Genomic DNA, 55,717 nt, shown 5'->3' with positions numbered 1-55,717 from the left:
ACCGTAAGTCATTAAACCATACACATCTTCTTCTGCAATGCGATCAAAGAAAGCCAAAATCCGCTTTAAGTCCGTCTCAGATTTAACGCTTGTTTTAGGGAATGCGAAGATGCCATTATGACCACCTGATGCCCACACACGTTCTTTGCCGTCTGGGCCTTTGATTCGATTGAGAATATCCACTTCCATGTTTTTATCTGTCGCATCATCCCTCAGGTTCACTGCATCTACCATATTTCCAACATAGATGCCTGCTTTTCCTTGTGAGAATAATTCTTGCTGCTGTGTTTTACTTGTGACTGGGAAATCTTTGTTTATATAGCCATTGTCACGCAGCTTTTTCATGTATTTCATTGTATTCATATACTCATTTGTCATAAAGTCTGGCGTGAATTTGCCGTTTTCTTCTTTCCAGTCTGTTGGCATTCCTTCATATGAACCAAGTGTTTTAAATGCCCCATAAATCAAATCATTTCGATCTGTAAAGCCAATCGTATCGGCTTTTCCATTTTGGTTCGGATCTTTTTCAGTAAATGCTTTGGCTACTTCATAAAGATCATCCAATGTTTTTGGTGTATCCAAATTTAAATTTTCAAGCCAATCCTTTCGAATGACAATCCCTTGTCTTGAAAGTGGTCTCTCTCTATAAATTCCATAAAGCTTACCGTCTATAGAGGCGTTTTTATTAATCAGTTCGTTCATCTTACTTAAATTTGGATAATCCTTTAAATACGGACCGATTTCCCAAAACACGCCTGATCTGAACGCATTAATAGCAGACGAATTCTTAATGTCTTGGATCGTGACAATTTGCGGGAGATTCCCTGCGGCAAGTGCTGAATTTAAACGGTCTTCTTTCACAGCATCAGGCACCCACGTCATATCAAGCTCTGTATTTGTAAGCTTCTCAATCTCTTTTAATACTGAATCCTTCGGCGGCTGCTGATGATACAAAATGGCCATCCAAGTCAGCTTCACCTTTTTGTCTAAATCAACCTTCTCATCTGATGAGCTTGCGCCTTTACTTGAGCACGCTGAAAGAATGCCACTTGCTGCAAACAGCAGGACAAACGCTATCAACCATAATTTCTTTCTCCCCATAAGATCCCTCCGTTGTTCCATCTTTTTAACCCTTTACAGAACCTAGTAATGCCCCTTTGTTGAAATGCTTTTGAATAAATGGATAGACAAGCAGAACCGGAATGGTCGCCACGACAATGACAGCCATTTTAATGGTTTGGTCTGGCGGTGGTGTGGATGAGCCCATATCCGACATATCTCCCTGCATTCCGCTCGATACAATGACAATCTGCCTCAGTAGTACTTGAATCGGCCATTTCACCGAATCATTTAAATACAGAATGGCGGTCATGTACGTATTCCAATACGTCACGGCATAAAAAAGTGAAATCGTCGCAATGGCTGGTAAAGAAAGAGGAAGCACAATTTTAAAGAAGATCCCTAAATCGTTACAGCCATCCATCTTAGCTGATTCTTCAAGGCTTGCAGGAATGTTTTGAAAGAAGTTTTTCAAAATGATCAAATTAAACGCATTGATGGCGACCGGTAGTATGAGTGACCAATAGGTATCAAGGAGCCCAAGTGTTTTCACCACAATAAACGTCGGGATCATCCCTCCGCTAAACAGCATCGTGAAGACAACGAGAAACATAAGTGTTCTCCGGCCTTTTAACTCCTGGCGAGACAGCCCGTATGCCATGAGAGAGGACAAAAACATGCTGACAGCTGTTCCAACGAGCGTGACGAGAATGGACACAATGAGGCTGCGATACACAATATCAGTAGAGAAGATATATCGGTATGCCTCAAGAGAAAACGTTGCCGGGAACAAGATAAACTTCTTCGTGATGACCTCTTCTACCGTAGCAAAAGAGGCGGCAATAACATGGATGAACGGGAGCACACATATTAATGCGAACATGAGTAGAAAAGAGTAATTAAATAAATTGAACAATCGGCCTTTAAGAGAACGGTCTATGTTCATCACGCCCTTTCTTTGTAAGCGTTATCATTTCGTCTGAAAATAAGCTGCTGCCTGTGACGATATCGTGATTAAAATGTAACAAACGGGGGGAGAAAGCGTCTATAATCATCTTGACAGACCAAACAGATCATTATGCCAGTCGTGCTTTTATGCTCTTGAAACAAAAGAATAAGATCATAAGCTAATGACATGATTATGCCCTATGCCTGATCATTTTCTTCAAGGATTTCCGTCGTATTGACATCTGGTCTGTAGCCTAACTCCTGCTTCGTTTTCTCAGTGGACCAAGGCTTTTCTTCGTTTTCTGATACGGCATAATATGTCCCAAAGGGAACTTCCGTTTCAATCGCTGCCTTTGTCATCCCAACAAGATCTTCATGTGAAAGCAGCGTTCTTTTCGTTCTTTTTTTCTTGTGTAATTCCTCCATTTCATCTGTCACAACGGTTCCAATCCGCAAATTGATGACAGACATCCCCGTTTGATCGTGGAATAAACGTCCTAGCTGTTCGGAGGCAAATTTTAAAATGCCATACACATTTTTTGTCGCAGGCACATCGTCAGTCGTAATGTTTCGCCTTAGTAAGGATTGACCATCCTTTTCATAACGATCGGTCACATGGTTACTGCTTGCAAAAATGACTTTTGGTATGCTTAACCGAGCCGCTGAACGAAACATATGATAGGTGCTCCGCCAAAAAACATCATTCATTTTTGTGAATTCCTCTGCATTCATCACGTCATGCGTCATGTCCATGTTCAGAAGATGAATGAGGACATCTGTATCTCGCGGAATCACCTGATATAATTCCTGTTCATTCGTTGCATCCGCTAAAATGACTTTCTCTACACAGCTTGTTTGATCAATGATGTTGATGTTGTACTCAGAAGAGAGCCCTTTTGTTAAAAGACGTCCGATCACACCGCATCCGCCAATGATGGTGATTTTTTTCATATGTCTCCTCCTTCCTTTTGGCGTAGTATGTCCAAGCCTTTTATTGATTACAGCCACTTTTTCAAAAATCGTGTTGCTTCGTGACGCATAGCCGCTGTTTCAAAATGACCTGCATGAAGACCAACAAGCTGATACCGTTCTTTCAATGAAGCAGTTTGATAGGTTTGACTCAATACCTTTTGAATTCGCCCAACGCCTTCAGCAGGCGTGAGCTGATCGAGTTTTCCAACCAAGCTTAAATGAGGTCTTGGAAAAATCATTTCCTGGATATCCGCTGCTGTAAAATGCTTGGCTAAGCTCGGTACATAGTAGTAAAAGCCGTGCCGGTCTAAATTGTTCGTTTCAATCAATGTGTGATGATCTACCTGTGCGCAAAGATCGATACACACACTGACCCGCTCATCAAGCGCAGCCGTCCACCATGAAAGAAGACCACCCATTGACATCCCAAAAACGGCTAACCGCTCTGGCAGCACATCGGACCGAGATAGCAAATAATCGATTGCACACATGCTTTCATACAACATCATGCCCCACATCACTTTTCCAGTTAAAAGCATTTCCTTGAAAATTTCACTTTCCGTTCTACCCCTTCTTTCACCAAAGCCTGCATGGTCAATTGCCAGCACACTATATCCTTTTGACGTGAACTCTTTTGCGTATGAAGGTGCTTGCAAATAATGAGCACCCTTTAACAACTCGTCCTTCCCATCCATGTAATTCCCGCCATGAGAATGTTGGAACAACACAACCGGTCTTTTTTTCACTGTATCCTTCGGCTTCACAAAATAAGCGGGCACTTCCTCTACGCCATGAATAGAGAGAATGAGTGTTTCGATTAAGTAAGATTCACGTTCTTCAATTTTTAACGTATAAGCCTCCACGCGATGGCGTTCTGGCATCTCTCCTAACAGACTGAGCAGTTGTTCACGTTTGCTTTCCTTTTCCATTGACGTCACTCCTCATTTTCTTAATCAACTTTTAAAATACGAGATCAATAGGGGAATCCCCTTGTTTTCGACAAAATTATGTCCCGGGAAATAACAAACACCCACCGGTTTTTACCGATGGGTGTAGTCATTAGTTCGCAACAATATTGACAAGCTTACCAGGGACCGCAATCACTTTACGAATGGTTTTTCCTTGAAGCTGTTCTTTTACTCGTGCATCATTTTTTGCAAGTTCTTCTAACTGTTCCCTTGTTGCGTCAGCAGGAACGGTTAATTTTGCTTTCACTTTACCATTTAGCTGTACGACAATTTCCACTTCATCGTCGACAAGCTTTGACTCGTCATATTGCGGCCATGCTTCATAAGAAATCGACCCTTCATGACCAAGTTTATTCCAAAGCTCTTCAGCTAAATGCGGTGCAATTGGAGAAAGAAGTTTCACAAAGCCTTCTGCATATTCTTTCGGCAGTGTATCAGCCTTGTAGGCATCATTGATAAACACCATTAATTGTGAAATTCCTGTATTGAAACGTAAGCCTTCATAATGATCTGTCACCTTCATCACTGTTTCATGATAGCTGCGTTCTAATGCACCGCCGGATTGCTCCGTCACTTTGTCACTGATTGAGCCATCTTCATTTGTGAATAAACGCCATACACGGTCAAGGAAACGGCGAGCGCCATCAAGTCCTGTTTCAGACCAAGCGATTGACGCATCTAAAGGTCCCATGAACATTTCATAAAGTCTTAATGTATCCGCGCCATGAGATTCTACGATGTCATCTGGGTTGACTACGTTCCCTTTTGATTTACTCATTTTTTCATTATTCTCGCCAAGAATCATTCCTTGGTTGAACAATTTCATGAAAGGCTCTTTTGTTGGGACAACACCGATATCATATAAGAATTTATGCCAGAAGCGCGCATATAAAAGATGCAGTACGGCATGTTCTGCGCCGCCAATATACACATCAACCGGAAGCCATTTCTTTAGCTTTTCAGGAGATGCAAGCTTTTCCGTGTTATGTGGATCAATATAACGTAAGAAGTACCAGCAGCTGCCTGCCCATTGCGGCATTGTATTGGTTTCACGACGTCCTTTTTTACCTGTAACAGGATCTATAACCTCAACCCACTCTTTTATATTGGCTAAAGGTGATTCACCTGTTCCACTTGGCTTAATTTCAGTCGTCTTAGGCAAGATCAGTGGAAGCTCTTCCTCTGAAACAGCTGAAGATGTTCCGTCCTCCCAATGAATGATTGGAATTGGCTCACCCCAGTAACGCTGACGGCTGAATAGCCAGTCTCTTAAACGATACGTGACTTTCTTTTCACCTTTTTGATGTTCTTCAAGCCATGCAATGGCTTTTTCAATCGCTTCTTCTTTCCCTAAGCCATTTAAGAAGTCAGAGTTAATGTGTTTTCCATCACCTGTGTAAGCTTCTTTTTCAATGTCTCCGCCTTCTACAACTTCTTTAATTGGAAGATCAAATGTCTTAGCGAATTCATAATCTCGCTCATCATGGGCAGGTACCGCCATAATAGCTCCCGTTCCATAAGTAGCTAACACGTAATCTGCAATCCAGATCGGCATCTTTTCACCATTTAATGGATTGATGGCATACGCACCTGTGAAAATACCCGTTTTCGTTTTAGCAAGATCTGTCCGCTCTAAGTCGCTCTTAGATTGAATTTCTTTGATATACGCATCCACTGCTTCTTTTTGAGCAGCTGATGTAATTTTTCCAACAAGCGCATGTTCTGGTGCAAGCACCGCATACGTTGCACCAAATAGTGTATCAGGACGCGTTGTAAAAACGGTAAACTGTTCGTTATGTCCTTCTACTTCAAAGTGAACATGCGCACCTTCAGAACGTCCGATCCAATTACGCTGCATATCTTTGATGCTTTCAGGCCAATCAATGTCTTCTAAATCTTCTAACAGCCTGTCCGCATATGCCGTAATTCTCAGCATCCATTGCTTCATTGGACGTCTTTCAACAGGATGCCCTCCGCGTTCACTTTTTCCATCAATGACTTCTTCGTTTGCAAGGACCGTGCCGAGCGCTGGGCACCAGTTCACTGGTACTTCATCGATATACGCCAATCCTTTTTCATACAATTTCAAGAAAATCCATTGTGTCCATTTGTAATAATTAGGATCTGTCGTGTTGATTTCTCGATCCCAGTCATACGAAAATCCTAAAGATTGAATTTGGCGGCGGAAGTTATTGATGTTCTCTTCTGTAAAGACCGCCGGATCATTTCCTGTATCCAGTGCATACTGCTCCGCTGGAAGACCAAAGGCATCCCATCCCATTGGATGAAGAACATCATATCCCTGCATACGTTTCATACGTGATAAAATATCCGTTGCTGTGTAGCCCTCAGGATGCCCAACATGAAGCCCTGCTCCTGATGGATATGGAAACATATCAAGCGCATAAAACTTTGGTTTACCTTCCGAGTCAGATGTGGCGAATGTTTTATGTGTCAGCCAATAATCCTGCCACTTCTTTTCAATTTCCCGATGCTGAAAACTCAATATGAAAACCTCCTTTAATATGTACGGCTTTATCTGCTCAGATGACCACTGCAAGAATTCAGATTTTTCTAAAATCAACAAAAAACCCTCATCCCCGGAAAGGGACGAGAGATTTTTTGGTTCCCGCGGTACCACCCTTGTTAGCGTAACTTGCTGTTCCTACGCTCGCTTAATATCTTTAACGCAGACATGCGACAGAAGCTTTAACACAACTGCAACTCTGAGGCGAGTTCAGAAGCAGATTTGATTGACTTTCACCAGCCGTCAATTCTCTAAAGACAAATACTGCTTTCCTACTACTCCTCTTCACTGTTCTTATCGTAACCGTCATCTAAGTAGTATTTTATAGAATTATGATCATAAGTGCAAGCAGGTTTGTATACAATGGGAATGTACCCTAGACTAGGGTAAAGTAGAGGATATTATTCGTGTGGAGATCGGTTATGACGGTTGGAGTCTGCATCCTGTGAACGCTGTTCTCTCACAAAATCGAAGCTTCGCAGAACTGCTTCTCCTCCGTAACCTGAAATAATTGATAAGATGACCAAGTGCAGACTAGAATCGGGATTTGAGGATAAGACAAGCAGTGTAGCGGCAATCATCCCAACGAGCCAATCTTCAATAAACCCTAGGTAAATAAACTTTTTTGTCATTCTGGGCTTCTCTAGCCTGCCTTTTTTCTTTACGTGACCGAGAATCCCCATGACCCCTCCAATGGCGCAAGCAATAATGACTTGTTGCAGCATTTTCATCACCTTCCTAAAGCCCTTAGAATAGTAAAGCGACTTCAGGCTGTCCAGCCCCCTGTAATGCCATTCTGCTGTTCCGTCATAATCCATGTAAAAGGTCTATTCTCTCTAACGAAGAAAAAAAGCTTGTTTCTTCCATTATATGTGAATGACCCAAAAACAATCTTGATGCATTGGAATCATTTTTGCCTGATCCATATTAACTATTTTTGTCATTTTATGAATGATGAGCAATTGATTCCTTCTTTTTCTAAAGAAAAGTCTCCTTACTTACTCTATTCTAATGGAGGACAAACTATGATGACAAATTTAACAAAGCGTTTGCAATCATTGAAACAGAACATATGTTATGTTACGTTTATAAAGAATTATTTTGGTTGAAAAGAAACCATTTTAAATGTCTGATAGCAGCAGCAAAGGAGGGTAATATGGTCAGCACGAACATCTTCGGCTTGCAAAAACAGCAGGAACTCATAAAAAAAGCGCTAGATCATGCGCGAATTGGTGTTATCATTACAGACCCTTCTTTAGAGGATAACCCTATCGTTTATGTGAATCATGGCTTTACACAAATGACTGGATACAAACCAGATGAGATTCTTGGGCGTAATTGTCGATTCCTCCAAGGAAAAGACACAGATCAAGAACAGCTTGATTTAATACGTCATGGAATACAGAATAAAACACCTATTACCACACAGCTAAAAAATTATAAAAAAGACGGCACTTTTTTTTGGAATGAACTCAATATAGATCCTTTATACATTGAACAAGATGACAAAACATTTTTCATTGGCTTTCAAAAGGATATTACGAAACAGAAAGAATATGAACAGCTCCTAGAAGATTCCTTACAGGAAGTCACCTCTCTTTCGACGCCAATCGTCCCAATCAAAAATGGTGTATCTGCTCTACCACTCATTGGAAAACTATCTGAAGAACGCTTTGATGCCATTGTTGCGAAGTTAACTTGTATATTAGATGATTCAAAGGATGATTATTTAATTGTCGATCTTTCTGGCTTAATCGATCTCGATGATTCCGTTGCAGGACGCATTTTCAAGCTGCATCATCTTCTCAGTTTAACTGGAACCGAACTGATTATCACAGGGATCAAACCACAGCTTGCGATGAAAATGAAAGACTTGGATACAGATTTCCAACATACCATCACATATTTGACGGTAAAAGAAGCTATTAAAGGATTGCAATTAGCTGAAAACCCTGTGTAAACAGGGTTTTCAACATATAGACAAAGGGCTAAAATGATGCTTATTTTAGCCCTTTGTCTTTTTTTAGCGTGATTTGAAAACCTTTGAAGTCTAGGAAGAGCGAGCACTGAAGCGGAGCGAATGTGAGGGTTTGTCTTCACGCTGAAAACCCTGTGTAACAGTTTTTTTATTTGAATCACTCTACAAAATGGAAAAATGAGGTATGATAGGTGTAAATAGAGATTTAGGGGGGCTGCTAGATGATCTTTTTACTCATCATAGGTCTTTTATGCTTTTGTTTCGCCATAGGATATGCCGCTAATTTCTTCTTATTCAAACACCAGAACCAAAGGATTTTTTCAAAGGGACTCTTTTATCCTTTTTTGATCATTGGTCTCGTTTTCTCCATCATGTCGTTACCGTTTGTGGCCGTCGATGCTCCTAAGGCACAAGCAGATTCAACTTCCGAACAGCTGTTAAAGGATCAAAAACAATTAGCATCTGAAAATTCTCGCCTGAAGGAAGACAAAGAGGCGCTTACATCCTCTTTAAAAGACGCGACAAAAGAAAAAGAAAAACTGTCAAAAAAGCTAGAAAACATCACCTCAGAAAAAGAAACAGTCAAACAGCAAGAGGAGACCATTCAAGAGCTTGAAGAGAAAATAGACAAGCTGACCTCTAGCAACGAAACACTCAAAAAAGAAAACAAGAAAAAAAATAATGAAACTCAATCCTCAACCGTCCAGCGCTCCGCTCCTAAGGATGAGGGAACGAATACGGGCGGGCATGAGTCACAAAAGGAAACAAAAAAAGAATCGGCCGCCTGTAACATCAAAGGGAGTGTGAATGGCATTTATCATACACCGGGCAGCAGATACTACTCACGAACAAAAAATGTAACCGAACTGTTCTGCTCCGTAGAAGAGGCAGAGCGAGCAGGTTACAGGGCACCTAAGCAATAGCTATGCTTCACGATCAAAAACCTCCTGTCAGCCCGCTAGGGAACAGGAGGTTCTTTTTAAATTTCTCTTCTTAATGCGGTTAATACATTCGTTTTCGTTGCCTTACGTGCTGGGTTGAGTCCAGATATAATCGCTACCCCTGCGCTAATCACTGTCGCTGTGATCACAAGACTTAGCGGAATATAGGAGAAGGTAATTGAGAATTGATCACTTGACCCTCCCTCAGACATGGAAGACAAAATGGATGGAATAATTAAATTGACGGCAAAACTAATGATATACGAGATGATAATACCGATGATCGATCCAATCACCCCAATATAAGCACTCTCCATGAGAAACATTCGCTTGATAATGGATGGATTCGCGCCAATGGCTTTCATAATACCAATCTCTTGTGTTCGCTCTGTTACCGCCATTGTCATCGTATTGAAAATACCAATTGCAGAAATAATGACCGCAATACATCCGACAAAAATGAGTCCAATTTTGAAGACCGTAAAGAACATATCCATTCCTTCAAGCTGGTTCGTCACAGAGATGACTTGGTAGCCCTCATCTGTCAGTTTATTCGTGAGCGCACCGACATTGTCGAATTTGTCTGCATAGACAGAGGTCATTTTGTCGACATTGCCGGCTTCAGGAGACATATCCAGCATTTGACCAAATTCTTTTTCATAAGCATTCGGAATGAGAATTTTATGATCCTGCTGCCACTCCAAATTCGGCTTTTTCATTACGCCTACTACACGGAAATCAAATGTTTTTTCTTTGACGACTTCATTTTCTTCATTTAGTTTTGGCACCTTGATTTGAATGACTTTATTTACAATATCCTTCGTATAGCCCTTTGGCTCTTTCGGTGATTCTTCACCATTTGACGTCTGATTTACTTCTTTTTCATAGTCTTTGCGTTCTTTTTCCGTCCACAGTTGTTCTGCCATATGATACCCGACCACAATTTCGTTCGCTGATGTTGGGACTTTTCCTCTGTCTAGCTCAAGCCCTGCTTCTTTTTCTTCCTTCATATCCGTCAGAGCAACCTGCGTTTCACTTGAGCGGTCATCGAGCTCAACATTTAACAATGGATTGAGAGACGTTCTTGAGACAACAGATTTCACATGATCATATTTCTTTAAATCATCAACCTTGACGTCTCCTTTTTCTTTACCTAACACTTTAATTTCTGTGATGATTTGCTGCTTCATGATTTCATCTTGAGCCGATTTTTGCAGACCAAAACCGACAGACGCTAGAACGATTAAAAAAGAGCATGCCATTGTGGTCGCAAGAATGGTCATAAACACACGCAATCTATTTTTCTTCATGTTTCTTCTAATGAATTTGACCTGATCTCTAAATTTCAATGGACTGTCCCCCTTTCTTTAATACACCATCATGAAGCTGGAACGTTGTGTCTGCGATTGAAGCGACTTCATCGTCATGTGTAATGATGACAAATGTAATTCCTTTTTCACGATTGAGCTGCTGGATAAAGGCTAGAATTTCTCCTTCGGTTTCTGAATCCAAACTGCCTGTTGGTTCATCGGCTAAAATAATAGATGGATTTAAAATCAAAGCTCTTGCAATACTCACACGCTGCTGCTGTCCACCTGACAACTCATTTGGATAATGCCCTGCATGATGCTCAAGGCCTACTCGTTTGAGCATTTCTTTTACTTTCACCTTACGTTCAGAAGGCTTCACACCTTTTAAAGTGAGCGGAAGTTCAACATTCTCAAACGTTGTTAAGCTCCCGATCAATTGAAAGCTTTGAAAGATAAAGCCAAAATGATCTAAACGAAAGTCCGCCCATTCTTTTTCATTAAAGCCAGTCACATTGGTTCCATCGATGACAATTTGTCCGCTCGTTGGCGTAATATATCCTGAAATTAAATTTAATAAGGTAGATTTCCCCGAGCCACTTCGTCCGACGATACAAGCAATGTCGCCTCTTTTGATGGATAGGTCAATGCCTTTGAGCACAGGAATTTCGTTTTCTCTGCCCTTCTTACCAATTTTAAACATATGATCTAACGCTTGAATCTGAATCATCTCTACTCCCCTACTCTCTCTGTTTATCTTTTTCGATATATCAAGAAATAACTTGTCAGTGCGCCTACAGCTCCACCGATTAACATGCCAGCGATATAACCAAACATTGAATTATCTGACGAAAATCCAACCCAGCCAAACCCTAGAACACCAAAGACAATCACCATAATTTGAATCGGTCTATCCATTTTTGAGTAAAGAAAGAAGCGGCCATTTCGTTCAATTGGGTGTTTCATAAAACTAAACAGACCAATGAGATAAAATACTATCACCATAACAATTGGCACGATGAATTCTTCACTAGTGAACCAAATTGGATAATCACTTGGATCTCGATATTGAAAACGGTCAGTTATATAAGTAATTGGTGAGATTGGCATAATAAAGTGGTCAAAGCTTTCATCAACCCAATTTCTATTTGTTTTCAAAATAAAGTCTAAATGATACATCGGAAGCGCAATTAATAAATAGGGTAAAATAGTTGTACTGAACGTGACAATTGCTTGACTAATCGCGCTTCCTGTTAAAGTACCTGCTGCGAAACACAAACTATAAATCATCAAGGACGAAACAAGCGCAATGAAATACCCGCTATTAAACCCGAATGTCTCCTTTGGTTGGATGCCTAATATGAGAAAGTAAGTTAAGACATATGAGAATATATGAATGAACGCGATAATCCCGGCACCCAGAAAAAACTTTGTATGATAGATGGTACTTCTGCTAAACGGCAAGGATAAAGTGAAATCCATTTGTCCTTTATTTCTTTCATATCCCAGCTGAATAATCGCAAAAAACAAACCCATCGTCCAGGAAAGGGTTATAAAAATGTCTGAACCAAAATCATAGTAAAAATAATTATCTACTGTTGTACACGTCGGATCATTTAAACAAGTATGAAAGGATGAGTATCCCATTAAAAAGGATAAGGGCGTCGCAAACACTGCAACAAGCATCACTAAAATAAATGTCAGCTCTGATTGCTTCCATTCCTTAAATAATAATTGCCGCTTTACCATCTGCGTTTCCCTCCAAACTTCGCAATGAATACTTCTTCTAAATTCACAGGCAGTTCATGCCATACTTTTGGCTGTAATGATTTCAAATACTCTTTTGCCTCTACATCTGTTTTGAGCACAAGCGCTGTATAGAAAACACCTGCTTGATCTAAAATGGAGACGCCTTTTTTTCTAATACTTAAATTCATATCTTCTTCAAATGCCATTTGGATTTTGACATAGTCATTCTTTAATTCATCTAAATCCATGACACTTGTGAGTTGATTGCCTTCTAAAAATCCAATTCGATTACACATACGCTCAATATCCTCTAAGCGGTGAGAGGTAATTAAAATCGTCGTTTGTCGTTCTGCCACCTCATCAATCATCAGCTGAAGAACGTCGTTTCTAGTGACCGCATCAATCCCATCTGTCGGCTCATCTAACAAAATGACCGCTGGTTTGATGGCAAAGCTTAAAATTAATGACAGCTGTTTCTTTAAACCTGTCGACAATTCACGATATTTCACTTTTTCCGGAATCTCATAACGGTTCACCAGCTCATTGGCATATGTCACGTCAAACTTCGGATAAATTTGCTTTAACAGCTGTACTAGCTGTCCGTAATTGTACCTGTCAAAGTAAGGGTTCACGACCGGCATATATACAATATTTTGCTTGACTAAGGGATGTTCTTTCACCAGTACGTCTTTAAAATAAATCTCTCCTTCATCCGGAAGAAGAATTTGCTGAATCAATCTGAGAAGTGTTGTTTTTCCTGAGCCATTCCGGCCAAGCAGACCGAAGATCTCTCCTTCGCCTATCTTGAAGGAAACGTCACTGAGTACTTCGCGGCCATTTAATTTCTTCGATACATTTCTGACCTCAATCAACTTGTTTTCCTCCTTTTAGACTTGAGCCGATCTCTTCTAGCCATTCTTTGAGTTGATGAATGTCAATACCGGCATAATGAGCTTCTATGATGAGTTGTTTTAATTGCTCCTTCATCTCGAGCACCTTCCCTTCATTCAGCTTTAATTGGGCACCTTCTGTTACATACGTACCGCGGCCTCTTAGTGTTTCAATAATCCCTTCCCGCTCAAGCTCTTTATACGCTTTGCTGACGGTGTTTGGGTTGGCGATGATGATGGTGGCCAGCTCTCTTACAGAAGGCAGTTTGTCGCCAGGTTTCATCACACCTTTTAGGCACAAAATTTTCAACTGCTCAATGATTTGTTCATATATTGGCGCAGCGCTTCTTGGATCTATTTGAATCATGATGGCTCCCTCTTTTCTCATTCATGCTTTTGCAGTCCTATCGCTTGATCATGTCCTTGCATTAAAGGGACCGAATTGGGTATAAAATCTTTTTGAACTTCAAAACCAATGAAAACGAGAACGAAAAAAAATGTACATGCTAACGCAACAGCCAGCACCATCCACTTCAAATTGATTGGGTTTTTTTCTTTTTTCATGGTTGAACACCTTTCTTCACTTTTATGTGTCTGTAGTGTATTAGTTGATATAGTACAATTAATACAATATAGACACCCGACTGAAAAGTCAATAGCTTTTCAAAAAAATAAAAAACAGACCCTTAAAAGAAGGATCTGTTCATCATTCGTTATCGTATGAAATACCTAAAATCATTTGATTTTGCAAACTTTGAATTTGAACACGCGCCCTGTCTAATCGCTCTCTTTGTTGTTCATTGGCTACATCTTTTAATTTTTCTAATTCATTTACCGCTTCCTCAAGCATAAGCTGCGCTTTTGAAAATTCGTCCTCATTATAATGCTCTTGGCGTGAGCTTAAATCAAATTGTTCACTTGCAAACTCAAGGGTTTCAGTACTTTTTTGCATAAATTCATCGATCGACTTTCTTGTTGCCATCTTGCATTCCCTCCATTTCATCATCGCTCCCGCCTATTTTGCCCAGGTAAAGCTTTTTCACTAAAGAAAATGTTGGACAGATTCAATTGTCCTCCTTCGTGATTTTTGTTAAACTTTTAGGATGCCTATTATTATGCAAGGAGGTTACTGACTTGGATCAGCATAACCCTTTTTTATATTCAAACAGCGAAAAACGTTATCACACGTGGAATTATCATTTGCGCGAGCACTTTGGTCATAAAGTGTTTAAAGTCGCCTTAGATGGTGGCTTTGATTGCCCAAACCGTGATGGTACTGTAGCCCACGGAGGCTGTACATTTTGCAGTGCCGCTGGGTCTGGTGATTTTGCAGGAAACCGGGCTGATGATCTCATCACTCAATTTAATGAAATCAAAGACCGGATGCACACAAAATGGAAAGACGGAAAATACATGGCGTATTTCCAGGCGTATACAAATACACATGCGCCGCTTCCTGTCTTAAAAGAAAAATACGAAACCGTCATGAACCTGGATGGTGTGGTTGGTTTATCTATTGCGACAAGACCTGACTGTCTGCCAGATGACGTTGTGGAGTATTTAGCTGAATTAAACGAGCGCACTTATCTGTGGGTAGAGCTTGGCCTTCAAACCGTACACGAACGGACAGCTATGCTTATCAACCGTGCCCATGACTATGAATGCTACGTAGAAGGTGTAGAAAAACTGCGAAAACACGGAATTCGTGTCTGCTCGCATATCATTAACGGATTGCCTCTTGAAAACCGGGACATGATGATGGAAACAGCCAAGGCTGTCGCTGATCTAGATGTACAAGGAATCAAAATTCATTTGCTTCACCTTTTAAAAGGAACCCCAATGGTCAAGCAATACGAAAAAGGCAAGCTTGAGTTTTTAAGCCAGGAGGAATATGTTCAGCTTGTTTGTGATCAACTGGAGATCCTTCCGCCAGAAATGATTATTCATCGTATTACAGGCGATGGTCCAATTGAATTAATGGTTGGTCCGATGTGGAGTGTAAATAAGTGGGAAGTACTGAATGCCATTAATGCTGAGCTTGAAAGACGAAACAGCTATCAAGGCAAACGTTTCGTCAGATTGGAAGAAGCGGCCAAATGATTTTAAAGCGCATGCTCCCTTTTAGTAAAGAGCTGTTAGAACGTGCTTGTAAAAAAGGCGATATCGTCATTGATGCAACGATGGGAAATGGCCACGATACACTCTATTTAGCTGATCTTGTAGGAAAAGAAGGACAAGTTTTTGCATTCGACGTTCAGGAGGAGGCCTTAAAGCAAACAAGCAAAAGGCTTGGTGAGCAATATCCTTACGTTCACCTGATCCACGATGGACATGAAAAACTGGCTAATCACTTACCAACGGATGTTTACGGGCACATATCTGGTGCAGTCTTTAACCTTGGGTACCTGCCCGGAGGCGATAAAACCGTCACCACTCATGCTCATACGACCATTGAAGCGATCAAACAGCTTATTGACTGGCTAAAGCCAGGAGGTCTGATCGTTCTTGTCATTTACCACGGTCATCCCGAAGGAAAAAAAGAAAAAGAAGTGCTTCTTGATTATTGCAGGTCTCTTCATCATGAAGAAGTACAAGTCTTGTCTTATCAATACATGAATATTCATAACGACCCACCCTTTGTGGTAGCGATTGAAAAAAAGCTCAAATCCTAATGGATTTGAGCTTTTTTATGAAGATTTCATCCAAGGCATTTTCTGATAGGTCCGATAGGCTCTTCCATTGATATAGAAAAAGAACGACGTTTTCCCGCTTGATTTGATCAGCCTTTTTGCCAGCTTGTTCATCTCTTTTTGGGCTGTCACTTTTTCATCGGACAAATAGACCGCCAGTAACCCTCTGTTAATCAGCTTGTGAAAATTTTCGTGCGGGATGCCTTTCAGCTGCTCATCCGCTTTTTCGATAAAATGCTGAAGTCTGTCCATCATCTCATGATGAGAGTCATAGTATGAGCAAAAATTCAGATCGCCCCCAAGTCGGTCCTCTTCTTGATCAATTAAATAATCCAGTAAAATGTGCAGACCTTGGATATAAGGGAAATAGCTTTCGTAAATTTGCTTCGCCTGCTTTTCTGTAAAATCAGGCTGAAGTGCATACGCCACAAGACAAAAAATGCCTAACGTTGATCCTGCACATGCTGAAAACTCGTACCATTCCATCTTCGGCAAATCCTTTTCATATTGGCGAAACCATGACTCTAATCGAGGCACACGTTCATGAGGAACCACGTGCTTATGTACTTGCAAATCACTATAATAATCACACAGCGTGTGTAAATACGGCTGAATGACCGGATAATGCTCTAGGCGTGACAGCACGTCTTGACATGTGCGGACAAGCGCATGTAAATACCCATGATCCTCTTGATCATCACGGAATTGATAATATGGCTTGAGCTCAGCTTGAATATTAAGCGCATCTCTCATCGCTTGATGCAGCATATGAAAATCTTTTGGATCAAGCGACGTACTGCGGTCACATAGGTTATCTAAGTAATCACTGATGGTTTGATACGCCACAATGAATTCAATACACGTTTCTTTCGCTTCACCTGCTAAAAGAGATAAAATTCCTCCGCCTTCACAGTGAAAGGTTTTACTGGATATGCTCGCTAGCGCTTGCGTTCTCAGTTCTTCATTTTCAATCATTTCTGCATGAGCCCGCCACTTTTTCAGCTCCTGATGAACAAGCGGAAAAATATCTTTATATACCTTCGTCATCAGTGCAAAAGGACGCTCTGGTACTGACAAATCAATCCACCCCCAACTTAAGCTCACAATCAAATATACTGATCTGTAAAGGCTCTTGCCGCCCTAAACACATCTTCTCTTTCCGGTTCATTAAAAATTTCGTGATACAGCTCTTCCCATTCACGGTATGATTTATTGTATGATTCAATGCCATTGAACCATTTGATCACTCTCGTTTTATCTACGATCTTGTCATCGCCCGCCTGCATTAAGAGGAGCGGAATCGACCGAAAGACATTCGTTGGCTGCATTGCCGCATCGATATTTTTGATCAGCTCTCGATACCAGCGAACAGACACCTTTGTCACATAAAGTGAATCATTTGAATCTGCCTCAATAACGGCCTGATTTCGTGTGGCAAGTTCAATAGACAGCCCGGACTCTACTTTAAAAGACGGAGCAAGCATATTTAGACCTTTTGATGCAAAATCCATCAGCTTCTTCGGTTTAAATTGCAGACCTAAACAAGGTGATGATAAAATAAGGCCATCAATCTTCGTATGGGTGTACTGCTTGACCCACTCAATTGAAATGAGTCCACCCATGCTGTGCCCAAGTAAAAATGTAGGAAGCCTGAATGACTTCGCATGTTCGATCCATTCATCAACTGTATCAATGTATTCTTGAAAAGAGCGGATGTGGCCGCGCGCACGTGTTGATGTCCCTTGCCCAGGCAGGTCACCCATGATGACGTGATAGCCTGCAGTTCGCCACATTTCGATCAGCCATTTATACCGGCCATGATATTCACTAGCACCATGTACAATCACAATTGTACCAACTGGTCTTTCAGCATGCCAAGTCCACAAAGTAAACACCTCACAAATGTTGTATTAAGAAAGGAAGTCGAAAAAGTGATTTATCCATATCATCAGTTTACACCTGAGATTCATGAATCGGTCTTTGTTGCAGATAACGCCACCATTACTGGCGATGTCACGATTGGAGAATATTCGAGCGTTTGGTTCCAAACCGTCATCAGAGGCGATGTCGCTCCAGTGAGAATTGGAAAAAACGTCAACATTCAAGACTTATCCTGCCTGCATCAAAGTCCTGGAAAAACACTTCTTATTGAAGATGGTGCTACCATTGGACACCAAGTCACGTTACATAGCTCAATCATTCGAAAAAATGCCCTCATTGGCATGGGGTCCATCATTCTCGATGGTGCGGAAATTGGCGAAGGTGCCTTTATCGGTGCAGGAAGTCTTGTCCCTCAAGGAAAGGTCATCCCAAAAGGATCACTCGCTTTTGGCCGTCCAGCCAAAGTGGTTCGACTGTTAACAGATGAAGATATCCAAGACATGGACCGGATCCGCAGAGAATATGTAGAAAAAGGACAATACTATCGTTCCCTTTTATCCCGTTAACATCATACGTGTATCTTCACTTTATCATGTTTTTTTCAGGATATTAAGCAATAACTATGAACCGCTTGTTATTTTACCCTTTTCCACTACTTTCTATCATGACAAAAAAGGTTTTCAGCACAAAGCTGAAAACCTTTTTTCATTAACTAAAGATGACTTCTTTTGGTTGGTGATTCAACTGCTCTGGATCAATACTGCGCTCCACATAAATGCTGTGCCAGATCATAAAGATCAGGACTGTCCAAATCTTACGGCTATGATCTGCTTTACCAGCACAATGTTCATTTAATAAATCAAGAACATATTGCTTGTTAATGTATTCGTCTGTTTGACTGTTTTTAATGATATCTTTCGCCCAAGCGTTCATCTCATTTTTCAGCCAATGACGAATTGGCACAGGGAAACCTAGCTTTTTGCGGTTTAACACATGGTCAGGCACAATGCCTTCTGCTGCTTTACGCAATAAGTATTTCGTTGTGCCATCTTTTGTTTTCAGCTCTTCTGGAATTTTAGAAGCCGCTTCAAATACGACCTTGTCAAGGAATGGAACACGAAGCTCAAGAGAGTTCGCCATTGTCATCTTATCTGCTTTAAGCAAGATGTCTCCGCGCATCCACGTATGAATATCAACATATTGCATTTTATTAATATCACTGTAGCCTGCACTTTCCTCGAAGTATGTTTTCGTCACGTCACGATACGTGATGTTCGGATCATACTGCTTTAAGAGGTTTTTCTTCACTGGCTCTTCAAAGATTTTCGCATTGCCGATATAGCGTTCCTCTAACGGCGTACAGCCGCGAACGATAAAGCTTTTCCCTTTCATTCCTTCTGGCATTAAACGTGCCAGACGAAGAAGAAGCTTTTTCAACATAGATGGAACAGATTCAAATGGCTTTAGAGAAAGAGGCTCGCGGTAAATATTATATCCACCGAACAGCTCGTCCGCTCCCTCACCAGAAAGAACAACTGTGACTTGTTTCTTCGCTTCTTTTGCGACGAAATAAAGTGGAATCGCCGCCGGATCAGCTAAAGGATCATCTAAATGCCAAACAATCTTCGGAAGCTCGTTCATATATTCCTCAGGGGAAATGACGGCACTAAAGTTTTGTAAGCCTAGCTTATCAGCTGTTTCCTTTGCCACATCCACTTCACTAAAACCATCCTGCTCGAAGCCAACAGAGAACGTCTTCAGCTCAGGGTGAAATTCCTTTGCAACAGACACGATGAAAGAAGAATCAATACCGCCAGAAAGGAATGAACCAACAGGCACATCACTTCTCATGTGAACTTTCACAGAATCATAGATTGCATCGCGCACTTCTTCTATTAATTTCTGTTCTTGTGTTTGTTCAGGCTTGAATTGAACCTTCCAGTAAGTCTTAAATTCTATCTTCTTGCCCGGGCGAAGTGTAAACTGATGACCTGGCTCCACCTTGTGCACCTTTTGATCAAGTGTATTTGGCTCAGGAACGAATTGGAAAGACATGTATTGCTGCAGAGAGGTCTCATCAAATAAAATGTTCTCATTTACAGCCATTAAGCTTTTGCGTTCAGAAGCAAAGTACACTTGCTCATCCATTTGTGTAAAATAAAGCGGTTTGATGCCAAAAGGATCTCTTGCGCCATATAATAACTGCGCTTCTTTATCCCAAATTAAAAAGGCAAACATGCCGCGAAGCTTTGAAGCTGCTTCTTCTTTATAGTGACGATATGTGGCAAGAAGTACTTCCGTATCAGAATCTGTGCTGAACGTATAGCCCTTTTTCACAAGCTCTTCCTTCAGCTCCACATAGTTATAAATTTCTCCGTTGAAAATAATCCAATATTTCTCATCTTCATAAGAAAGCGGCTGCTTTCCATGTTCAACATCTATAATACTTAAACGTCTAAATCCAAATCCTACATGCTCATCATGGAAGTACCCCTCATCATCCGGACCACGATGAACGATGAGACGATTCATTTGTTTAATTAACTCTTCCTGCTCAGTAGTTTCGGACAATGGACGGTGATTAAATACACCAACAAACCCACACATATTATTGCCTCCACGTTATGTTATTTCTAAAAGTAGACCTATAATTAGACAGTATTTTGTACGATTTCGTTTCACATTTTTACGCTTTTTATAGAATTTTTTTTAATCAAAAGGAAAACCGCTTAAAATAAGCGGTTTTATATGTTGTTATTGTCCTAATGCTTCCTTGCGAAGCGTGTCGGCTTTATCCGTTTTTTCCCATGGGAGATCTAAATCGTGACGGCCAAAATGTCCGTATGCAGCTGTTTGTTTATAGATCGGACGACGCAGATCGAGCATTTTAATAATGCCAGCCGGACGTAGATCAAAGTTCGCACGAACCACCTCAATTAATTTTTCTTCAGAAGCTTTTCCTGTTCCGAATGTATCAATTGAAATCGATACAGGCTGTGCAACACCAATTGCATAAGCAAGTTGCACTTCACAAGAATCTGCAAGGCCAGCTGCTACGATGTTTTTCGCTACGTAACGAGCAGCATATGCTGCAGAACGGTCAACCTTTGTTGCGTCCTTACCAGAGAAAGCACCGCCGCCATGACGAGCGTAGCCGCCATACGTATCAACGATGATTTTACGTCCAGTTAAACCAGCATCCCCTTGAGGTCCACCGATGACAAAACGGCCTGTTGGGTTAATAAAGTATTTTGTCTCTTCATCAATCAGTTCACTTGGAACCACAGGGTGGATGACATGCTCTTTTAAATCGCTTTGAATTTGTTCAAGCGTCACTTCTGGTGCATGCTGCGTGGAAATAACCACTGTGTCAATACGAACTGGTTTGTTTTGTTCATCATATTCAACTGTTACTTGTGTTTTTCCATCTGGGCGAAGGTATGCAAGTGTTTGATCCTTGCGTACTTCTGTTAAACGACGAGATAATTTATGCGCTAGTGAAATCGGCAGCGGCATCAGCTCTTCTGTTTCGTTGTTTGCAAAACCAAACATAAGACCTTGGTCACCTGCACCAATCGCATCAATTTCTTCTTCAGTCATTGTTCCTTCACGTGCTTCAAGCGCTTTGTCTACACCTTGCGCAATATCAGCAGACTGTTCATCAATTGATGTTAGCACAGCACATGTTTCCGCATCAAAACCATATTTCGCACGTGTGTAGCCAATTTCCTTAATCGTGTCACGTACCGTCTTTGGAATATCGACATAAGTAGACGTTGTAATCTCACCGCTTACTAATACGAGACCGGTTGTTACAGAGGTCTCACAGGCAACACGTGCATTTGGATCTTTCTTTAAAATTTCATCCAAAATGCTGTCTGAAATTTGATCACAGATTTTATCCGGATGTCCTTCTGTCACTGATTCTGAAGTAAATAAACGACGATTTTGACTCATAATGGCTATTTCCTCCTGTACAAGGCCACATCATCCCAAGATGAGGCCTCCAATATGATACGGAACTCGTTCCCTCTTATATGAAAACGTTTATATTAGAGATGTTATTGGCAATTTGTTCATATGATATCCCAAAAATAAAAAAACCATTTCCTTCATTTCGAGGAAAGGGTCTGAGATCGCATGCCTTTCACTCTTATCGCTCAAGGTGTTCTTGTACCTTGCATCAGGTTAGCACCTTGGTTTCTCAGCATGTTCATGCCTTTTTCATAAGAAACCGGTTGCTGGGCTTCATCGGGCCTGTCCCTCCACCAACTCGGGATAAGAGTATCCGTTCAATAAGATATCTTATCTTAAACCCTTGCGTCATGTCAATGCTTCATAGGAATTATCTCTCCTCTTTTTTCACCTCACAATTAGCATCACCAAAAAGCATATTTTCATAGCAGAAATGAAAAAACACACACAAAAATATTTAAATAGTATAGACTATTATTATCAATGTGTTATACTAATCGAAACAAACAAATTCAACGGTAAAGGAAGGGTTTTTTTATGAACTCAGTGGATTTAAAAGAAGATTTGCAGTCATTGCTCTCATTAGAAAATACGCACCAAAATTTATCTGTTCCGAAACTTGTTGAAAAGATTTTGGCACGTAATGAAGGCGTTTTAACATCAACAGGAGCTGTCCGCGCCACAACTGGTGCTTACACTGGACGTTCGCCTAAAGATAAATTTATCGTCAAAGAAGAAAGCTCTGAGCATAAAATCGATTGGGGTCATGTAAACCAGCCGATCTCTAAAGAAGCATTTGATCGTTTATATACAAAGGTTGTCTCATACTTAAAAGAACGTGATGAACTATTTGTCTTTGAAGGGTTTGCCGGCGCTGACGAAAGATACCGTATGCCGATTACAGTTGTAAACGAATTTGCATGGCACAATCTCTTTGCAAAGCAGCTATTCATCAGACCTGACGGGTCAACGCCATCAGCTAACGAAAAACCTTTCACCATCTTATCTGCACCTCACTTTAAAGCAGATCCTGAAACAGATGGAACAAACTCTGAAACATTCATTATCGTTTCTTTTGAAAAACGGACGATTCTCATTGGTGGAACAGAGTATGCAGGAGAGATGAAGAAATCGATTTTCTCTGTCATGAACTACCTGCTGCCTGAGCAAGATATTTTATCGATGCACTGCTCAGCAAACGTTGGTCAAGAAGGCGATGTCGCATTATTCTTCGGCCTTTCAGGGACTGGGAAAACGACGCTTTCTGCAAGCGCAAGCCGCAAGCTGATCGGAGACGATGAACACGGATGGTCTGGCACAGGTGTCTTCAATATCGAGGGCGGATGCTATGCGAAATGTGTGAACTTAAGTGAAGAAAAAGAACCACAAATCTACAAAGCCATCAGCTTCGGATCAGTGCTAGAAAATGTTGTGCTTGATGAAGAAACTCGTGAAGCGGATTATGATGATACATTCTTTACTGAAAATACACGGGCTGCTTACCCAATCGAAATGATTGATAACATCGTGAAACCAAGTATCGCAGGTCATCCATCTGCTATTGTCTTCTTAACAGCTGATGCATTTGGCGTTTTACCTCCAATCAGCCGTTTAACAAAAGAACAGGCGATGTACCATTTCTTGAGCGGTTACACAAGTAAATTAGCAGGAACTGAGCGCGGTGTAACGTCACCAGAAACAACATTCTCTACTTGCTTCGGTTCACCATTCTTGCCACTTCCAGCTCACGTCTATGCTGAAATGCTTGGCAAAAAAATTGATGAGCACGGTGCAAAAGTATTCCTTGTGAATACAGGCTGGACTGGCGGCGGCTATGGTACGGGCAAACGAATGAATCTTGCTCATACAAGAGCAATGGTGCAAGCAGCGATCGAAGGTGACCTTGACAATGCCGAAATGATTACTGACGACATCTTTGGATTACACATTCCACTTCATATTCCAGGTGTACCAGATGAAGTACTTCAACCTGCTAAAACGTGGGAAGACCAAAATGCTTATCAAGAAAAAGCACACTTCCTTGCCAATGAATTTAAAAAGAACTTCAAAAAATTCAGCCATGCGGCAAGTGACATTGAAGCAAAAGGCGGACCACTCGTATAAAAAGACGAAAGCTGAGGGAATATACCCTTCAGCTTTTTTTAGTTCGTTGAATGCAATGACACAAGGCGGTAAGTCACCTTCGTAACATTGTCTGTCAGTTCCAGCTTTTCAACATGTGCTGTCCCTGTTTTTTCTCCGTCTTTCGTTTTGCGCACCTCAAGCGGAATATTTAATGGATAAATGCGGTACCCTTCCTTCATGAGCTCAAACACATTTTCTTCAATTCTTGTCTCATTTCCTTTTGTGACAATCATTGTATTAAATTCAACAGGCATTCCCATAATGAAAATCCCCCTACTTTCTATATTCGTTATACCGTTTATTTTACCACATTTCCGCTTTTTCGGCTGTGCATCCATGTCGTCAGCCTTCTGACAATCTCTCGATTATGATGAGGCGGGAAATAATGATTGTAGCCGTGAAAATACCATGTTTCCACAGACTTCCCGTGCTTGCGAAGCGCTTCTTCTAATAAATACGCATGCTCAATGGATACATTCTGATCCTGCTCTCCATGGATGATTAAAACAGGCGCTTCCATTTGATCCACAACATTCAAAGGCGTTCTGTCCTCATATGCCTCAGGTACCTTATGCGGCGGACCGCCAATCACGCGCTTCATCATTCTTCTCATATCGACACGCTCTTCATAGGTGAGCTTCATATCACTTACACCTCCCCATGTTACAAAGGAAGCAGCCTCCTGTTTCATTTCAACAGCAGTCCAAATGCCCATAATACCGCCGCGCGAAAAACCAAAGATATGAATACGATCCCGCTTTACCTTTTTGTGATGCTTCAACAGCTGAAATGCAGCGAATGCATCTTTCCGATCCTCTCCGGCAAAATCCTCGTTTCCTTCGCCTCCTTGATTCCCTCGGTAAAAGGGAGCAAAGACAACAAAGCCTTGTGCTGCAAATTGCACGATTCGGCCAGGTCTCACCATCCCCACATTTTTAATGCCGCCTCGTAAATACAAAAAGCCCTCATAGAGACCTTCTCCGGCCGGTTCAGCGAGCAGCCCCTTTATCCGAAGTCCATCTGCCTCGTAGGTCACTGTATATAAATGAATATGCGGATGGGGCGATGGGAATCTTCTTTTTTCCACAATCACTTGATTTCTCTCCTTTTCATCCGGTATTACGTCAATTGCTTGATGATCGCTTCTGCAACAAGCTGGCCTGATTTTGTCACCATCGGGGTGCCGCCGCCCGGATGACTTGTCCCTCCAACAAACCAAAGCCCTTCAATGTCCTTTGACTGATTATTGATACGGAAGAACGCCTGCTTGAACGAGTTTGAAGACATGCCATAAATGGCTCCATGATATGCCCCCGTTTTCTGCTGCAAATCAAGCGGGGTTTGAACCGCTTCATATTCGACAAGCTGATCAATATCAAAGAGACCCTTTTCCTTTAATTTGGTTTTCATATGCTGACGATACGTCTCCTTTAGCATGTCCCAATTTTGCTCTTTTGTCACATAAGGTGCATTGGCCAAGACAAAAAGGTTGCTTCTGCCCGGTCCTCCGCTTAATTCTGGCTCTGAATGGCCCGAATAACATATGTAAAGTGTTGGATCCTGAGGTAATTGCTTTTTCTGAAAAATATCCTTAAATTCTTGTTCATAATTCTCAGGGAAAAATACATTGTGATGGGACAGCTGTTCATAGGCTTTGGGTACTCCTAATAAAAGAACAAAGCCAGATAACGATGGCTCAATGTTTGACAGCTTTTGATTTAAGAAGCTAGGACGGTCTTTTTCATCAATCAAATGACGGTAGACAGTCAGTGCATCCGCCCCTGCAATCACTTGATCAGCCTCATACATCTGCTGAGCAGTCTCCACTCCTTGGATACGCCGATCTTTCACATGAATCTTGCTTACTTGTTCATTGAGGTGAATTTGGACGCCTAGTTCCTTTGCGAGTGTTTCGAATGCCTCGACTAAACGATAAGTGCCGCCCTTTATTCCATAAATCCCTTTTTCCCCTTCTAAATAAGCCATCATATTAAAAATAGCGGGCGCTTCGTAGGGTGAAGAGCCAATGTATGTTGCATACCGCCCAAACATCGCCAATGTATGAGGATGACAAAAATATTGACGCAGCAGGCGCTGAACGGATGTAAATGGTTTGACCGCAAGAAGTGCTTTCATCAGCTTTAGATCCATCTTATCTTTCCAGGTCAATAACAAACGATTTAAAAACTGCTCCTCGGCCATTTGAAAAAGCTTCTTCGATTCCAGTAAAAATGCACGGTATTGCTTTGCATCCTCAGGACTATATGCTGCAATTTGTGATTCCATTTGCTCGATATCCGGCGTAAACTCGACCGTATGACCATCTGAGAAAACGTTTTTGGTGAGTGGAGAGATCGGATAAAATGTCACATAATCCTCCATCTTTCTATTACAGGAAGTAAACACATCTTCAAAATATGCCTTCATTGTCATGGTACTCGGTCCTAGATCAAAAGAGTAGCCAGCCCCTTGACGGCGCTGTAATTTCCCGCCTAAAGCAGCTTCTTTTTCTAAAATGGTGACCTGAACCCCGCATGACTGTAAGCGAATCGCAGCTGATAATCCGCCAAGTCCTCCGCCAATGATGATCACTTTTTTCATTCGTACCTTCTCCCTTTCCATTCGTACCCTTCTTTTTTCAGTCCGCTTTTCATAGAAGCACAGCCAATGGCGATCAGACTCAAAATGCTGACCGGCAATAAAAAGGCCATAGCAGATGTTCTTCCGTTCTCAATATCAATTGCCGCTTTGATGGACACACCCAGCCCGTAGCAAAGAATGGCTAAACATAGATTTAACACATCAAGCTGAATGAGTGCGATCATGAAACAAATGACGGGAACCAAATAAAGCACCGTGTATAAACAAAAGACACCGCTTAACAAAGCAATGCTTCGATTCACCCCAGGGAACAAATTTTTTCGATAGCCTTCCCAAACTTCCTGTCCATTCTCGTACATTCTCATATAAACAAATGGATGAATACTTGCGAGTGTGAACGGAAAGCCCTTTTCTTTCACCAGTCTAGCTAACGCCATATCATCAACTAGCGAATCCTTGATCGCTTCATGACCGCCAATTTCGTGATAACAATTCTTTTCAATTGCAATAAAGCCGCCATGAGCTGCAGCAAAAGCAGGATTTTGGGATTTCCTTACCCATTTCACTGGCAAATGGCAGCCAATTGTAAACATCATCATGGGAATCACAAGATGCTCGAAAAACGTGCCTGTTTTTTGCTCTGGAAAGCCTGAAAGCATTCCCGTTTTTTGCGTGCTTAACTGCTGGTATACCGCTTCAATTGCCCCTCTTTTCAACCTGACATCAGCATCTAAAAATAGCAGCCAATCAGAAGATGCTGCCTCAGCAAGCTGAGAACAAGCATAGGATTTACCAAGCCAGCCGCGCTTCAATGCTTGACCTGATTGCACACGAATCCACGGATAGGTCTCTGCGAAGCGCTCCACGATCGCTCTTGTCTCATCTGTCGAATGATCATCTAGTACAATCAGCTCTTTTGGGTAAAGACGCTGATCAACAATCGACTGGAGACATGCTTCTATCCGTTTTTCCTCATTTCTTGCTGGAATCAGGATTGATAACGATATGGGTTTATCGGGCGAAACAGATGCTTGCTTTAGTACAGGAAACTGGTTCATATTCCATATGGTAAAAACGAACTGACAGAGCAGCAGTACATTGATCACGGTTAAGAAGATCGCCATGTTTTCACCCACTTTTTAAAGGAATCAAACGCATCACTTGTTGACTGACTTGTCCTTGTCATCTGTCTAAATTCTTCGTTTGTTGAAAAATCAGGATCAGCGATGACCTGCGCTTGATGTGCGTTTAACTGCGTTTCAAGCAGGTCTCCGAGCATGCGTGTCACTTCCTTGCTTCGAAATGAGCCTCCAGATACTAAGGCATCTTCGCCGAACACAACAGAAACTGTCGGCTTTTGAAATTGATTAAATGTATATTGCAAGGTCACAGGCTTGATCACGACCTGCTCAAATTGCCTCACTAAAAAAGAAGCCCCGCCTTCCAGTTCAAGCGGCCGCGTATCCTGATGCATGATTTTCCCCTGCGGAAAAAGCCATACAGCTCCGCCGGCCTTCATGTTCTCTTTTGCCGTCATTAATGCCTGTTTTACGCTTTTCAGCTTCTCTTTATGAACTGGAAACGCACCAAGCTTGCGGAAAAAAGCATATTGCTTCAGCTGCTTCTCTTCCATCATCATGTAGTGATCGAGTTCAGACGCTTTTTCTGTTAAAAGAAAGATGATCATTCCATCCCACCCATGAGCTGTGATTGGCGAGATAAAGAACAGGCAGCTTCTCCTTCGGGTCCACCGAGCCTTTCATCATCACACAGCGGAAATGTTTATGGAGTAAATACCGTTCAAAATAAAGTGAAAATATTCGTCTAAACGATCGGCTTTTGTCGCTTTCTTTCAAATCGAACCCTTCCTTCACACAAAATGACAATGATCAGTGCTAAATAAAAAATGACATCGAGTCCGCCCTTTAATGCCAAAAGACCGAAAAAGAACACCATGGCCTGATAAATACGACTCGTCCAGCGCAGTGCCTTTTGATCAATCGAGACAAGCGGGAAAAGAAATGAGAGTGCTGCTCCAATCATACCCCAGCTCACAAAATTCTCAAAAGGAATACCAAAAAATCCACCGCCGTCATACCACACCCAAAACTTCCGCTCAGCCGCTACTGGATCTAATATGAGGTCAAGCAGCACAATCCATATCCCCGTTTCGATAGCCCGTTTCCACTTCGACTGTTGACTTGATAAAAAAAGACTGTTTAAAAACACGCCAACCCATGCAAAAGCAATCGTTAAAGGCACTCCTGCCACAAGAAAACCTAACGTCGGATAATAATCATAGGCCCCGAATGGAAAACCGGTTGTAATTCCTACCCATTCAATCGTAAACGTAAGAACGCCCACAACAGCTGCTCTTTTGATCACAAAGCTCCATGAGCCATAAATATTTCGGCCAATCTCTATGACGCAGCAAGCGTACAGCACGAGGAAAATTCCATTTGCAAACTGAAGCCATGCCGGCACTTCAAAAAAGACCATTAATATGAGTCCTACCATATACCATCCAACAAATACCCAACTCACTCTATACACGAAACCGCTCCTTTATTTCTACCAAATTCAAGAAAGCAATCATGCTTCTAGTATAGAAAAAAAAACACGTTCTATAAATAAACAATGCGCTTCTTATTTTCATCTAGGCACTCACCAAAAATCCCTTTTGACATACTTTAATTAGTGATCTAGAACAAAGGAGGCGAATTACTCTTGAATCGTTCCATCAAAGTCAGACTGGCATTCATATTCGTTGTCCTGCTCTTTATTCCATTTGTCGCCTGTAAAAAAGAACAAGAGCAGACCGTACAAGTAGCCGAGGTCACCCATTCGGTTTTTTATGCTCCGCTTTATGTCGCCTTATCAGAGGAATTCTTCAAAGAAGAAGGCTTAGAGGTTGAAGTAAAAACCACTTGGGGCGGCGATAAAACGATGACAGCTCTTTTATCCGGCGGTGCCGATATCGCGCTGACCGGATCTGAATCCTCTATCTATGTTGAGGCACAAGACACAAAAGACTCTGTCATGAACTTTGCACAGCTGACACAAACAGACGGCACATTTCTTGTTTCAAGAGAGAAAGTAAATCATTTCTCTTGGGATCAATTAAAAGGAAAAGACTTCTTAGGACAGCGGAAAGGCGGCATGCCGCAAATGGTCGGGGAATATGTCCTGAAAAAGGAAGGCATTGATTTAAAAAGGGATCTTCGGATGATTCAAAATATTGATTTTGCCAACATTTCAGGTGCTTTCTCCTCTGGAACTGGCGATTTTGTGCAGTTATTCGAACCAACAGCTTCCTTAATTGAAAAAGAAGGCAGAGGGTACATTACCGCCTCCTTTGGAAAGGCTTCTGGCAAGGTGCCTTATACCACCTTCATGGCAAAGAAGAGTTACTTAGAGGAAAACAAAGAGACGGCCGAAGCCTTTACTCGTGCTATTTATAAAGCGCAGAAATGGGTAGAAGCGAAGCACCCAGAGGAGATTGCAAAAACGATCCAATCTCATTTTCCTGATACGGACCTTGATGTCTTATCAACTGCGATCAAACGCTACAAGCAGCAGCACTCATATGCAACAGATCCACTTCTGAATGAAGAGGAATGGAACAAGTTACAGGAAATCATGGAGGCGAGCGGTGAATTGCCGGAATTTATCCCGTACAAACAGCTTGTCGATTCATCCATTGCAAAGAAGGTCACAGATCACAAATAGAATAGGAGGTAGCACATGTCTTTCCTTCAAATTGACGATGTGACCCACACGTACTTCTCTTTAAAAGAAAAAACAACGGCCATACAGCATATCAATATGGAGATTGACCAAGGTGAATTCATCTCATTTATTGGTCCCAGCGGCTGCGGGAAAACAACCCTGCTGTCCATCATCGCAGGAATTACGCCGCCCTCTGAAGGTCGAATTTTAATCGAAGGAAAAGAACCGAATCAAAAGGAGCATCAAATCGGCTACATGCTCCAGCAAGATTATTTGTTCCCTTGGAAAACCATCAAGGAAAATGTCATTCTCGGGTTGAAAATTGCCAAACAGGATTCACACGAGGCCACCTCAGCTGCTCTTGGCTTACTGCCAAAGCTTGGGCTTGAAGATGTGGAGGAAAAATATCCGAAGGAGCTGTCAGGCGGAATGAGGCAGCGGGCAGCACTCGCCCGAACGCTTGCAGTTGATCCCAGCCTGCTTTTACTAGATGAACCATTTTCAGCTCTAGACTACCAAACCAAACTGACATTAGAAGATCTCGTTTTTCACACATTAAAAAACTATCAAAAAACAGCAGTCCTTGTGACACATGACATCGGCGAAGCCATTGCGATGAGTGATCGTATTTTCTTATTCTCAAAGCATCCCGGCTCGATCCAGCATATCTTTACCGTTCCTGATGAACTGAGGACTCTCTCTCCTTTTGAAGCAAGACAGACATCAAGTTTCCAAGAGCTCTTTCAAACGATTTGGAAGGAGCTGAAAACAGTTGAAACACAGTGACCTTTTACATGAAGCCTATCGAAAAAAAGTTCGAATGGAAAAACGCATCACACGTGTCTATCAGCTCATCATTTTCGCCAGCTTCTTTTCTCTTTGGGAACTTGCCAGTCAATTTAGACTCATAGATCCGCTGATTTTCAGTTCACCATCTGCGGTCTGCCAATTGTTTGTGCAAAAAATATCAGATGGTTCGTTAATGAATCATATGAGTATTACGTTGTTTGAGACGATGCTCGGATTTCTACTTGGTACCTTTTGCGGCATTTTACTCGCTGCCGCCTTATGGTGGTCCACCCGTCTGGCGAACGTTCTTGATCCATATTTAGTCATTTTAAATGCCATGCCGAAAGTCGCTCTCGCCCCGATTTTAATTGTTGCACTAGGACCTGGCATGATCAGCATTGTCGCCATGGGCGCGATCATTAGTGTGATCATTACAACGATTGTCATTTATACAGCCTTTCAAGAGGTCGATGAGAACTATTTGAAAGTAATGAAAACCTTTGGTGCGAAAAAAAGCGTTGTCTTTCGTGAGGTCATGTTGCCAGCGAGTATTCCAACGATGATCTCTGCCATCAAGGTTAATGTTGGTCTTTCTTGGGTTGGGGTCATTGTAGGGGAATTCCTTGTTTCTTCAAAAGGACTCGGCTACATGATCATTTATGGCTTTCAAGTCTTCAACTTTACACTCGTGTTTCTAAGTCTTTTCATTATCGCCGTGTTTGCTACCATCATGTATCAGCTCGTTGAGTGGCTCGAACGCCGTTTTCTCCAAAAATAAAAAAAGCACAGGGGACTATCTCCCTGCGCTTTTTTAACGAATCAAACCGTTCTTTTCTAAATAAGCAAGACTTTTTCTTAAGACATCATCTTTCATAATAAAACTGAAATTTTTATTTTTTGAGATGGATGTTGGCAAGTCTGCGAAAAGAACGGGTCCTTTCGTTTCAAAATACGTGTCTTGCTTGACAAGCCTTTCAATATCAGCGAAATAAATATTCTTCACAATGACCTTTTCTCTGCCAAGCACCTGATATTGACCAATATACGTTAATTCACGAACAACAGCACCCGTCTCTTCCTGAATCTCCCGTATAGCGGCTTGGTCCGCTTCTTCATTTGGCTCTACTTTCCCTCCTGGAAACTCATAGCCCCGATCCTCATGTTCAGTGAGCAGCCATTTCCCCTGGTAGCGGCAGATGGCCCAAACATGCTTAGGATGACTTGAAAAAGGCTTCTTTTCAAAAGAGAGCTTGACCGTATTATGATAATAGTCTTTAAATACATGCATGTGAAATCCCTCATATCCTGTCCTTGCTTCTTGTAAAACATCATACCACAGATCACATTTCTCTGAAGAATTTTTATCAAAAGTGAAACAAACGAGTGGTTCCATCTCGTCTGTATTTAAAATGAGGTATTCTCGCTAAAACCTTTTTATCATCTCCATTTTCGTCCATTTTTAATCATGAAACCTTCTTACCCCTTATGACGTAAATGAAACAGTGTTTGTCCTATAACGACGAGGAGGAAACCAGCATGAGCATAACAAATGGGTCAAAACAAGAAAAGAATCAGCCGCTTCCGCTCAGCAAAAACGAGAAAGAAGACGCACCTCATGAGGCGATCAAGAAACACCTCATAAAAGGGCAAAAGCTAGACTTGACGAAAGACAATCCACATATCGACCAAATTCATATCGGGCTCGGCTGGGATTTGTCTGGTCAGCCGATTGATTTAGATACGCAAGTTTTTCTCTTAAATGAGGAGGACAAGCTGTTGTCCCCAAAGCATCTGATCTATTATCATCAGCAGCAAAGCTTAGACGGAGCTGTTCGTCATCTTGGTGATCATCAGTTTGGCGGAGGATATCGAGACAATGAAATGATCATTATGCAATTAAGCAGAGTCTCACCTGATATTCATAAAATCGTCGTAACAGCGACGATACATGATACACACGAGCGCACGCATCATTTTGGACAAGTCACCAATGCCTATCTGCGCCTTTTTGATCAAATCTCGCAGCAAGAGATTTGTACCTTTCAGTTAACAGAGAATTATTCGTATTGTACATCCATCATTTGTGCTGAACTAACGAGAGATCAGCATGAATGGAAGATCACTACCACCGGACAAGGTACCACCCTGGATTTAAACGATTTATGCCGCATTTATGGATTCACATCTTGACGCAGGACAGGAGGCCTCACCAATGGGATTTCATTTCAACACGATAGAAGAACTCACCTTACAAGCAGAAGGCAGTGGGATCTTTTTTGCTAAAAAAGGCGCCATGATTGCAGACCAAGGGACATTTCAATACCGCAAGAGATTACTTGGAACGAATAAAGGAAATATGGTCAGCCAAGTATTTAACCATATCAGCAGGAAATTGACAGGTGAAAACCTTGAGATGATGGAAGTGAGTGGTCAAGGTACTTGCTATTTAGCTGATTCAAGCGAGCACGTGACAGTGATTAATTTAGAGCCAAGCGGTCCTTGGCAGCATGTGAGCGTAGAAAGCGAAGATTTACTTGCCTTTACTGAGGAATGCCACTACGGCGTGACACCAGTAGGCGTTGGTATTTTATCACAGAAAGGGCTGTTTACCTCAAAGCTTTCCTATCAGGGGCACGGAGCCCAAGTTGCCATTAAAACGACTGGAAACCCGCTCATCCTAAAAGCACCTTGCCGTGTAGATCCTGACGCCATTGTCGCTTGGACGGGCAAAGCACCGAAAGTCAAATTAGATGTCAACTGGAAAACCTTCATTGGACAAACTTCTGGCGAATCCTACTTATTTGAATTCCAAGAACCAGACCAAATTGTCATTATAAAGCCATTTGAACGCACATCTGGGATGCGGGTCGGTTTAGATGATAACCGCTACAAGCCTCAGAGCCAAAGCGGCTCTCACGAATTAACAAATTCACATCAATCGCAGCAGGAAAATAGAGGCGGAATCAGTGATCTGATCGGAGGCATCTTAAATCCGCGAAAATAAAAGCATGTAGAAAATTCTACATGCCCAGCGTGTAGACAAACCCTCAAATTCGCCCGCAGGTTTGCGTGCCGGTGCTCACGAATGTCAAATTCGCTCCGCTCTGGTACTCGTCCTTCCTAGACTTCAAAGGTTTTATATCACGCTGAAAAGAAGACAAAAGGCTAAAATGAAGGTCATTTTAGCCCTTTGTCAACAATCTGAGCAGCATGTAGAAAATCTCTACATGCTTTTTCAATTCATGAACCCATTTGTCTCAATAAAGTTCTTTGTCTCTTCATTCCCTAGCTCATAAATCATCGAGTAAATCTCTTTTCTTTTTCTGTCCATTTCGTCATTTGGACTATCATAATGATATTCAAGGAATGGAACATGTGCCCGAAAGAAGCCTTTCCAATCTGTCATATACTGCTCATCAAAATAGTCTCTCAGCTGCAAAATTTGATCATCGTCTGCTTCTATTTGAAATTGCCAAGCAGCCGCATCTCTGTGCTGTGATATTGACCCGTCTTGCACGGATACATAGTACGTGTGTCTCGCCATCTGATTCATCCTTTTTCCTTTAGTATGACCAGATATGGACAAATTACGGCTTTTTTCGCAATTTATTTTTAATCATGTCTAACAAGTCAATGAATAACTGTGGGATGGGAATTCCGAGGGCTTTAGCTGTCGAGACGATTTGGTAGGATTCATAAATGATATAAAAGATGAGCGCTAAATCCTTGATCGTCCCATTTGTTTTCAGCATGACATCGAAGAAATGTGCCATGGATATTAAGGAGATCGTCACAACCTTTCGAACTAGCCTAGTAAAAAACCGCTTCATTGTGAGCTGTCCAGTCACAGATTCTCTTAGGCTTGAACAAATTAATTCAATTGCCATCAGTGTCACTAATGTCATCAGTAAATATCCTGCTCCACCAAACAGAAAGCCCATTGCCGACAAACTAACTGTAAACAACGAAAAGATGCCTAAATCTTTGCTCACTTGGCATCAACATCCTTTCAGAGTGGAACTCTTTACGTGAATAGTATATGCCAGATCTGATCAATAGCTTGGACGACAAAAAATAAAGGCGGGGTCATTTTGCTCGAAAACACTGATAAAACCGTAAAAAAGCCGCCTGTGAAAGGCGACTTTCTTCGTTAAACCCTGACATCAATAAATGTAGCATCTGAATCTTTAGGCTGAACAGCTTGGGGCTGCTGCTGTACTTGATCCAGCATTACCATGGCTTGTGCTGTGTTGGTGGCAAGCTGTGAATTCAACAAACTAATATTGAGTGTTTTTTGAATACTTGCCACTTGCTGACTCATCATTCCTGCAATTGAGGACATCTTCTCCCCTCCCTTCTCTTTTCTCTTCGGCTTAAAGCCCTATGATTTGAATGGGCTGTCTGTCATAAATCCATCAAAAAAATGCCGATCTTATGATCGACATTCCTTCCACATTCGTATTATCCTAAAAATGCTTTTAGCATCCAGTTGTGTTTTTCAATGGATTGATGAATGGCTAGTAACATATCACCAGTTGTTTCATCGCCAACCTCTGCAGCCAGTTCCATTCCTTGCTTTAATTCCTCTGCAATATTGGAGAAATCATCAAATAGATTTTTCACCATTTGCTCAGCTGATTCTTTGCCTTCAGCTTCGTGAATGCTAGAGATTTCTAAGCACTCTTTCATTGTCGCAACAGGCTTTCCATTTAACGCAAGCATACGCTCAGCCAAATCATCAATATATGTGGCTGTTTCTGTATACAATTCCTCGAATTTTTCATGGAGTGTAAAGAAGTCTTTTCCCTTTACATACCAGTGATAGTTATGTAATTTCACATAAAGTACAGTCCAATCAGCTACTTGTTTATTGACGACGTTTAATAATTTTTCTGACATGTTGATTCCTCCTTATGTAGTTGCGCTTAGTATGAGAATACCCTTTTTTTATTATACTGAAACCTGCCATCAATTTCTTCTATTTTGACTGCATGAAATATATGTTAATATGGAAATAAGGAGGGAGTTAGATGCTGTTACTTGGGATTATCAGCTTTATCATTATCTCAATCGTTGTCTTTTTATCACTATGGACGACATCAAAGGCTTATGAATACAAGCATAAAGTCGATTCACCAAAGGATGCTGAACCAAACCAACGTCCTAACTCAAAATAAAACCGCTTTCAATGATGTGAGGTTTCTTCTTCAGTAGATGAACTTTCTTTTTTCACATTACCTACGTGGATGTTTGTCTTCGGCATATTATGCTGCTGTTTAGCTGTCACATGGACTTGTATGATATAAAGGCCATCTTTTTTGAAGGCTGTATGCAATTCATATACACCTTTATTTTCTTTCTTTGGCTGAATCATCTTGCTGTTATCCTTATCGCCATCTTTCCACACTTCAAATTGAACATCATCTGCATCATCAACAGGCGTATCACCATATGTGACAGCTGCTTTTACTATAACGCTTTCATTTTTCTCCACTTGCTCCGGTCCTGTAAGCTTAACTTCTAATAACTCAGGCACTTCCCCTTTGTCGTTGCTCGCTGCAGAGTTTCCACATGCACTAAGTAACACGAGCATCAGAATGATTCCCATCATTTTTCGCATCCAAGTTTCCCCCTTCTTTTATTGACATGTCCATTTTAACAAATATCCCCTGTTTTTACATCTCATGATCGATTTCATATAAAAAAACCGGACATCTGATATGCCCGGTTCACTATCCGATTAACCAAATACTTTTAAAAGCTCTTCTTGATCCTGTGAAAGCCAGAAACGCATTAAACGTTTTGCCCCTTCAAGATCATGAAGCTTCGCTTGACCACATTGCTCTTCATTTGCAGCAGGAATTTCTGTTACCTCAACTGCATCCTTGAATGTTGCATCAAGCATTTCAACGATCTCTTTTGGTGTCGGTGCACCACTGACGACTAAATAGTAGCCTGTCTGGCAGCCCATTGGAGAAATATCGATGATATCAAAATGATCATATTTCTCTGAGTGTGTTCTAATATTAAACGCAAGTAAATGCTCTAATGTATGAATCGTATCAGGTTTCATCGCCTGCTTATTTGGCTGACAAAAACGAATATCAAATTTATTTACTTCTCCATCTGATCCCACTTTATGAACGCCGCAATGACGAACATATGGCGCTTTTACAGCATTATGATCAAGTTCAAAGCTTTCAACTGAAGGCATAATCACCACTCCTATAATTGCAATTTCCTATATTATAACATATTTCTCCGACCAGCTTAGTTTATAAAACTTTCCTTCCTTGTCCTTTTTTCTTATACTGTGAAAGACAGACAAGGAGGAACCTCGATGAAACCAATTTTTATCGGCATGATACGCTTTTACCAAAAATATATTTCCCCTCTTACACCGCCTAGCTGCCGGTTTTATCCAACCTGCTCAAACTATGGACTAGAGGCGATCAAAACGCATGGCGCTTTAAAAGGCGGCTGGCTCACAATCAAACGGATTTTAAAATGTCACCCGCTGCACCCCGGCGGCATCGACCCTGTTCCGCCTAAAAAGGAAAAATAAATTACTTTTCTTCATATCCGTTGACAACTAAGTCAAGCTTACCTGTTCCAGGATCAATCACAAGCCCGTGTACAGGCACATCTGATGGAAGAAGCGGATGATTTCTCACAACGGACACACTGTCCTTCACACTCTCTTCAACTGAGCTAAAGCTTTTGAGCCACTGTTTAAAATCGATTCCTGAGTATTCCAGTACTTCAATTCGTTTTTCTGGAATACCACGCTCAATGGCTTTATTTAAAAGGGTTTGGCTATCTATTTTGCTCATGCCGCAATCGTGATGCCCGATGACGTAAACCTCGTCAGCATTTAATTCATAGACAGCCACTAAAATGCTTCGCATAATACTTCCAAATGGATGAGAAACAAGAGCACCAGCACTTTTGACAATCTTAATATCTCCATTTTTCATGTTCATTGCACGTGGAAGTAGTTCAACAAGTCTTGTATCCATACATGATAGAACGACAGCTTTTTTCTGTGGAAACTTCGTTGTTGTAAATTCTTCGTATTTCTTCTCTTCAATAAATTGTTGATTGTATTCGATGATTTCGTCTAAAAGTTTCATATGTTTGTCCATTCCTTTATCTTTTTTTAAAAATAAATATAGCACAATGTTTGAAATTTCGTCACGTTTTGTTTCGTATTTTTTTAGAGGAAACATCTGCTTGATGAAAAATTTTTATTTTCCTCTTTTCAAATCGTAATTATTACGATACAATAACTCAGGACATTAAATCGTAATCATTTCTATCTAATAGATTGAGAGGAGACATTTTTTAGATGAAAAAAATCTTTTTTATTTTAACAGCTGCTTTATTCGCGATCGGTCTTGCCGCTTGCTCAAGCAGTGCGGGGACAAATGCTTCAAAAGGAAATGCAGACGGGAAATTAACCATTTATACCACGATCTTCCCAATTCAAGATTTCACTGAAAAAATTGGCGGCTCTCACGTTCATGCTCAAAGTGTGTACCCTGCCAATGCAGATGCACATAGCTTTGAACCAAGTTCAAAAACGATGGTTGAAATGGCTGAAGGTGACGCCTTTATTTACAGCGGTACAGGTGCTGAAGCATTCGCTGACAAAACAGCTGCTACATTAAAAGACCAAGGCGTGAAAACTGTCAAAGCTGCTGAAGGCATCAAACTGTTATCGACAAAAGAAGAACATGCACATGAAGAAGGCGACGACCACGATCATGAAGGTGAAGATCATGACCATGATGGACACGATCACGGGGATAAAGATCCGCATGCATGGTTAGACCCTGTCTATGCGCAGCAAATGGCGAAAAACATTAAAGAAACACTCGTTTCGTTAGATCCAGATCATAAAGATGAATACACAAAAAACTATGAAAAATTAAAAAAAGAATTACAATCTTTAGATCAAGAATTCAAAACAACGTTATCTAAAGCAAAACATAAAGAAATTCTTGTTTCTCACGCAGCTTACGGTTATTGGGAAAAGCGCTATGGTATTGAGCAGATCAGTGTATTAGGACTCTCCGCTTCTGAAGAGCCTTCACAAAAGCAGCTCCAAAATATTGTACAACAGGCAGAAAAGCATCACATTCAATATGTGATTTTTGAAAATAACGTCAGCAGTAAAGTCTCAGATACGATCCGCAGTGAAATTGGGGCAAAAAGCCTCACACTCAAAAATCTAGAATCCATTACTGAAGATGATGCCAAAAATGGCGAAAGCTACGTCAGCTTAATGAAACAAAATTTAAACACCTTAAAAACCGCTTTAAATGATTAATTCCTTAAACCCTGCGCGATCAGCCGGGGTTTTTTGCTGCATAAAAAAAACACACCTTTATAGGGTGTGCTTCTTTTTTTACATTTGGTATTTTTTCTTAAACAGTTCGGCTCTGCCGCCTTTTTCTCCGAATTTCTGGCGCCCTGTATAAAATGGATGCGTATCAGAGCTTGTTTCTACCTTAATGACAGGATACGTTTTCCCATCCTCCCACTCTACTGTTTCGTTTGATGTCTTTGTTGATCTACTCAAGAAGCGATAACCGCTGTTTACATCCATAAATACAACTTCATGTGAGGTTGGATGAATATCTCTTTTCAATGTCAAAACTCCTTTCATATCAAAACGTAATGATTACGTTTTATAATTATATTCTACTCCCTCTTTTACAACTTGTCAAAAAACAAGCTTTCTTAGTCAGGAAGAATAATCTAAAAATGGTGGAGAATAATAAGCATCATGAAAAAGAGAAGCGATAAGAAAGGCGGAGAAAAAATTGACTGATCTCGTTTTAGCTAGAAGCCTGTTCGGCACAACAATGGGCTTTCATATTATTTATGCCTCGCTTGGCGTCGGAATCCCGCTAATGATTTTATTAGCTGAACTCATCTTCCAAAAAACGAAAGACCCGCATTATGCAGTCATGGCCAAGCGGTGGACAAAGGCACAGGCTGTCCTATTAGGCGTCGCCATTCCAACTGGTACAATTGCCGGTACGCAGCTTGCCCTTCTATGGCCGGGTTTTATGGAGGTCATCGGAAAGGTCATGTCACTTCCATTTCAGATTGAAATCTATGCTTTTTTTATTGAAGCATTATTTATGTCTATTTATGTGTACGCAGCGGATCGCCTCTCACCTGCTATGCGCATCATTACCGTTATTTTTGTTGTGATCGGCGCAGCCGCTTCAGCAATTCTGATTACAAACGTACATGCTTTTGAAGGAACACCTGCTGGCTTTCAGATGGTCAATGGAGAAATCACAAATATTGAGCCTTGGAAGGCCTTTTTCAATCCAAGTTTTGTTGTGACCGCTACACATGTCGTGCTGTCTGCTTTTACAACAGGTGCCTTTGTGATTGCTTCAGTGGCTGCTTTTAAAATGCTCAAAACAAGAAAGAATGAGAAGCTCTATTCGTTTCATCGAAAAGCCCTTTTTCTTGGACTCATTGTAGGTGGACTTTTCTCTTTTCTTACAGCTTTAAACGGTCACGAATCCGCTCAGCTCCTGTATGAATATCAGCCTGAAAAGTTAGCGGGTGCAGAAGGTTTATTTGAAACCCAATCACACGCGCCTCTTGCAATAGGTGGTTTTACTGATGTCGATTCGCAGGAAATTAAAGGTGCTATAGAAATCCCTTGGGCCCTTAGTTTTCTCGCAGGAAATAGCTTTGATACAGTGGTCAAAGGCTTAAATGATTTTCCTAGAGACGAGTGGCCGCCTTTATTTATTCACACGTTATTTAACGGAATGGTCATTATTGGATCAGTGCTCATTCTATTTGCTGTGTTAGCACTGCTCTACCGTAAAATTTTAAAACGTGAACATTATCCGAAGTGGCTCCTTTTTCTTTACTTATTCGGCGGACCACTTAGTCTTTTGGCCATTGAATTCGGCTGGATCTTTGCATGTACAGGCCGCCAGCCATGGGTCATTTATCGAATGCTCAAAACCTCAGAGGTCGTCACGTCATCAGGCTCTATTGGGACACTCTTCATCCTTTTTGCCATTGTCTATCTCATTTTAGGCATAGCAACCGTTATTGTACTAACGTACTACTTTAGAAAACATTCAATTGAAGAAGACCTACGGTTAACAGAATCTTAAAAAGGGAGCGATCTTGATGCAAATGGATGTTACAACTGATGCGCTTATTGCAATCACCATCTTATGGGGATTCGTTTTTATCTACGCAGTGATGGCATCAATGGATTTCGGCGCAGGATTTTGGTCGATGATTTATATGAATAGAGAGCAAACAAAGGCCGCTAATATTGCAAATAAGTACCTCTCTCCAACATGGGAAGTGACAAACGTATTCATTGTGGCCATCGTCGTCGCATTGTTTAGCCTGTTTCCAGGCGCAACCTTTGTGCTTGGCACCGTTTTATTAATACCGGGCAGCATCATTTTATTGCTTCTTGCACTGCGAAGCGGGTTTCTCGTATTTTCTCATTCACTGCCTAAAAAATACCGGAAAGCCGTCACATACATTTCAGGGATTAGCGGCTTTATCATTCCGTCCATCCTCATCATGGTTCTCCCGATTACCCATGGTGGATTTATCTTTCAGGAGAACAACGTCTACTCGTTAGATCTAGGACTGGTCTTTACAAGTGCAAATGTCTATTCCTTCGTGGGCTTTGCGATTTTCAGCACCCTTTTTCTCTCATCTTTGCTTTTAGCTGATTTCTCTAATGTGGCAGATGAAAACGAAGCCTACAGCATTTATAGAAGGGGAGCACTCATTACGGGTCCACTTTCTCTCATGATGGCCCTCTTTATCATGCTGACACTACGAAGCGAGGCCAATTGGCTGTTCTCAAAAATGATGGAGAACATCCCAATTCTTCTTGTTTCCCTGCTCATGTTTTTGCTTGCGGGATTGGCTCTATTTATACCAAACAGCCGATTTAAGCATCGGAAAGGGAGACCACGTTTAGCCGTCATTGCGATTACCATTCAATATTTCTTAGCAAGCTATGTGTATGGACGTGCTCATTTGCCCTATATGGCTTATCCAGATATTACAATCATGTCTGGATTTACAGACCCTGTCACATTTAGGGCATTATTTATAACGTATATTGTAGGTTTCATCATCTTATTTCCTGGGTTCTATCTCTTCTGGAAATTGTTTATGAGGGATAAGCGCTATATTCGCCAGGAAGATTAACATGAATGGACGACGTTCATTTCGGTTACATTATAAACGAAAGACATACTCAAAAGGAGGTCATCTGTATGAGTCAAAAAATCCTTTGTGAAGTAAATAACTGTTCCTATTGGAATGATGGAAATCGCTGTGGAGCAGATGCAATCTATGTCGTCAGCCACACAGGAAATACGGCTGCGAAAAGTGAAGAAACTGATTGTAAAACGTTTAAACCACAAGATCTTTAAGTCTCATTAAAGGAGGCGCTTCACTTTGAAACACGATCGGCTGCTTCAAACGTTTTTTGACGAAATTCATGACGCGGACGAAGCCGCATTTTATCAGGCAGCTCACTCCTTTTTAAACCTTTGGGATTATGAATATGGTCATGTAACAAACATGCCTAATGAGATGCATCAGTATATTGGACAGCTTGCTTACGACAGCGAGCTGGCAGAAGAGTAAGAAAGAGCGGATCACCGCTCTTTCTTTTTTTCAGACAGGAAGGAAAAACTTTCCCCCACTATACATATTTTCTATTGGATGTGCAAAAGGTGATGATCTCGTTTTCATTTTACAAAATCATGTTTTGTGAACACGTCAATTTTATCTGAGAAAGAACGGAGCGCTTGATAATCAACTTCCACACCCATTCCTGGTGAACGAGGAACCTCAATAAACCCGTTTTCAACTTTGATTTCAGGAAAAATGATATCCTGCTCCCAGTATTTTGACGAAGCTGAAATATCACCTGGGATTGTAAATTGCGGAAGCGAAGCAAGTGCCACGTTCTGCGCACGGGAAATGCCTGTTTCAATCATCCCCCCGCACCATAACGGAATTTGATGCTCCTTACAAAACGCATGAATTTTAAGTGCTTCTGTCAGCCCACCAACTCGTGAAGGCTTCACATTAATAATCTGACAGCTGCCTAGTTCTACAGCTTTTCGGGCATCGTCTAAAGAACAAATGCTTTCATCCAAACAAATAGGTGTTTTTAAATGCTTTTGCAAATGACGATGATCCACAATATCATCTGCAGCTAAAGGCTGTTCAATCATTAATAATCGAATGTCATCAAGCTGCTTCAGTTTACTAATATCCTTTAATTCATAGGCAGAGTTTGCATCCGCCATTAACGGAAGATCAGGGAAAGACTCTCTTATCTTTTGAAGGAGTCCAATATCTTGTCCCGGCTTAATCTTCACCTTCACACGCTGGTAGCCTTGGTCAACATATTGCTGAATTTGCTGAAGCATTTCATCAATGGGTCCTAAACCCGCCACAACACCAGATGGAATTCTCTCTTTCTTGCCGCCTAATACGTCGCGTAAGGACTTATTCTCACGCTTCGCATAAATATCCCAAACAGCCGCTTCAATTCCCGCTTTGGCCATTCTATTGCCTTTAAAGTGGTACAGGCTGTCTGGAATTTCTGAAGGGTGTGTAAAAGAACGCGTCAGCACGTTGGGAATAAAGAAAGCCCTTAGCATGTGATAACAGGTTTCGATTGTTTCTTCTGTATACCACGGGGAAGAGAAGGCAGACACCTCTCCCCACCCAGTCAATCCTGTTTGATCTTTTACCTCGACAATAATAAACTCACGCTCTGAGATTGTGCCTAAACTTGTTGTAAATGGCTGCTTGAGCTTCATCGTGACATGATATAATATCACTCGTTCAATTTGAATCATCTAAAAAAACCCCTTTGATCCTGAGTCTGTGCCTCTGCAATTTATTCGACGCATTTCTTGGCAGCTCGTCCACAAAGTGAAAAGCAGCTGGCCATTTATACTTGGCTAAATGCGACTGACATAAAGCATAGAGCTCATTCTCAGGTATCTTATGGTCTGTCACAAGAAAGGCAGCAGGTACCTCTCCCCATCTATCATCATATATACCCGTCACTCCGGCTTCTTTTACATACGGATGTGTTAAGAGAACCGCTTCAATTTCCGCAGGATAAATATTCTCTCCACCAGAAATAATTAAATCTGAACGTCGGTCGAGCACAAATAAAAACCCTTCCTCATCCACATAGCCAATATCCCCTGTTTTCAGCCAGTCTTGATCAAAAGCAGCAGCGGTTTCTTCTTCACGGTGAAGGTAACCTTTCATTACATTTGCACCTTTGACCATAATTTCACCATGCTCAAAAGGTCGACAAGTGCGTTCTCCACTTTGAATCTTCAGTTCACATCCAAATAGAGGTTTTCCCGCAGATCCAAGCTTTTCTACACTAAATTCAGGCGCAAGTGTCACAATTTGTGAGCAGGTTTCCGTCATACCGTACGATTGAAACACAGGAAAGCCCTTCTCTTTGCTCTCTTGAAGCATTGCATACGGCGCAGGTCCTCCGCCTAATAAAAGACAGCGTAAAGAAGACGGACATTCTTCTAGCCTGCTTAATAAACGGGATAACATCGTTTGAACAACTGATATCATTGTCACACGATGCTGTTCAATTGAATCCTTTATTTCATCAACGTTAAATTTTTGATGAAGCACGACGGTCATGCCATATATAACAGATTTAAATAGAGCTGATAAGCCGCTTATATGAAAAAGGGGCAGCGCAATGAGCCAGCGGTCGTCCTCTCTGATGCCTACATTCAGTGCAGAGGAAACAGCACTATGAAAATGATTGCCAAACGTTTGCTCCACCCCTTTTGGACGCCCTGTCGTTCCAGATGTATACATGATGGTCGCTGTTTCATTCAAATCAAAGTCTTTCTCGATTTTCTTTTCATGATCTTGATCAGCTTCAGGTAAAGTTTCCATTGTATAAACAGGTAAATCACCATCATGATCCTTCGCATAAACAGGTTCTGTTAATAAAACCTTGGCTTTTGAATCTACAAGCTGATAGAGTCTTTCAGTTTTTGTTAACTTATTGTTCAATAGCACGATTTTTAATCCTAATAAAAAACAAGCATGAACAAGCATCACCATTTGAGGATGATTGTTCATCAAAAGCGCAACCGTCTCCCCTTTTTTCAGTGATGTACGTGCAAGTCTATTTGCAAGCTCATCTACTTCAAAGGCTAATTCGCGAAATGTCCACTTTTTATCTTGATAAATGAGCGCGACTCGGTCTGGCGTTAAATAGGCACGGTGCAGCAGCCAATTGGGTTGCTTCATCATGACACCTCCTTTTCGTAAAAGAAAACAGCTTAGTCTGATGCACTAAGCTGTTTTCATTCATATCATTGAATCAAGGGAAACGCGGGAACTGACCGAAGTCCGGCTTGCGTTTTTCCTTAAAGGAATCGCGTCCTTCTTTTGCTTCATCTGTTGTGTAATAAAGAAGTGTCGCATCCCCTGCAAATTGCTGAATTCCAGCTAATCCATCCGTATCTGCATTAAATGCAGCCTTCAAGAATCGTAAAGCAGTCGGGCTCTTTTCTAGCATTTCCCCACACCACTTCACTGTTTCTTCTTCAAGCTGCTCTAATGGTACAACTGTGTTGACAAGTCCCATATCAAGCGCTTCTTGTGCATTGTATTGACGGCATAAGTACCAGATTTCTCTCGCTTTCTTATGACCAACAATACGTGCAAGATAGCCTGAGCCATAACCAGCATCAAAGCTGCCTACTTTTGGTCCTGTTTGTCCAAAAATGGCATTGTCTGCTGCAATTGTCAGATCACAAACGATATGAAGAACATGTCCCCCGCCAATCGCATAACCTGCAACCATCGCAATGACTGGTTTTGGAATGACACGAATCAAACGCTGTAAGTCTAATACGTTTAGACGCGGAATTTGATCGTCTCCTACATAGCCGCCATGGCCGCGTACTTTTTGGTCTCCACCAGAACAGAATGCTTTACCTCCAGCACCTGCAAGTACGATCACACCAACATCAGAATTATCACGAGCGCGTGAAAATGCATCAATTAATTCACTGACGGTCTTTGGTGTAAACGCGTTATGTACATGTGGACGGTTAATGGTGATCTTTGCAATCCCATGATACGTTTCATATAAAATTTCGTCATACTGACGCTCAGTTTGCCATTCAATAGCCATCAATATTTCCTCCTTTAATCTTGCGCTAAAATAAACTCACTTACTATTTTACCAAAAAAATGTGGCTGTTCCACATGAACTGTATGCCCTACATGCTCTGCCAATGTTAATTGACTGCCTTCAAGCTCCTGCTGCATACGTTTGGCGATATGACAGAACTTTTCATCAAGCGTTCCGCATATGAACAAAACAGGCAGTTTGATATGCTTTAGTGCCTGCCACATAGACGGCTGTGAACCTGTTCCTATGCCTTCTAGGCTGCGAGCTAGCCCAAGGGGATTGGATTTTAGCCTTCCCTCTCTCAGTTGAGCCAGCCTGCCCGCTGATAAGGATTTCTGCGAAGCAAACAGCGGAATGTTCTCCCAAAAATCCACAAACTGAGTTAAGCCTTCATGTCTAATCTTTTGAGCCAGCTGATGATCCTGCTTTAGCCTTGTCATCCGCTCCTTGAAAGAGTGAATTCCTGGAGAAGTACTCTCAAGAATCAGTTTGTTTACACGTTCTGGATAACGGGAGGCAAATGATAAAGCAATACGCCCTCCCATAGAATATCCGAGAATATTCACTTTGTGAAGCTTTAATTGATTTAAAATCTCTGCAAGATCCGCCAGCTGCTGCGACATCGCATATCTTCTCACGCTTTCTGGCGAGTCCGTGCGGCCATGACCAAGCAAGCTGACCTGAATCAATCTTGTATTCTCCATATAGGCATTCAAGAACTGCCAAGAGGCTGCACTCCCTGTGAAACCGTGTAAGCATAACGTGGCATTCTCAGCCGATGGGTTTTGATCCACCACCTCATACGCCACACCATCACGCATTCGTATTATGAGAGAAGGCATTCTTTTTTCACTTCTCCTAAAATCTCATCCATCATCTGGCGGTGCTTGGCTACACGGGAATGCCGGTCTGTTTCAATTTCGATTAAATGAAGGCCAGGCTCATGTATATGCGTCATGTACACATCGTGTAATTCTTGCTTCGTTGTTGGCTTCGAATAGGTTCCCCCATACAACTTCGATGCATACTCAAAATTCAGCCCAGTCGGCGTACCGAAGAGTTTCTCATAATACGGTTCATCAGATGCCTGCGGAAGGAAAGAAAAGATTCCTCCACCATCATTGTTTAACAAAACAACCGTCAGTGGAATTTCCATCAGCTTAGCGGCAAGAAGCCCATTCATATCATGGTAAAAAGACAAGTCTCCAATGACCAGGGTGATCGGTTGTTTCAAAGCCGCATACGTTCCAAGTGCTGTGGACACAACGCCGTCAATACCATTTGCCCCGCGATTCGCCATCATACGAAAAGGTGTCGACTGAGTTTCAAAAAATGTATCCACATCACGAATCGGCATACTATTTCCGATAAAAAGCACACTCTCCTTTGGCAAGAGGTGCTGAAGCTGACGATACACATTTCCCTCGAATGCCAGGTCCTCATCAGAATATTGGGCTGCATGCGTTCTAAAAGAAGAATTGACACGTTGCCAGCAGTTTAAGTAATTTGTATCCTCTCGTTGATCCGCTCTATTTAAGACTTCACCTACAAAAGTAGCCACATGACTTTCAATCACGTATGATGCACTTAATCCAGGATCACGAAAACCTCCGCCAGCATCTACCACAATCTGCTTCACTTCTGCATGCTTTTCCAACCACTTGAATAAAGTCTTAGACACAGGCATCGGTCCAAAACGAATCACCATATCAGGCAATAGATGCTGCTGTAATGCTTCATCTTTCAATAAAGAGTCATACGCATCGATAATCAACCCTTCATTTTCATGCCCATTTCGTAAATGAGAAAGCGGGTCAGCTAAAATGGGAAAATGAAAGGCTTTCGAAAGACGTATCACTGCCTCTTGCTCTTCCTTCGTATGAAGTTCACCAGCAACAATCAGCCCTCTTGTGGATTGGTTCAGAATTGACACTAATTCAGACATGACATGATCGTTTGGGAAAGCCTGACCTGCTGCTAATACATTTTTCGTTTCTTTTGCTTCTCTATGAAAAGGATCAATAGACAGATCAGGTACCAATGGTTCTCTCAGTGGCACATTGACCTGAACAGGTCCTTTAGGCTCCTGCTTTGAGATGTGACTTGCTCTAGCGGCAGCAGTCTGTACATACCGCAGCATCGTTTGACTTTTTTCAGGCAATGCTAAGTCTGTGAACCATTTAACAAACTTACCGAATAAGAATTGCTGATCAATCGCTTGAGGAGCCCCAACTTCCCTCAATTCGTGCGGCCGATCAGCAGTTAAAACAATGAGTGGTACCCGGGAATAATGAGCCTCTACAATGGCTGGGTAAAAGTTAGCAGCTGCCGTACCTGATGTACAAATGAGCAGCACTGGTTTTTGACTCGCTTTCGCAAGACCCAGCGCATAAAAAGCAGCAGACCGTTCGTCCACTAACACATGGACATGGATGTCTTGATGGGCAAGAGCCAGCATCGCAAGCGGGGTTGAACGGGAACCAGGACAGACAACCGCCTCCTTCACACCACCTTGTACAAATTCATCCATCAATCTGCCAATATATGTTGTCATGATGTGATTATTCAATCGGACGACCTCCAAGAGCAGACAGCATTGGTCTTAATTTCACTTGCGTTTCCTCGTACTCCTGCTTTGCAAGGGAATCCTCGACAATTCCGCAGCCAGCGAACAAACGAACATGTTCTTCCTCAATAAGACCTGACCGAATCGCTACAGCAAATTCTCCGTTGTCCTGAGAATCGATCCAGCCAACCGGTGCGGCATACCAACCACGTTTCAGCGGTTCAATTTCACGGATCACCTCAACCGCCTTTTCCTTCGGATATCCTCCTAATGCTGGCGTTGGATGGAGCTGCTCTATTAATGAAAAGAGGGAACAGCTGCTTTTGATTTCTCCTACAATCGGTGTAAATAAATGCTGAATGTTTTTTGTTTTATAAAGACTTGGTTGATGAGGTTTATGCACGTGATGGCAGTTTGCCTCAAATGCTTGCTCAATCATATTGACGACAATTTGATGTTCAATCAAATTCTTCTCATCGTGAAGCAGTTCCTCACCTAATGCTTGATCTTCGATTTCATCTTTCCCGCGTACAATGGAACCTGCTAAGCATGATGAAAAGACTTCATCACCGCTTTTTTTGACTAAACGTTCCGGTGTGGCCCCAACAAACGCTTGTCTTCCCTGTTCTATAGCAAATACATAACTCGTCGTTTGGTGCTTTAATAATTCTGCTAATAGTGGAGCAAGTTCAATTTGATTTTTATAGTGAAGCAAGACTTCTCTTGCTAAAACAACCTTTTCATATTCGTTCGCACGAATGTGCTCTGTCGCTTCATGGATCGCCTTCATCCATTCCTTCACATCCAGCTCTTCCATATGAACTAGCTCAGCTTGTCCATCAGTTCGTACCGGCAATGTCTCGAAACGAGAAGCTTTCTGTTCTAACTCTTGAATGAGCTGATGAACATTCCCGTCCACCTGCTTCCATTCATTGATCGTAAGAAACGTGCCTTCTGTTGAGACAGTCAGCATCATAGATGGCACAAAAAGATGAGCCTCGCCAAATGCTTCCCAGTGACGCGCCTTCTCTTCATACGGATCAAATGAAAATCCTCCAAATAAAAGCGGACCAACAGCCGCATGCTTTAACTCCTTCTCATCATGAAAATGGAACATGTGCTGTTTTAGCTGTTCCCATTCATGATGAACTGTCTCGAATCGTTCCGTGCCTTGCTCAGATGATTTAATGACGGCCGCTCTGCCAAGTCCAGAAAATATCATTTGGCTTTCTGGATCAGACCAAAAAAAACGCTCGCCTAAAAAATCCGCTTCGCCGCTTTGGAAAAAGGCAAGAGGATCCAGATCGTCAACTCTTCTGGAGTAGCTTATCAAAACAGCATGGTTGACGTTATTCGCTTCTTCTAATGTCGCAAGCGCTTCCTGCCGGAAAGTACTTTGCACTGTTGTCACCATGATACATTCCTCCAAAATCCATGAAATAACATAAAAAAATAAAACCATCATGTGAAAAATACATGAACATTCGAGTATGTCGAATGACCTGTTTTTCTATTATAAACCTTAACAGATGAACTTAGTAAAGAAAACAGCTTTTAAAACCTCGAATCCTTATTATATCACGCTTTCAAGATTTTTTCGCTCCCGCTTATCGAAACGAGAGCATCTAAAGAAAAATGGCAAGATTTGTCCCAAGATTAAGCTTTCTCTCTATATGGCAACGATTAGCAAACATCTTTTTCAGGTTTCATCGCATCAATATATTGACACCTTTTTGAACTTTGCTAAACTGGAATTTGGACGTGTACGTATTTTTTTATTTAAAGGAGTATATTTTATGCAGCATCAATCGATAACAGATCAGCTTTCACCGATTAAGCCTGATAAGAACTGGCGGATTTGGTGGAATTTATTACGACCGCATACATTAACAGCCGCATTTATTCCCGTTACTTTAGGAACTGTTCTAGCACTTCCGAGTGGTCAAATACATGTTGGCCTATTTTTAGCTATGCTATTTGCATCTATGTTTATCCAAATTGCAACGAACATGTTTAATGAGTATTTTGACTATGTTCGCGGGTTGGACAATGAGAAATCTGTCGGCATCGGCGGCGCCATTGTTAGAAATGGTGTGAAGCCAAAAACAGTTCTCAGCCTCGCTTATGCATTATTCGCACTCTCTCTATTCCTTGGGATTTATATTTGCATGATGTCTAGCTGGTGGATTGCACTTATAGGACTTATTTGTATGGCAGCAGGCTATTTCTATACCGGTGGACCTGTACCAATTGCTTATACACCATTTGGAGAACTTGTGTCAGGTGCTTTTATGGGATTAGGAATCATCCTTATTAGTTTCTATATCCAAACAGGAACACTGACGTCAACAGCTGTTCTCGTGTCATTGCCGATTTCTATTTTAGTTGGAGCCATCTTACTGTCGAACAATATCCGGGATTTAGACGGCGATAAGGAAAATGGACGTAAAACACTTGCTATCCTTGCTGGACGAAAAGCTGCAGTGAACATTCTACTTTCCATGTTTTTGGTATCATACGTACTCATTTTTGTTTATATCCTCACAGATATCATTGGCCTTTGGAGCCTTCTTGTTTTACTCAGTGTGCCGAAAGCATATACAGCCATTAAAGAGTTTAAGCAAAAAGAAAAGCCAATTGAATTAATGAATGCCATGAAGTCTACAGCTCAAACCAATACATTTTTCGGTTTCCTGTTAACGATCGCATTGATATTACAATATTATATTGCGTAACATACAACGCCTGCAGCCGCAGGCGTTTTTTATGAGGAATTGCTTCAAATTGGAACAAGTCTTACATGCAAAATTGCTCATACTAACAATATGTTTGATATGAAAGGATGATCGCATTGTTGTCTAAAGACGAATTACATCATTTGAAGCAGAGACTTCTCGATGAAAAACAAGAAATTGAAGCCAATAGCCATGACGATGAACAAAAAGTATCATTTCCTTATGATGCAGTCGGAGAACTGTCTGCCTATGACAACCATCCTGGAGACCAAGGAACAGAACTGTTCGAGCGCGGAAAAGATATTGCCTTAAACAGTTTGGCACATGAACATTTGTCAGACATCAATGAAGCACTCCAAGCAATCGCAGACGGCTCTTATGGTGTGTGCAAGGTATGTAAAGCCCCTATTCCTAAAGAACGCTTAGAGGCCTTGCCTACCGCCGTCACATGCACAGAGCATTCAAAAGAGCAGACCGTTTCACAAAATCGTCCCATTGAAGAGGATTTGTTAAATCCACCATCAGGACAATTTGAAAATGAAGAAAGTGCTGCCTACGATGGAGAAGATGCATATCAAGACGTAGAACGCTACGGCAACTCTGATACCCCGTCCGATATGGAATTTCCTCCCGAGACATACGATGATGTGTATACACAATCAGAAGATGAAGATTATGTTGAAGACTATGAAGGATTCGCAGCTGCTGATCTCGAAGGAAAAGCAAGCAAGATGTATCCGAATAAAGCACACGAAGCCTATGAAGATGCATTAGATGAAGAAGGCGTCATGACGGTGTTTGGTGACTTGAAGCCGTACGAAGAAGAACCTTATACAGAAAAAAATCAATAGGCCCCTCATATTGGGGGCTTTATGTTTATATCATGTAATAATTGGGAAATCACTTTAAGAGTGAATTTGATTGGAGGAGATTCTTGATGGCTAGAAAAAGTATCATTTGGGCGATTATCGTCTTCTTTATTACATACGCACTATTCTCTATTGCAGGGTTCTTGTTCCCTATTGACAGAGAATGGTATGATGCATTAAACAAACCGGAATGGACACTTAGTGGGGGTGTGATTGGAGCTGTGTGGGCTGTCTTATTTGCTCTCATCTCGTTGTCCGCAGCGATTATTTATGGGAAGTATGGATTTCAAAAAATCACTTTACCGTTTTGGATTCTTTTTCTTTTAAATTATGTCTTCAATCAAGCCTTTAGCTTTTTTCAATTTACACAAAAAGATTTGTTTGCCGCTACCATTGACTGCCTGCTTGTTGCACTGACAGCACTCGCACTTGTCATCGTCTCACGTAAGCTCAGTAAAGTCGTTTCTATTTTACTAATCCCTTATGTCTTATGGGGATTCTTTGCGACATACTTGTCTTATACGATCTATTCCATGAATATGTAAAAAAGACCGCGATGATGGCGGTCTTTCGTTTTGATGAAAATAAAAAAGAGATCTTTCATAGATCTCTTTTAAAAATGACCCGTACGGGATTCGAACCCGTGTTACCGCCGTGAAAGGGCGGTGTCTTAACCGCTTGACCAACGGGCCAGATAAATGGCGGAGAAGGAGGGATTTGAACCCTCGCGCCGCTTGCGCGACCTACACCCTTAGCAGGGGCGCCTCTTCAGCCACTTGAGTACTTCTCCATTTTGGCTCCGCAGGTAGGACTCGAACCTACGACCGCTCGGTTAACAGCCGATAGCTCTACCACTGAGCTACTGCGGAAGATCATGGTGGGCCTGAGTGGACTCGAACCACCGACCTCACGCTTATCAGGCGTGCGCTCTAACCAGCTGAGCTACAGGCCCATGAACGATATACAAATGGAGCGGGTGATGGGAATCGAACCCACGACATCAGCTTGGAAGGCTGAGGTTTTACCACTAAACTACACCCGCAAAAATATGTATGGGGCGATTGATGGGAATCGAACCCACGAGTGCCAGAGCCACAATCTGGTGCGTTAACCACTTCGCCACAACCGCCATACTGTCAATATTTATTTGTAAAAGTGGCTCGGGACGGAATCGAACCGCCGACACACGGATTTTCAGTCCGTTGCTCTACCAACTGAGCTACCGAGCCATGTATTTCATTTAAAAATGGCGGTCCGGACGGGACTCGAACCCGCGACCTCCTGCGTGACAGGCAGGCATTCTAACCAACTGAACTACCGGACCAATATAGAGATAAGAAAAAAATTTGGTTGCGGGGGCAGGATTTGAACCTGCGACCTTCGGGTTATGAGCCCGACGAGCTACCGAACTGCTCCACCCCGCGATGATATGGTTTTTAAAAAATATGGCGGAGGAAGAGGGATTCGAACCCCCGCGGGCTTTGACACCCCTGTCGGTTTTCAAGACCGATCCCTTCAGCCGGACTTGGGTATTCCTCCGTATAGATGGTGGACCTTGTAGGACTCGAACCTACGACCGGACGGTTATGAGCCGTCTGCTCTAACCAACTGAGCTAAAGGTCCTTTATAGCGGCGGAGGGGATCGAACCCCCGACCTCACGGGTATGAACCGTACGCTCTAGCCAGCTGAGCTACACCGCCATGATAAAAATAATCCTTTAAAAAGTGGAGCCTAGCGGGATCGAACCGCTGACCTCCTGCGTGCAAGGCAGGCGCTCTCCCAGCTGAGCTAAGGCCCCATAAAAGATGGTCGGGAAGACAGGATTCGAACCTGCGACCCCTTGGTCCCAAACCAAGTGCTCTACCAAGCTGAGCTACTTCCCGATCTTAATGGCGCGCCCGAGAGGAGTCGAACCCCTAACCTTTTGATCCGTAGTCAAACGCTCTATCCAATTGAGCTACGGGCGCTTATTGTATAATGCCGAGGGCCGGACTTGAACCGGCACGGTAGTCACCTACCGCAGGATTTTAAGTCCTGTGTGTCTGCCAATTCCACCACCCCGGCGTGGATGGTATAAGCGGAAGACGGGATTCGAACCCGCGACCCCCACCTTGGCAAGGTGGTGTTCTACCACTGAACTACTTCCGCATTACAGGATTTCTTTATTTTGTTTGGCTATGCGGGTGAAGGGACTTGAACCCCCACGTCATAAAGACACTAGATCCTAAGTCTAGCGCGTCTGCCAATTCCGCCACACCCGCATGAAAATGGTGAGCCATGAAGGACTCGAACCTTCGACCCTCTGATTAAAAGTCAGATGCTCTACCAACTGAGCTAATGGCTCGCTTTAAAAGCGACTTGTCTATCTTACCATATGAAAGTGGTGCCGGCAAGAGGACTTGAACCCCCAACCTACTGATTACAAGTCAGTTGCTCTACCAGTTGAGCTACACCGGCTTTATCTATCCTAACATTATGTAAGAATAAATATGGTGGAGGATGACGGGCTCGAACCGCCGACCCTCTGCTTGTAAGGCAGATGCTCTCCCAGCTGAGCTAATCCTCCACTATGTAGGAATCTCTCGATCCGACAAAGATTATTATATACAGGTTTTACTCATTTGTAAAGGCTATATTAAAAAAATTTTATTTCATTTTTCGTTACGCATTTCTTTTCATAAATAATAGTCATTTCCCCTGTCAAAACTGCTGCAATTCAATGTTTATCAGCTAAACCTCTCCACTCTTTATTCTCTTTAAAAACATTCAATTCCTTCTGAAATATCAGCTCCCCATCATTTTTATACTTTAATGATATAGATATTCCTTATAGTTCATTGATAGGCGTAATATATTAATGAAATAGCAATAGGCTTATACATTTCCATTTAAATGAATTTGTATGCAGTGTCTTAGACAACCTACTACTCTATCTCTCTATTGTTTTCTCCATAGACAAGGTTTCAACACGCTCAATGTGCTTTCTCCTTGTTTTCAAAGCGTTTCGCTTGTAAATGAGGTGACGCTGCCATCGTTCATAAAACAAATGAAATCAGATAGACTTTCTTTCAAGTACCAGAAAAAAGACCAGTTCCGTCTGGAACTGATCCTTAGAAAAGCTTGGCGGCGTCCTACTCTCACAGGGGGAAACCCCCA

Annotated in this window: 58 protein-coding genes, 21 tRNA genes, 1 pseudogene, 1 riboswitch and 1 other annotated feature (1 of these 82 cut by a window edge); of the genes and pseudogenes, 21 read left to right on the top strand and 59 right to left on the bottom strand. The window is 41.8% G+C overall.

What is annotated here, in order from left to right; translation table 11 throughout:
- From R0K30_RS16445 to R0K30_RS16420, 6 genes are all read right to left on the bottom strand, one after another.
- Nucleotides 1–1,101, bottom strand: partial view of an extracellular solute-binding protein gene (locus R0K30_RS16445; RefSeq protein WP_410611731.1) — the 5' portion only. The gene continues 396 nt to the left of window position 1, outside the view; only the first 1,101 of its 1,497 coding nucleotides appear in the window; it begins with the start codon at nt 1,099–1,101; the stop codon falls past the left edge of the window.
- 25 nt (nt 1,102–1,126) lie between these two features.
- The gene (locus R0K30_RS16440) at nt 1,127–2,005 is read right to left on the bottom strand and encodes a carbohydrate ABC transporter permease (RefSeq protein ID WP_099726808.1); all 879 of its coding nucleotides are present in this window, start codon (nt 2,003–2,005) and stop codon (nt 1,127–1,129) included.
- Nucleotides 2,006–2,205: 200 nt separating this feature from the next.
- Nucleotides 2,206–2,958: an NAD-dependent epimerase/dehydratase family protein gene (locus R0K30_RS16435; protein WP_230031081.1), complete on the bottom strand. Its 753-nt coding sequence runs from the start codon at nt 2,956–2,958 to the stop codon at nt 2,206–2,208.
- 47 nt (nt 2,959–3,005) lie between these two features.
- Nucleotides 3,006–3,908 (bottom strand): dienelactone hydrolase family protein, encoded by a 903-nt coding sequence (locus R0K30_RS16430; RefSeq protein WP_367308355.1) that lies wholly within the window; start codon nt 3,906–3,908, stop codon nt 3,006–3,008.
- 130 nt (nt 3,909–4,038) lie between these two features.
- On the bottom strand, nt 4,039–6,453 hold the full coding sequence (gene leuS / locus R0K30_RS16425; protein WP_410611727.1) for a leucine--tRNA ligase: 2,415 nt from the start codon (nt 6,451–6,453) through the stop codon (nt 4,039–4,041).
- A 97-nt stretch (nt 6,454–6,550) separates the two neighbouring features.
- Nucleotides 6,551–6,772 (bottom strand) — a binding site (T-box leader).
- A 103-nt stretch (nt 6,773–6,875) separates the two neighbouring features.
- Nucleotides 6,876–7,205 carry a DUF4257 domain-containing protein gene (locus R0K30_RS16420; RefSeq protein ID WP_223249904.1) on the bottom strand — a complete coding sequence of 110 codons (330 nt, stop codon included), beginning with the start codon at nt 7,203–7,205 and terminating at the stop codon, nt 6,876–6,878.
- A gap of 425 nt (nt 7,206–7,630) precedes the next feature.
- Here R0K30_RS16420 and ytvA point away from each other — a divergent pair, with 425 nt between their 5' ends.
- Together ytvA and R0K30_RS16410 are read left to right on the top strand one after the other, a co-directional pair.
- Nucleotides 7,631–8,434 carry a YtvA family blue-light photoreceptor gene (gene ytvA, locus R0K30_RS16415; RefSeq protein ID WP_230031083.1) on the top strand — a complete coding sequence of 268 codons (804 nt, stop codon included), beginning with the start codon at nt 7,631–7,633 and terminating at the stop codon, nt 8,432–8,434.
- Nucleotides 8,435–8,673: 239 nt separating this feature from the next.
- Nucleotides 8,674–9,375, top strand: coding sequence for a sunset domain-containing protein (locus R0K30_RS16410; RefSeq protein WP_410611725.1), 702 nt, complete (start codon nt 8,674–8,676; stop codon nt 9,373–9,375).
- A gap of 56 nt (nt 9,376–9,431) precedes the next feature.
- Here the strand turns inward: R0K30_RS16410 and R0K30_RS16405 are convergent, their stop codons facing one another.
- From R0K30_RS16405 to R0K30_RS16375, 7 genes are all read right to left on the bottom strand, one after another.
- A complete protein-coding gene (locus R0K30_RS16405) occupies nt 9,432–10,742 on the bottom strand; it encodes an ABC transporter permease (protein ID WP_099726801.1) in 1,311 nt (436 codons plus the stop codon).
- The gene (locus tag R0K30_RS16400) at nt 10,732–11,430 is read right to left on the bottom strand and encodes an ABC transporter ATP-binding protein (protein ID WP_410611722.1); all 699 of its coding nucleotides are present in this window, start codon (nt 11,428–11,430) and stop codon (nt 10,732–10,734) included. Before R0K30_RS16400 ends, R0K30_RS16405 begins: the two co-directional genes overlap by 11 nt.
- A 23-nt stretch (nt 11,431–11,453) precedes the next feature.
- The gene (locus R0K30_RS16395) at nt 11,454–12,449 is read right to left on the bottom strand and encodes an ABC transporter permease subunit (protein ID WP_410611720.1); all 996 of its coding nucleotides are present in this window, start codon (nt 12,447–12,449) and stop codon (nt 11,454–11,456) included.
- Nucleotides 12,443–13,321, bottom strand: coding sequence for an ATP-binding cassette domain-containing protein (locus tag R0K30_RS16390; RefSeq protein WP_099726798.1), 879 nt, complete (start codon nt 13,319–13,321; stop codon nt 12,443–12,445). The genes R0K30_RS16395 and R0K30_RS16390 overlap by 7 nt, the downstream gene beginning before the upstream one ends.
- Nucleotides 13,314–13,706 carry a GntR family transcriptional regulator gene (locus R0K30_RS16385; RefSeq protein ID WP_230031088.1) on the bottom strand — a complete coding sequence of 131 codons (393 nt, stop codon included), beginning with the start codon at nt 13,704–13,706 and terminating at the stop codon, nt 13,314–13,316. The genes R0K30_RS16390 and R0K30_RS16385 overlap by 8 nt, the downstream gene beginning before the upstream one ends.
- Before the next feature lie 17 nt (nt 13,707–13,723).
- Nucleotides 13,724–13,903, bottom strand: coding sequence for a hypothetical protein (locus tag R0K30_RS16380; protein ID WP_099726796.1), 180 nt, complete (start codon nt 13,901–13,903; stop codon nt 13,724–13,726).
- A gap of 142 nt (nt 13,904–14,045) precedes the next feature.
- Nucleotides 14,046–14,321 (bottom strand): YtzC family protein, encoded by a 276-nt coding sequence (locus R0K30_RS16375; protein ID WP_099726795.1) that lies wholly within the window; start codon nt 14,319–14,321, stop codon nt 14,046–14,048.
- 152 nt (nt 14,322–14,473) lie between these two features.
- Between R0K30_RS16375 and mnmL the strand changes: the two genes are divergently transcribed.
- Nucleotides 14,474–15,439, top strand: coding sequence for a tRNA modification radical SAM protein MnmL/YtqA (gene mnmL / locus R0K30_RS16370; protein WP_017358356.1), 966 nt, complete (start codon nt 14,474–14,476; stop codon nt 15,437–15,439).
- Nucleotides 15,436–16,011, top strand: a complete 576-nt coding sequence (gene mnmM, locus R0K30_RS16365) for a tRNA 5-(aminomethyl)-2-thiouridylate-methyltransferase MnmM (protein ID WP_099726794.1) — start codon at nt 15,436–15,438, stop codon at nt 16,009–16,011. The genes mnmL and mnmM overlap by 4 nt, the downstream gene beginning before the upstream one ends.
- Before the next feature lie 15 nt (nt 16,012–16,026).
- Here the strand turns inward: mnmM and R0K30_RS16360 are convergent, their stop codons facing one another.
- Together R0K30_RS16360 and R0K30_RS16355 are read right to left on the bottom strand one after the other, a co-directional pair.
- On the bottom strand, nt 16,027–17,106 hold the full coding sequence (locus R0K30_RS16360) for a tetraprenyl-beta-curcumene synthase family protein (RefSeq protein WP_410611716.1): 1,080 nt from the start codon (nt 17,104–17,106) through the stop codon (nt 16,027–16,029).
- Nucleotides 17,107–17,135: 29 nt separating this feature from the next.
- The gene (locus tag R0K30_RS16355; protein ID WP_410611714.1) at nt 17,136–17,915 is read right to left on the bottom strand and encodes an alpha/beta hydrolase; all 780 of its coding nucleotides are present in this window, start codon (nt 17,913–17,915) and stop codon (nt 17,136–17,138) included.
- Between the two features lie 45 nt (nt 17,916–17,960).
- On the opposite strand from R0K30_RS16355, the gene R0K30_RS16350 reads away from it, so the two are divergent.
- Nucleotides 17,961–18,476 carry a gamma carbonic anhydrase gene (locus R0K30_RS16350; protein WP_024426216.1) on the top strand — a complete coding sequence of 172 codons (516 nt, stop codon included), beginning with the start codon at nt 17,961–17,963 and terminating at the stop codon, nt 18,474–18,476.
- A 142-nt stretch (nt 18,477–18,618) separates the two neighbouring features.
- On the opposite strand, the gene asnB is transcribed toward R0K30_RS16350, so the two are convergent.
- Entirely contained in the window at nt 18,619–20,517 is a 1,899-nt protein-coding gene (gene asnB / locus R0K30_RS16345; RefSeq protein ID WP_410611711.1) for an asparagine synthase (glutamine-hydrolyzing), read from the bottom strand.
- A 147-nt stretch (nt 20,518–20,664) separates the two neighbouring features.
- Nucleotides 20,665–21,867: a methionine adenosyltransferase gene (metK, locus tag R0K30_RS16340; protein ID WP_099726790.1), complete on the bottom strand. Its 1,203-nt coding sequence runs from the start codon at nt 21,865–21,867 to the stop codon at nt 20,665–20,667.
- A gap of 193 nt (nt 21,868–22,060) precedes the next feature.
- Nucleotides 22,061–22,195, bottom strand: a riboswitch (SAM riboswitch).
- 227 nt (nt 22,196–22,422) lie between these two features.
- On the opposite strand from metK, the gene pckA reads away from it, so the two are divergent.
- The gene (gene pckA, locus R0K30_RS16335; RefSeq protein ID WP_410611709.1) at nt 22,423–24,009 is read left to right on the top strand and encodes a phosphoenolpyruvate carboxykinase (ATP); all 1,587 of its coding nucleotides are present in this window, start codon (nt 22,423–22,425) and stop codon (nt 24,007–24,009) included.
- A 38-nt stretch (nt 24,010–24,047) separates the two neighbouring features.
- Here the strand turns inward: pckA and R0K30_RS16330 are convergent, their stop codons facing one another.
- The 6 genes and pseudogenes from R0K30_RS16330 to R0K30_RS16305 all read right to left on the bottom strand — a co-directional run bounded on the left by R0K30_RS16330 (nt 24,048) and on the right by R0K30_RS16305 (nt 29,184).
- Entirely contained in the window at nt 24,048–24,290 is a 243-nt protein-coding gene (locus R0K30_RS16330; protein WP_034322580.1) for a DUF2584 domain-containing protein, read from the bottom strand.
- Between the two features lie 38 nt (nt 24,291–24,328).
- The gene (locus tag R0K30_RS16325) at nt 24,329–25,123 is read right to left on the bottom strand and encodes an alpha/beta hydrolase family protein (RefSeq protein WP_230031092.1); all 795 of its coding nucleotides are present in this window, start codon (nt 25,121–25,123) and stop codon (nt 24,329–24,331) included.
- 26 nt (nt 25,124–25,149) lie between these two features.
- Nucleotides 25,150–26,631 (bottom strand): phytoene desaturase family protein, encoded by a 1,482-nt coding sequence (locus R0K30_RS16320; RefSeq protein ID WP_230031093.1) that lies wholly within the window; start codon nt 26,629–26,631, stop codon nt 25,150–25,152.
- Complete coding sequence (locus R0K30_RS16315; RefSeq protein WP_410611705.1) at nt 26,628–27,755, bottom strand: glycosyltransferase family 2 protein; 1,128 nt, start codon at nt 27,753–27,755, stop codon at nt 26,628–26,630. The genes R0K30_RS16320 and R0K30_RS16315 overlap by 4 nt, the downstream gene beginning before the upstream one ends.
- Nucleotides 27,740–28,487: pseudogene (locus tag R0K30_RS16310) on the bottom strand (lysophospholipid acyltransferase family protein). The gene R0K30_RS16315 and the pseudogene R0K30_RS16310 overlap by 16 nt, the downstream one beginning before the upstream one ends.
- Nucleotides 28,456–29,184, bottom strand: coding sequence for a carotenoid biosynthesis protein (locus tag R0K30_RS16305; protein ID WP_249704932.1), 729 nt, complete (start codon nt 29,182–29,184; stop codon nt 28,456–28,458). The pseudogene R0K30_RS16310 and the gene R0K30_RS16305 overlap by 32 nt, the downstream one beginning before the upstream one ends.
- A 174-nt stretch (nt 29,185–29,358) precedes the next feature.
- Here R0K30_RS16305 and R0K30_RS16300 point away from each other — a divergent pair, with 174 nt between their 5' ends.
- The 3 genes from R0K30_RS16300 to R0K30_RS16290 are packed head-to-tail and all read left to right on the top strand — an operon-like array spanning nt 29,359 to nt 31,927.
- Nucleotides 29,359–30,360 (top strand): ABC transporter substrate-binding protein, encoded by a 1,002-nt coding sequence (locus R0K30_RS16300; RefSeq protein WP_099728607.1) that lies wholly within the window; start codon nt 29,359–29,361, stop codon nt 30,358–30,360.
- Between the two features lie 15 nt (nt 30,361–30,375).
- On the top strand, nt 30,376–31,146 hold the full coding sequence (locus tag R0K30_RS16295; protein WP_099728606.1) for an ABC transporter ATP-binding protein: 771 nt from the start codon (nt 30,376–30,378) through the stop codon (nt 31,144–31,146).
- Nucleotides 31,147–31,180: 34 nt separating this feature from the next.
- Nucleotides 31,181–31,927 (top strand): ABC transporter permease, encoded by a 747-nt coding sequence (locus tag R0K30_RS16290; protein ID WP_370461125.1) that lies wholly within the window; start codon nt 31,181–31,183, stop codon nt 31,925–31,927.
- 33 nt (nt 31,928–31,960) lie between these two features.
- Here R0K30_RS16290 and ytkD read toward each other — a convergent pair whose 3' ends face one another.
- A complete protein-coding gene (ytkD, locus tag R0K30_RS16285) occupies nt 31,961–32,437 on the bottom strand; it encodes an RNA deprotection pyrophosphohydrolase (protein WP_230031096.1) in 477 nt (158 codons plus the stop codon).
- Nucleotides 32,438–32,685: 248 nt separating this feature from the next.
- Here ytkD and R0K30_RS16280 point away from each other — a divergent pair, with 248 nt between their 5' ends.
- Nucleotides 32,686–33,339 carry a TerD family protein gene (locus R0K30_RS16280; RefSeq protein WP_410611702.1) on the top strand — a complete coding sequence of 218 codons (654 nt, stop codon included), beginning with the start codon at nt 32,686–32,688 and terminating at the stop codon, nt 33,337–33,339.
- A 22-nt stretch (nt 33,340–33,361) separates the two neighbouring features.
- Nucleotides 33,362–34,153: an AIM24 family protein gene (locus tag R0K30_RS16275; RefSeq protein ID WP_410611700.1), complete on the top strand. Its 792-nt coding sequence runs from the start codon at nt 33,362–33,364 to the stop codon at nt 34,151–34,153.
- A 231-nt stretch (nt 34,154–34,384) separates the two neighbouring features.
- Here R0K30_RS16275 and R0K30_RS16270 read toward each other — a convergent pair whose 3' ends face one another.
- From R0K30_RS16270 to R0K30_RS16255, 4 genes are all read right to left on the bottom strand, one after another.
- Entirely contained in the window at nt 34,385–34,693 is a 309-nt protein-coding gene (locus R0K30_RS16270) for a hydrolase (RefSeq protein ID WP_099728601.1), read from the bottom strand.
- A 43-nt stretch (nt 34,694–34,736) separates the two neighbouring features.
- A complete protein-coding gene (locus R0K30_RS16265; protein ID WP_410611698.1) occupies nt 34,737–35,141 on the bottom strand; it encodes a phage holin family protein in 405 nt (134 codons plus the stop codon).
- A gap of 158 nt (nt 35,142–35,299) precedes the next feature.
- Nucleotides 35,300–35,491 carry a hypothetical protein gene (locus tag R0K30_RS16260; RefSeq protein WP_008342942.1) on the bottom strand — a complete coding sequence of 64 codons (192 nt, stop codon included), beginning with the start codon at nt 35,489–35,491 and terminating at the stop codon, nt 35,300–35,302.
- A 119-nt stretch (nt 35,492–35,610) separates the two neighbouring features.
- On the bottom strand, nt 35,611–36,048 hold the full coding sequence (locus R0K30_RS16255; protein ID WP_099728599.1) for a Dps family protein: 438 nt from the start codon (nt 36,046–36,048) through the stop codon (nt 35,611–35,613).
- Nucleotides 36,049–36,179: 131 nt separating this feature from the next.
- On the opposite strand from R0K30_RS16255, the gene ytzI reads away from it, so the two are divergent.
- Nucleotides 36,180–36,326, top strand: a complete 147-nt coding sequence (gene ytzI, locus R0K30_RS16250) for a YtzI protein (RefSeq protein ID WP_099728598.1) — start codon at nt 36,180–36,182, stop codon at nt 36,324–36,326.
- A gap of 8 nt (nt 36,327–36,334) precedes the next feature.
- On the opposite strand, the gene R0K30_RS16245 is transcribed toward ytzI, so the two are convergent.
- Entirely contained in the window at nt 36,335–36,769 is a 435-nt protein-coding gene (locus tag R0K30_RS16245) for a FixH family protein (protein WP_099728597.1), read from the bottom strand.
- A gap of 120 nt (nt 36,770–36,889) precedes the next feature.
- Complete coding sequence (locus R0K30_RS16240; protein WP_099728596.1) at nt 36,890–37,363, bottom strand: S-ribosylhomocysteine lyase; 474 nt, start codon at nt 37,361–37,363, stop codon at nt 36,890–36,892.
- A 126-nt stretch (nt 37,364–37,489) separates the two neighbouring features.
- On the opposite strand from R0K30_RS16240, the gene yidD reads away from it, so the two are divergent.
- Nucleotides 37,490–37,714: a membrane protein insertion efficiency factor YidD gene (gene yidD, locus R0K30_RS16235; protein ID WP_099728595.1), complete on the top strand. Its 225-nt coding sequence runs from the start codon at nt 37,490–37,492 to the stop codon at nt 37,712–37,714.
- 1 nt (nt 37,715) lies between these two features.
- Here yidD and R0K30_RS16230 read toward each other — a convergent pair whose 3' ends face one another.
- Nucleotides 37,716–38,282, bottom strand: coding sequence for a beta-class carbonic anhydrase (locus R0K30_RS16230; protein WP_099728614.1), 567 nt, complete (start codon nt 38,280–38,282; stop codon nt 37,716–37,718).
- Between the two features lie 215 nt (nt 38,283–38,497).
- Between R0K30_RS16230 and R0K30_RS16225 the strand changes: the two genes are divergently transcribed.
- Nucleotides 38,498–39,481, top strand: a complete 984-nt coding sequence (locus R0K30_RS16225; RefSeq protein ID WP_230031099.1) for a metal ABC transporter solute-binding protein, Zn/Mn family — start codon at nt 38,498–38,500, stop codon at nt 39,479–39,481.
- Nucleotides 39,482–39,559: 78 nt separating this feature from the next.
- Here the strand turns inward: R0K30_RS16225 and R0K30_RS16220 are convergent, their stop codons facing one another.
- Nucleotides 39,560–39,802, bottom strand: coding sequence for a type B 50S ribosomal protein L31 (locus R0K30_RS16220; RefSeq protein WP_041086807.1), 243 nt, complete (start codon nt 39,800–39,802; stop codon nt 39,560–39,562).
- 175 nt (nt 39,803–39,977) lie between these two features.
- Between R0K30_RS16220 and R0K30_RS16215 the strand changes: the two genes are divergently transcribed.
- The 4 genes from R0K30_RS16215 to R0K30_RS16200 all read left to right on the top strand — a co-directional run bounded on the left by R0K30_RS16215 (nt 39,978) and on the right by R0K30_RS16200 (nt 42,822).
- Nucleotides 39,978–41,309, top strand: coding sequence for a cytochrome ubiquinol oxidase subunit I (locus R0K30_RS16215; protein WP_230031100.1), 1,332 nt, complete (start codon nt 39,978–39,980; stop codon nt 41,307–41,309).
- 22 nt (nt 41,310–41,331) lie between these two features.
- Complete coding sequence (locus R0K30_RS16210) at nt 41,332–42,378, top strand: cytochrome d ubiquinol oxidase subunit II (RefSeq protein ID WP_410611769.1); 1,047 nt, start codon at nt 41,332–41,334, stop codon at nt 42,376–42,378.
- Between the two features lie 68 nt (nt 42,379–42,446).
- Complete coding sequence (locus R0K30_RS16205; RefSeq protein WP_099728591.1) at nt 42,447–42,605, top strand: DUF1540 domain-containing protein; 159 nt, start codon at nt 42,447–42,449, stop codon at nt 42,603–42,605.
- 25 nt (nt 42,606–42,630) lie between these two features.
- A complete protein-coding gene (locus R0K30_RS16200) occupies nt 42,631–42,822 on the top strand; it encodes a hypothetical protein (protein ID WP_099728590.1) in 192 nt (63 codons plus the stop codon).
- Nucleotides 42,823–42,926: 104 nt separating this feature from the next.
- On the opposite strand, the gene menC is transcribed toward R0K30_RS16200, so the two are convergent.
- The 6 genes from menC to R0K30_RS16170 form a co-directional block, all read right to left on the bottom strand.
- Nucleotides 42,927–44,051 carry an o-succinylbenzoate synthase gene (gene menC, locus R0K30_RS16195; protein ID WP_099728589.1) on the bottom strand — a complete coding sequence of 375 codons (1,125 nt, stop codon included), beginning with the start codon at nt 44,049–44,051 and terminating at the stop codon, nt 42,927–42,929.
- Complete coding sequence (locus tag R0K30_RS16190) at nt 44,038–45,501, bottom strand: o-succinylbenzoate--CoA ligase (protein WP_410611692.1); 1,464 nt, start codon at nt 45,499–45,501, stop codon at nt 44,038–44,040. Before R0K30_RS16190 ends, menC begins: the two co-directional genes overlap by 14 nt.
- A 70-nt stretch (nt 45,502–45,571) precedes the next feature.
- Nucleotides 45,572–46,390, bottom strand: a complete 819-nt coding sequence (menB, locus tag R0K30_RS16185; protein WP_034325142.1) for a 1,4-dihydroxy-2-naphthoyl-CoA synthase — start codon at nt 46,388–46,390, stop codon at nt 45,572–45,574.
- Between the two features lie 14 nt (nt 46,391–46,404).
- Nucleotides 46,405–47,232, bottom strand: a complete 828-nt coding sequence (menH, locus tag R0K30_RS16180; protein WP_249705358.1) for a 2-succinyl-6-hydroxy-2,4-cyclohexadiene-1-carboxylate synthase — start codon at nt 47,230–47,232, stop codon at nt 46,405–46,407.
- Nucleotides 47,217–48,959, bottom strand: coding sequence for a 2-succinyl-5-enolpyruvyl-6-hydroxy-3-cyclohexene-1-carboxylic-acid synthase (gene menD / locus R0K30_RS16175; RefSeq protein WP_410611689.1), 1,743 nt, complete (start codon nt 48,957–48,959; stop codon nt 47,217–47,219). Before menD ends, menH begins: the two co-directional genes overlap by 16 nt.
- Nucleotides 48,952–50,370, bottom strand: coding sequence for an isochorismate synthase (locus R0K30_RS16170; RefSeq protein ID WP_099728585.1), 1,419 nt, complete (start codon nt 50,368–50,370; stop codon nt 48,952–48,954). The genes menD and R0K30_RS16170 overlap by 8 nt, the downstream gene beginning before the upstream one ends.
- A gap of 382 nt (nt 50,371–50,752) precedes the next feature.
- Here R0K30_RS16170 and R0K30_RS16165 point away from each other — a divergent pair, with 382 nt between their 5' ends.
- From R0K30_RS16165 to R0K30_RS16155, 3 genes are all read left to right on the top strand, one after another.
- Nucleotides 50,753–51,691, top strand: coding sequence for a 1,4-dihydroxy-2-naphthoate polyprenyltransferase (locus R0K30_RS16165; protein WP_099728584.1), 939 nt, complete (start codon nt 50,753–50,755; stop codon nt 51,689–51,691).
- Between the two features lie 116 nt (nt 51,692–51,807).
- Nucleotides 51,808–52,542, top strand: coding sequence for a TraR/DksA C4-type zinc finger protein (locus R0K30_RS16160; protein WP_410611686.1), 735 nt, complete (start codon nt 51,808–51,810; stop codon nt 52,540–52,542).
- An 86-nt stretch (nt 52,543–52,628) separates the two neighbouring features.
- Nucleotides 52,629–53,105, top strand: coding sequence for a TspO/MBR family protein (locus tag R0K30_RS16155; protein ID WP_410611684.1), 477 nt, complete (start codon nt 52,629–52,631; stop codon nt 53,103–53,105).
- A 75-nt stretch (nt 53,106–53,180) separates the two neighbouring features.
- On the opposite strand, the gene R0K30_RS16150 is transcribed toward R0K30_RS16155, so the two are convergent.
- The 21 genes from R0K30_RS16150 to R0K30_RS16050 form a co-directional block, all read right to left on the bottom strand.
- A tRNA-Glu gene (locus tag R0K30_RS16150) sits at nt 53,181–53,252 on the bottom strand.
- Nucleotides 53,253–53,259: 7 nt separating this feature from the next.
- Nucleotides 53,260–53,350: transfer RNA gene (locus R0K30_RS16145), tRNA-Ser, on the bottom strand.
- 4 nt (nt 53,351–53,354) lie between these two features.
- Nucleotides 53,355–53,429, bottom strand: a tRNA-Asn gene (locus R0K30_RS16140).
- A gap of 6 nt (nt 53,430–53,435) precedes the next feature.
- A tRNA-Ile gene (locus R0K30_RS16135) sits at nt 53,436–53,512 on the bottom strand.
- Between the two features lie 16 nt (nt 53,513–53,528).
- Nucleotides 53,529–53,602 (bottom strand) — tRNA-Gly (locus tag R0K30_RS16130).
- Nucleotides 53,603–53,613: 11 nt separating this feature from the next.
- Nucleotides 53,614–53,689: transfer RNA gene (locus R0K30_RS16125), tRNA-His, on the bottom strand.
- Between the two features lie 27 nt (nt 53,690–53,716).
- Nucleotides 53,717–53,789, bottom strand: a tRNA-Phe gene (locus R0K30_RS16120).
- Between the two features lie 18 nt (nt 53,790–53,807).
- Nucleotides 53,808–53,884: transfer RNA gene (locus tag R0K30_RS16115), tRNA-Asp, on the bottom strand.
- A 23-nt stretch (nt 53,885–53,907) separates the two neighbouring features.
- Nucleotides 53,908–53,984, bottom strand: a tRNA-Met gene (locus tag R0K30_RS16110).
- A 22-nt stretch (nt 53,985–54,006) separates the two neighbouring features.
- Nucleotides 54,007–54,099: transfer RNA gene (locus tag R0K30_RS16105), tRNA-Ser, on the bottom strand.
- A 7-nt stretch (nt 54,100–54,106) separates the two neighbouring features.
- Nucleotides 54,107–54,183, bottom strand: a tRNA-Ile gene (locus R0K30_RS16100).
- Nucleotides 54,184–54,187: 4 nt separating this feature from the next.
- Nucleotides 54,188–54,261: transfer RNA gene (locus R0K30_RS16095), tRNA-Met, on the bottom strand.
- 25 nt (nt 54,262–54,286) lie between these two features.
- A tRNA-Ala gene (locus R0K30_RS16090) sits at nt 54,287–54,359 on the bottom strand.
- An 8-nt stretch (nt 54,360–54,367) separates the two neighbouring features.
- A tRNA-Pro gene (locus R0K30_RS16085) sits at nt 54,368–54,444 on the bottom strand.
- 7 nt (nt 54,445–54,451) lie between these two features.
- Nucleotides 54,452–54,528 (bottom strand) — tRNA-Arg (locus tag R0K30_RS16080).
- Nucleotides 54,529–54,539: 11 nt separating this feature from the next.
- Nucleotides 54,540–54,625, bottom strand: a tRNA-Leu gene (locus R0K30_RS16075).
- Between the two features lie 12 nt (nt 54,626–54,637).
- Nucleotides 54,638–54,709: transfer RNA gene (locus tag R0K30_RS16070), tRNA-Gly, on the bottom strand.
- Nucleotides 54,710–54,739: 30 nt separating this feature from the next.
- Nucleotides 54,740–54,822: transfer RNA gene (locus R0K30_RS16065), tRNA-Leu, on the bottom strand.
- Between the two features lie 7 nt (nt 54,823–54,829).
- A tRNA-Lys gene (locus R0K30_RS16060) sits at nt 54,830–54,905 on the bottom strand.
- A gap of 37 nt (nt 54,906–54,942) precedes the next feature.
- A tRNA-Thr gene (locus R0K30_RS16055) sits at nt 54,943–55,018 on the bottom strand.
- Between the two features lie 33 nt (nt 55,019–55,051).
- A tRNA-Val gene (locus R0K30_RS16050) sits at nt 55,052–55,127 on the bottom strand.
- Between the last annotated feature and the right edge of the window lie 590 nt (nt 55,128–55,717).

Source organism: Bacillus sp. SIMBA_154, from assembly GCF_046536015.1.
In the GTDB taxonomy this organism is placed as follows: Bacteria; Bacillota; Bacilli; order Bacillales; family Bacillaceae; genus Bacillus; species Bacillus pumilus_P.
This window is presented reverse-complemented; position numbering and strand designations above follow the sequence as displayed.

What these genes read in the sequence shown, in the direction of transcription:
- asnB (WP_410611711.1), bottom strand. Translation starts at nt 20,517, where the DNA reads ATGTGTGGGTTTGTTGGTGTATTTAATCACCGTCCATTGTCCGAAACT.
- yidD (WP_099728595.1), top strand. Translation starts at nt 37,490, where the DNA reads ATGAAACCAATTTTTATCGGCATGATACGCTTTTACCAAAAATATATT.
- R0K30_RS16230 (WP_099728614.1), bottom strand. Translation starts at nt 38,282, where the DNA reads ATGAAACTTTTAGACGAAATCATCGAATACAATCAACAATTTATTGAA.
- R0K30_RS16430 (WP_367308355.1), bottom strand. Translation starts at nt 3,908, where the DNA reads ATGGAAAAGGAAAGCAAACGTGAACAACTGCTCAGTCTGTTAGGAGAG.
- metK (WP_099726790.1), bottom strand. Translation starts at nt 21,867, where the DNA reads ATGAGTCAAAATCGTCGTTTATTTACTTCAGAATCAGTGACAGAAGGA.
- R0K30_RS16245 (WP_099728597.1), bottom strand. Translation starts at nt 36,769, where the DNA reads ATGCGAAAAATGATGGGAATCATTCTGATGCTCGTGTTACTTAGTGCA.
- ytvA (WP_230031083.1), top strand. Translation starts at nt 7,631, where the DNA reads ATGGTCAGCACGAACATCTTCGGCTTGCAAAAACAGCAGGAACTCATA.
- R0K30_RS16440 (WP_099726808.1), bottom strand. Translation starts at nt 2,005, where the DNA reads ATGAACATAGACCGTTCTCTTAAAGGCCGATTGTTCAATTTATTTAAT.
- R0K30_RS16410 (WP_410611725.1), top strand. Translation starts at nt 8,674, where the DNA reads ATGATCTTTTTACTCATCATAGGTCTTTTATGCTTTTGTTTCGCCATA.
- R0K30_RS16420 (WP_223249904.1), bottom strand. Translation starts at nt 7,205, where the DNA reads ATGAAAATGCTGCAACAAGTCATTATTGCTTGCGCCATTGGAGGGGTC.
- R0K30_RS16210 (WP_410611769.1), top strand. Translation starts at nt 41,332, where the DNA reads ATGGATGTTACAACTGATGCGCTTATTGCAATCACCATCTTATGGGGA.
- R0K30_RS16315 (WP_410611705.1), bottom strand. Translation starts at nt 27,755, where the DNA reads ATGGCGATCTTCTTAACCGTGATCAATGTACTGCTGCTCTGTCAGTTC.
- R0K30_RS16330 (WP_034322580.1), bottom strand. Translation starts at nt 24,290, where the DNA reads ATGGGAATGCCTGTTGAATTTAATACAATGATTGTCACAAAAGGAAAT.
- R0K30_RS16205 (WP_099728591.1), top strand. Translation starts at nt 42,447, where the DNA reads ATGAGTCAAAAAATCCTTTGTGAAGTAAATAACTGTTCCTATTGGAAT.
- R0K30_RS16240 (WP_099728596.1), bottom strand. Translation starts at nt 37,363, where the DNA reads ATGCCTTCAGTTGAAAGCTTTGAACTTGATCATAATGCTGTAAAAGCG.
- R0K30_RS16395 (WP_410611720.1), bottom strand. Translation starts at nt 12,449, where the DNA reads ATGGTAAAGCGGCAATTATTATTTAAGGAATGGAAGCAATCAGAGCTG.
- R0K30_RS16375 (WP_099726795.1), bottom strand. Translation starts at nt 14,321, where the DNA reads ATGGCAACAAGAAAGTCGATCGATGAATTTATGCAAAAAAGTACTGAA.
- R0K30_RS16290 (WP_370461125.1), top strand. Translation starts at nt 31,181, where the DNA reads ATGGAAAAACGCATCACACGTGTCTATCAGCTCATCATTTTCGCCAGC.
- R0K30_RS16260 (WP_008342942.1), bottom strand. Translation starts at nt 35,491, where the DNA reads ATGTCCTCAATTGCAGGAATGATGAGTCAGCAAGTGGCAAGTATTCAA.
- R0K30_RS16380 (WP_099726796.1), bottom strand. Translation starts at nt 13,903, where the DNA reads ATGAAAAAAGAAAAAAACCCAATCAATTTGAAGTGGATGGTGCTGGCT.
- menH (WP_249705358.1), bottom strand. Translation starts at nt 47,232, where the DNA reads ATGCCTTCTCTCATAATACGAATGCGTGATGGTGTGGCGTATGAGGTG.
- ytkD (WP_230031096.1), bottom strand. Translation starts at nt 32,437, where the DNA reads ATGCATGTATTTAAAGACTATTATCATAATACGGTCAAGCTCTCTTTT.
- R0K30_RS16225 (WP_230031099.1), top strand. Translation starts at nt 38,498, where the DNA reads ATGAAAAAAATCTTTTTTATTTTAACAGCTGCTTTATTCGCGATCGGT.
- R0K30_RS16385 (WP_230031088.1), bottom strand. Translation starts at nt 13,706, where the DNA reads ATGATTCAAATAGATCCAAGAAGCGCTGCGCCAATATATGAACAAATC.
- menB (WP_034325142.1), bottom strand. Translation starts at nt 46,390, where the DNA reads ATGGCTATTGAATGGCAAACTGAGCGTCAGTATGACGAAATTTTATAT.
- R0K30_RS16275 (WP_410611700.1), top strand. Translation starts at nt 33,362, where the DNA reads ATGGGATTTCATTTCAACACGATAGAAGAACTCACCTTACAAGCAGAA.
- ytzI (WP_099728598.1), top strand. Translation starts at nt 36,180, where the DNA reads ATGCTGTTACTTGGGATTATCAGCTTTATCATTATCTCAATCGTTGTC.
- R0K30_RS16400 (WP_410611722.1), bottom strand. Translation starts at nt 11,430, where the DNA reads ATGATTCAGATTCAAGCGTTAGATCATATGTTTAAAATTGGTAAGAAG.
- pckA (WP_410611709.1), top strand. Translation starts at nt 22,423, where the DNA reads ATGAACTCAGTGGATTTAAAAGAAGATTTGCAGTCATTGCTCTCATTA.
- R0K30_RS16165 (WP_099728584.1), top strand. Translation starts at nt 50,753, where the DNA reads ATGCAGCATCAATCGATAACAGATCAGCTTTCACCGATTAAGCCTGAT.
- R0K30_RS16320 (WP_230031093.1), bottom strand. Translation starts at nt 26,631, where the DNA reads ATGAAAAAAGTGATCATCATTGGCGGAGGACTTGGCGGATTATCAGCT.
- R0K30_RS16280 (WP_410611702.1), top strand. Translation starts at nt 32,686, where the DNA reads ATGAGCATAACAAATGGGTCAAAACAAGAAAAGAATCAGCCGCTTCCG.
- R0K30_RS16155 (WP_410611684.1), top strand. Translation starts at nt 52,629, where the DNA reads ATGGCTAGAAAAAGTATCATTTGGGCGATTATCGTCTTCTTTATTACA.
- R0K30_RS16190 (WP_410611692.1), bottom strand. Translation starts at nt 45,501, where the DNA reads ATGATGAAGCAACCCAATTGGCTGCTGCACCGTGCCTATTTAACGCCA.
- R0K30_RS16270 (WP_099728601.1), bottom strand. Translation starts at nt 34,693, where the DNA reads ATGGCGAGACACACGTACTATGTATCCGTGCAAGACGGGTCAATATCA.
- R0K30_RS16255 (WP_099728599.1), bottom strand. Translation starts at nt 36,048, where the DNA reads ATGTCAGAAAAATTATTAAACGTCGTCAATAAACAAGTAGCTGATTGG.
- R0K30_RS16435 (WP_230031081.1), bottom strand. Translation starts at nt 2,958, where the DNA reads ATGAAAAAAATCACCATCATTGGCGGATGCGGTGTGATCGGACGTCTT.
- mnmM (WP_099726794.1), top strand. Translation starts at nt 15,436, where the DNA reads ATGATTTTAAAGCGCATGCTCCCTTTTAGTAAAGAGCTGTTAGAACGT.
- menC (WP_099728589.1), bottom strand. Translation starts at nt 44,051, where the DNA reads ATGATTCAAATTGAACGAGTGATATTATATCATGTCACGATGAAGCTC.
- R0K30_RS16295 (WP_099728606.1), top strand. Translation starts at nt 30,376, where the DNA reads ATGTCTTTCCTTCAAATTGACGATGTGACCCACACGTACTTCTCTTTA.
- R0K30_RS16170 (WP_099728585.1), bottom strand. Translation starts at nt 50,370, where the DNA reads ATGGTGACAACAGTGCAAAGTACTTTCCGGCAGGAAGCGCTTGCGACA.